At 59.3% G+C, this 57,671-nt stretch carries 47 protein-coding genes and 6 pseudogenes (2 of these 53 only partly in view); 16 read left to right on the top strand and 37 right to left on the bottom strand.

Annotated elements, in window-relative coordinates; translation table 11 throughout:
- Nucleotides 1-1,450, bottom strand: partial view of a 3D-(3,5/4)-trihydroxycyclohexane-1,2-dione acylhydrolase (decyclizing) gene (gene iolD / locus AC07T0_RS06510; RefSeq protein ID WP_152739856.1) — the 5' portion only. It extends 422 nt beyond the left edge of the window; the window shows 1,450 of its 1,872 coding nt (coding positions 1-1,450); its start codon is at nucleotides 1,448-1,450; the stop codon falls past the left edge of the window.
- A gap of 261 nt (nucleotides 1,451-1,711) precedes the next feature.
- Here iolD and AC07T0_RS06505 point away from each other — a divergent pair, with 261 nt between their 5' ends.
- From AC07T0_RS06505 to AC07T0_RS06490, 4 genes are all read left to right on the top strand, one after another.
- Nucleotides 1,712-3,142 (top strand): NAD-dependent succinate-semialdehyde dehydrogenase, encoded by a 1,431-nt coding sequence (locus tag AC07T0_RS06505; protein WP_495000389.1) that lies wholly within the window; start codon nucleotides 1,712-1,714, stop codon nucleotides 3,140-3,142.
- Nucleotides 3,143-3,154: 12 nt separating this feature from the next.
- Nucleotides 3,155-3,967 (top strand): HpcH/HpaI aldolase family protein, encoded by an 813-nt coding sequence (locus tag AC07T0_RS06500; protein ID WP_152739854.1) that lies wholly within the window; start codon nucleotides 3,155-3,157, stop codon nucleotides 3,965-3,967.
- On the top strand, nucleotides 3,967-4,956 hold the full coding sequence (locus AC07T0_RS06495) for a hydroxyacid dehydrogenase (RefSeq protein WP_495000388.1): 990 nt from the start codon (nucleotides 3,967-3,969) through the stop codon (nucleotides 4,954-4,956). Before AC07T0_RS06500 ends, AC07T0_RS06495 begins: the two co-directional genes overlap by 1 nt.
- Before the next feature lie 75 nt (nucleotides 4,957-5,031).
- Entirely contained in the window at nucleotides 5,032-5,985 is a 954-nt protein-coding gene (locus AC07T0_RS06490; RefSeq protein ID WP_495000387.1) for a MurR/RpiR family transcriptional regulator, read from the top strand.
- Nucleotides 5,986-6,084: 99 nt separating this feature from the next.
- Here the strand turns inward: AC07T0_RS06490 and AC07T0_RS06485 are convergent, their stop codons facing one another.
- From AC07T0_RS06485 to iolG, 4 genes are all read right to left on the bottom strand, one after another.
- The gene (locus AC07T0_RS06485) at nucleotides 6,085-7,131 is read right to left on the bottom strand and encodes an ABC transporter permease (protein ID WP_277378071.1); all 1,047 of its coding nucleotides are present in this window, start codon (nucleotides 7,129-7,131) and stop codon (nucleotides 6,085-6,087) included.
- Nucleotides 7,128-8,627, bottom strand: a complete 1,500-nt coding sequence (locus AC07T0_RS06480) for a sugar ABC transporter ATP-binding protein (protein ID WP_152739851.1) — start codon at nucleotides 8,625-8,627, stop codon at nucleotides 7,128-7,130. The genes AC07T0_RS06485 and AC07T0_RS06480 overlap by 4 nt, the downstream gene beginning before the upstream one ends.
- Nucleotides 8,628-8,648: 21 nt before the next feature.
- Complete coding sequence (locus tag AC07T0_RS06475) at nucleotides 8,649-9,701, bottom strand: sugar ABC transporter substrate-binding protein (protein WP_495000386.1); 1,053 nt, start codon at nucleotides 9,699-9,701, stop codon at nucleotides 8,649-8,651.
- A gap of 110 nt (nucleotides 9,702-9,811) precedes the next feature.
- A complete protein-coding gene (gene iolG / locus AC07T0_RS06470) occupies nucleotides 9,812-10,822 on the bottom strand; it encodes an inositol 2-dehydrogenase (RefSeq protein WP_152739849.1) in 1,011 nt (336 codons plus the stop codon).
- A 140-nt stretch (nucleotides 10,823-10,962) separates the two neighbouring features.
- On the opposite strand from iolG, the gene AC07T0_RS06465 reads away from it, so the two are divergent.
- Nucleotides 10,963-11,781, top strand: coding sequence for an SDR family oxidoreductase (locus AC07T0_RS06465; RefSeq protein WP_495000385.1), 819 nt, complete (start codon nucleotides 10,963-10,965; stop codon nucleotides 11,779-11,781).
- A 73-nt stretch (nucleotides 11,782-11,854) separates the two neighbouring features.
- On the opposite strand, the gene AC07T0_RS06460 is transcribed toward AC07T0_RS06465, so the two are convergent.
- The gene (locus AC07T0_RS06460; RefSeq protein ID WP_495000384.1) at nucleotides 11,855-12,880 is read right to left on the bottom strand and encodes a LacI family DNA-binding transcriptional regulator; all 1,026 of its coding nucleotides are present in this window, start codon (nucleotides 12,878-12,880) and stop codon (nucleotides 11,855-11,857) included.
- Between the two features lie 197 nt (nucleotides 12,881-13,077).
- Between AC07T0_RS06460 and AC07T0_RS06455 the strand changes: the two genes are divergently transcribed.
- Nucleotides 13,078-14,106 (top strand): Gfo/Idh/MocA family oxidoreductase, encoded by a 1,029-nt coding sequence (locus AC07T0_RS06455; RefSeq protein ID WP_152739846.1) that lies wholly within the window; start codon nucleotides 13,078-13,080, stop codon nucleotides 14,104-14,106.
- Complete coding sequence (locus tag AC07T0_RS06450; RefSeq protein ID WP_495000383.1) at nucleotides 14,103-15,062, top strand: sugar phosphate isomerase/epimerase family protein; 960 nt, start codon at nucleotides 14,103-14,105, stop codon at nucleotides 15,060-15,062. Before AC07T0_RS06455 ends, AC07T0_RS06450 begins: the two co-directional genes overlap by 4 nt.
- A 150-nt stretch (nucleotides 15,063-15,212) precedes the next feature.
- Here AC07T0_RS06450 and AC07T0_RS06445 read toward each other — a convergent pair.
- From AC07T0_RS06445 to AC07T0_RS06405, 9 genes and pseudogenes are all read right to left on the bottom strand, one after another.
- A pseudogene (locus AC07T0_RS06445) lies at nucleotides 15,213-15,401 on the bottom strand (proline racemase family protein); the annotation flags it as partial.
- Nucleotides 15,402-15,413: 12 nt separating this feature from the next.
- On the bottom strand, nucleotides 15,414-16,265 hold the full coding sequence (locus AC07T0_RS06440; RefSeq protein ID WP_495000382.1) for an ABC transporter permease: 852 nt from the start codon (nucleotides 16,263-16,265) through the stop codon (nucleotides 15,414-15,416).
- The gene (locus AC07T0_RS06435) at nucleotides 16,262-17,110 is read right to left on the bottom strand and encodes an ABC transporter permease (RefSeq protein ID WP_495000381.1); all 849 of its coding nucleotides are present in this window, start codon (nucleotides 17,108-17,110) and stop codon (nucleotides 16,262-16,264) included. Before AC07T0_RS06435 ends, AC07T0_RS06440 begins: the two co-directional genes overlap by 4 nt.
- On the bottom strand, nucleotides 17,107-18,225 hold the full coding sequence (locus AC07T0_RS06430; RefSeq protein ID WP_495000380.1) for a quaternary amine ABC transporter ATP-binding protein: 1,119 nt from the start codon (nucleotides 18,223-18,225) through the stop codon (nucleotides 17,107-17,109). The genes AC07T0_RS06435 and AC07T0_RS06430 overlap by 4 nt, the downstream gene beginning before the upstream one ends.
- 78 nt (nucleotides 18,226-18,303) lie before the next feature.
- Complete coding sequence (locus AC07T0_RS06425; protein WP_495000379.1) at nucleotides 18,304-19,152, bottom strand: glycine betaine ABC transporter substrate-binding protein; 849 nt, start codon at nucleotides 19,150-19,152, stop codon at nucleotides 18,304-18,306.
- A gap of 72 nt (nucleotides 19,153-19,224) precedes the next feature.
- Nucleotides 19,225-20,571, bottom strand: a complete 1,347-nt coding sequence (locus AC07T0_RS06420; protein WP_495000378.1) for an NAD(P)/FAD-dependent oxidoreductase — start codon at nucleotides 20,569-20,571, stop codon at nucleotides 19,225-19,227.
- A complete protein-coding gene (locus tag AC07T0_RS06415; RefSeq protein ID WP_495000377.1) occupies nucleotides 20,568-22,085 on the bottom strand; it encodes an aldehyde dehydrogenase in 1,518 nt (505 codons plus the stop codon). Before AC07T0_RS06415 ends, AC07T0_RS06420 begins: the two co-directional genes overlap by 4 nt.
- Nucleotides 22,078-22,989 (bottom strand): dihydrodipicolinate synthase family protein, encoded by a 912-nt coding sequence (locus tag AC07T0_RS06410; RefSeq protein WP_495000376.1) that lies wholly within the window; start codon nucleotides 22,987-22,989, stop codon nucleotides 22,078-22,080. Before AC07T0_RS06410 ends, AC07T0_RS06415 begins: the two co-directional genes overlap by 8 nt.
- Complete coding sequence (locus AC07T0_RS06405) at nucleotides 22,986-23,699, bottom strand: FCD domain-containing protein (protein ID WP_177103715.1); 714 nt, start codon at nucleotides 23,697-23,699, stop codon at nucleotides 22,986-22,988. Before AC07T0_RS06405 ends, AC07T0_RS06410 begins: the two co-directional genes overlap by 4 nt.
- Before the next feature lie 547 nt (nucleotides 23,700-24,246).
- On the opposite strand from AC07T0_RS06405, the pseudogene AC07T0_RS06400 reads away from it, so the two are divergent.
- The 3 genes and pseudogenes from AC07T0_RS06400 to AC07T0_RS06390 all read left to right on the top strand — a co-directional run.
- A pseudogene (locus AC07T0_RS06400) lies at nucleotides 24,247-25,185 on the top strand (LysR substrate-binding domain-containing protein).
- A 149-nt stretch (nucleotides 25,186-25,334) separates the two neighbouring features.
- Nucleotides 25,335-26,588: an aromatic ring-hydroxylating oxygenase subunit alpha gene (locus tag AC07T0_RS06395; protein ID WP_495000375.1), complete on the top strand. Its 1,254-nt coding sequence runs from the start codon at nucleotides 25,335-25,337 to the stop codon at nucleotides 26,586-26,588.
- A gap of 117 nt (nucleotides 26,589-26,705) precedes the next feature.
- Nucleotides 26,706-27,224, top strand: a pseudogene (locus AC07T0_RS06390) (2Fe-2S iron-sulfur cluster-binding protein); the annotation flags it as partial.
- Nucleotides 27,225-27,358: 134 nt separating this feature from the next.
- On the opposite strand, the gene AC07T0_RS06385 reads toward AC07T0_RS06390, so the two are convergent.
- The 5 genes from AC07T0_RS06385 to AC07T0_RS06365 form a co-directional block, all read right to left on the bottom strand.
- Entirely contained in the window at nucleotides 27,359-28,096 is a 738-nt protein-coding gene (locus AC07T0_RS06385; protein ID WP_495000374.1) for a Crp/Fnr family transcriptional regulator, read from the bottom strand.
- A gap of 280 nt (nucleotides 28,097-28,376) precedes the next feature.
- On the bottom strand, nucleotides 28,377-29,762 hold the full coding sequence (locus AC07T0_RS06380; protein ID WP_495000373.1) for a c-type cytochrome: 1,386 nt from the start codon (nucleotides 29,760-29,762) through the stop codon (nucleotides 28,377-28,379).
- 6 nt (nucleotides 29,763-29,768) lie between these two features.
- A complete protein-coding gene (locus AC07T0_RS06375) occupies nucleotides 29,769-31,415 on the bottom strand; it encodes a GMC family oxidoreductase (protein ID WP_495000549.1) in 1,647 nt (548 codons plus the stop codon).
- Nucleotides 31,408-31,941, bottom strand: coding sequence for a sugar dehydrogenase complex small subunit (locus AC07T0_RS06370; protein ID WP_495000372.1), 534 nt, complete (start codon nucleotides 31,939-31,941; stop codon nucleotides 31,408-31,410). The genes AC07T0_RS06375 and AC07T0_RS06370 overlap by 8 nt, the downstream gene beginning before the upstream one ends.
- 69 nt (nucleotides 31,942-32,010) lie before the next feature.
- Nucleotides 32,011-33,351, bottom strand: a complete 1,341-nt coding sequence (locus AC07T0_RS06365) for a carbohydrate porin (RefSeq protein ID WP_495000371.1) — start codon at nucleotides 33,349-33,351, stop codon at nucleotides 32,011-32,013.
- Nucleotides 33,352-33,679: 328 nt separating this feature from the next.
- On the opposite strand from AC07T0_RS06365, the gene AC07T0_RS06360 reads away from it, so the two are divergent.
- Nucleotides 33,680-34,594 carry a LysR family transcriptional regulator gene (locus AC07T0_RS06360; RefSeq protein WP_495000370.1) on the top strand — a complete coding sequence of 305 codons (915 nt, stop codon included), beginning with the start codon at nucleotides 33,680-33,682 and terminating at the stop codon, nucleotides 34,592-34,594.
- Nucleotides 34,595-34,796: 202 nt separating this feature from the next.
- On the opposite strand, the gene AC07T0_RS06355 is transcribed toward AC07T0_RS06360, so the two are convergent.
- The 6 genes from AC07T0_RS06355 to AC07T0_RS06330 all read right to left on the bottom strand — a co-directional run bounded on the left by AC07T0_RS06355 (nucleotide 34,797) and on the right by AC07T0_RS06330 (nucleotide 41,533).
- Entirely contained in the window at nucleotides 34,797-36,170 is a 1,374-nt protein-coding gene (locus tag AC07T0_RS06355) for a hypothetical protein (protein WP_495000369.1), read from the bottom strand.
- Nucleotides 36,171-36,555: 385 nt separating this feature from the next.
- Nucleotides 36,556-37,272 (bottom strand): ABC transporter ATP-binding protein, encoded by a 717-nt coding sequence (locus AC07T0_RS06350; protein ID WP_495000368.1) that lies wholly within the window; start codon nucleotides 37,270-37,272, stop codon nucleotides 36,556-36,558.
- Between the two features lie 2 nt (nucleotides 37,273-37,274).
- Nucleotides 37,275-38,048, bottom strand: coding sequence for an ABC transporter ATP-binding protein (locus tag AC07T0_RS06345; RefSeq protein WP_495000367.1), 774 nt, complete (start codon nucleotides 38,046-38,048; stop codon nucleotides 37,275-37,277).
- A complete protein-coding gene (locus AC07T0_RS06340; RefSeq protein WP_495000366.1) occupies nucleotides 38,045-39,289 on the bottom strand; it encodes an ABC transporter permease subunit in 1,245 nt (414 codons plus the stop codon). The genes AC07T0_RS06345 and AC07T0_RS06340 overlap by 4 nt, the downstream gene beginning before the upstream one ends.
- A 12-nt stretch (nucleotides 39,290-39,301) precedes the next feature.
- Complete coding sequence (locus tag AC07T0_RS06335) at nucleotides 39,302-40,240, bottom strand: branched-chain amino acid ABC transporter permease (protein WP_495000365.1); 939 nt, start codon at nucleotides 40,238-40,240, stop codon at nucleotides 39,302-39,304.
- 144 nt (nucleotides 40,241-40,384) lie between these two features.
- Nucleotides 40,385-41,533 carry a branched-chain amino acid ABC transporter substrate-binding protein gene (locus AC07T0_RS06330; RefSeq protein ID WP_495000364.1) on the bottom strand — a complete coding sequence of 383 codons (1,149 nt, stop codon included), beginning with the start codon at nucleotides 41,531-41,533 and terminating at the stop codon, nucleotides 40,385-40,387.
- A 429-nt stretch (nucleotides 41,534-41,962) separates the two neighbouring features.
- Between AC07T0_RS06330 and AC07T0_RS06325 the strand changes: the two genes are divergently transcribed.
- Nucleotides 41,963-42,688, top strand: coding sequence for a FadR/GntR family transcriptional regulator (locus AC07T0_RS06325; protein WP_495000363.1), 726 nt, complete (start codon nucleotides 41,963-41,965; stop codon nucleotides 42,686-42,688).
- Between the two features lie 19 nt (nucleotides 42,689-42,707).
- On the opposite strand, the pseudogene AC07T0_RS06320 reads toward AC07T0_RS06325, so the two are convergent.
- The 9 genes and pseudogenes from AC07T0_RS06320 to AC07T0_RS06280 form a co-directional block, all read right to left on the bottom strand.
- Nucleotides 42,708-42,803: pseudogene (locus tag AC07T0_RS06320) on the bottom strand (hypothetical protein); the annotation flags it as partial.
- Between the two features lie 14 nt (nucleotides 42,804-42,817).
- Nucleotides 42,818-44,503, bottom strand: a complete 1,686-nt coding sequence (locus AC07T0_RS06315; RefSeq protein WP_495000362.1) for a thiamine pyrophosphate-binding protein — start codon at nucleotides 44,501-44,503, stop codon at nucleotides 42,818-42,820.
- A gap of 27 nt (nucleotides 44,504-44,530) precedes the next feature.
- A complete protein-coding gene (locus tag AC07T0_RS06310) occupies nucleotides 44,531-45,727 on the bottom strand; it encodes an NAD(P)/FAD-dependent oxidoreductase (RefSeq protein ID WP_495000361.1) in 1,197 nt (398 codons plus the stop codon).
- 33 nt (nucleotides 45,728-45,760) lie between these two features.
- Nucleotides 45,761-46,573, bottom strand: coding sequence for an NAD-dependent epimerase/dehydratase family protein (locus AC07T0_RS06305; RefSeq protein WP_495000360.1), 813 nt, complete (start codon nucleotides 46,571-46,573; stop codon nucleotides 45,761-45,763).
- Between the two features lie 34 nt (nucleotides 46,574-46,607).
- Complete coding sequence (locus AC07T0_RS06300; protein ID WP_495000359.1) at nucleotides 46,608-47,810, bottom strand: pyridoxal phosphate-dependent aminotransferase; 1,203 nt, start codon at nucleotides 47,808-47,810, stop codon at nucleotides 46,608-46,610.
- A 3-nt stretch (nucleotides 47,811-47,813) separates the two neighbouring features.
- Nucleotides 47,814-49,478 (bottom strand): hydantoinase B/oxoprolinase family protein, encoded by a 1,665-nt coding sequence (locus AC07T0_RS06295; protein ID WP_495000358.1) that lies wholly within the window; start codon nucleotides 49,476-49,478, stop codon nucleotides 47,814-47,816.
- Between the two features lie 29 nt (nucleotides 49,479-49,507).
- The gene (locus AC07T0_RS06290) at nucleotides 49,508-51,583 is read right to left on the bottom strand and encodes a hydantoinase/oxoprolinase family protein (protein WP_495000357.1); all 2,076 of its coding nucleotides are present in this window, start codon (nucleotides 51,581-51,583) and stop codon (nucleotides 49,508-49,510) included.
- Nucleotides 51,584-51,740: 157 nt separating this feature from the next.
- Nucleotides 51,741-52,499, bottom strand: coding sequence for an SDR family oxidoreductase (locus AC07T0_RS06285; protein ID WP_495000356.1), 759 nt, complete (start codon nucleotides 52,497-52,499; stop codon nucleotides 51,741-51,743).
- Nucleotides 52,492-53,241, bottom strand: coding sequence for an SDR family NAD(P)-dependent oxidoreductase (locus AC07T0_RS06280; protein WP_495000355.1), 750 nt, complete (start codon nucleotides 53,239-53,241; stop codon nucleotides 52,492-52,494). Before AC07T0_RS06280 ends, AC07T0_RS06285 begins: the two co-directional genes overlap by 8 nt.
- A gap of 117 nt (nucleotides 53,242-53,358) precedes the next feature.
- Between AC07T0_RS06280 and AC07T0_RS06275 the strand changes: the two genes are divergently transcribed.
- From AC07T0_RS06275 to AC07T0_RS06260, 4 genes and pseudogenes are all read left to right on the top strand, one after another.
- Nucleotides 53,359-53,982: a TetR/AcrR family transcriptional regulator gene (locus tag AC07T0_RS06275; protein ID WP_495000354.1), complete on the top strand. Its 624-nt coding sequence runs from the start codon at nucleotides 53,359-53,361 to the stop codon at nucleotides 53,980-53,982.
- A gap of 156 nt (nucleotides 53,983-54,138) precedes the next feature.
- The gene (locus tag AC07T0_RS06270; protein ID WP_495000353.1) at nucleotides 54,139-55,134 is read left to right on the top strand and encodes an aldo/keto reductase; all 996 of its coding nucleotides are present in this window, start codon (nucleotides 54,139-54,141) and stop codon (nucleotides 55,132-55,134) included.
- Nucleotides 55,135-55,226: 92 nt separating this feature from the next.
- Nucleotides 55,227-55,334: pseudogene (locus tag AC07T0_RS06265) on the top strand (alpha/beta hydrolase); the annotation flags it as partial.
- A gap of 138 nt (nucleotides 55,335-55,472) precedes the next feature.
- A pseudogene (locus AC07T0_RS06260) lies at nucleotides 55,473-55,658 on the top strand (LysR family transcriptional regulator); the annotation flags it as partial.
- A gap of 285 nt (nucleotides 55,659-55,943) precedes the next feature.
- On the opposite strand, the gene AC07T0_RS06255 reads toward AC07T0_RS06260, so the two are convergent.
- Together AC07T0_RS06255 and AC07T0_RS06250 are read right to left on the bottom strand one after the other, a co-directional pair.
- The gene (locus tag AC07T0_RS06255; RefSeq protein ID WP_495000352.1) at nucleotides 55,944-57,254 is read right to left on the bottom strand and encodes a cation:dicarboxylate symporter family transporter; all 1,311 of its coding nucleotides are present in this window, start codon (nucleotides 57,252-57,254) and stop codon (nucleotides 55,944-55,946) included.
- A gap of 91 nt (nucleotides 57,255-57,345) precedes the next feature.
- Nucleotides 57,346-57,671, bottom strand: partial view of a pyridoxal phosphate-dependent aminotransferase gene (locus AC07T0_RS06250; protein ID WP_495000351.1) — the end only. Its footprint extends 883 nt past the window's final position; the window shows 326 of its 1,209 coding nt (coding positions 884-1,209); the start codon falls outside the window, past its right edge; the stop codon is at nucleotides 57,346-57,348.

Raw genomic sequence — 57,671 nt, 5'->3', positions numbered from 1 at the left:
CTGAGTTCATCATCATGTAGGTGCCGTCGCCGAGCATCACGATCGGCGTGCCACCGGCGGCGCCCGGACCGTCCTGCGCCATGGCGCAGCCCCAGCCGGCGGCGATCTCGTAGCCCATGCAGGAGAAACCAAACTCGCAATCGAAGGTGTGCGGGTTCTTCACCCGCCAGCCCTTGGTGACTTCGCCCGGCGTACCGCCAGCCGCGGCAATCAAGGTATCGCCCGGAGCCGCGACCTTGTTCAACACCCCAACCACCTGGGCATAGGACGGCACCGGTGCGTCACTGGCCTGCTGGTAGTGGTCGAGCAGCGCGTTCCATTCAACGAACAGCGCACGGGCACGCGCCATCAATTGGGCATCAGCCTTGTAGCCTCCCAAGGCGGCATCCAGCTCGCCAACGCTTTCCAGCGCATCACCGACGACCGAGAGCGCACGATGCTTGATCGCGTCGTAGCGCGCGGCGTTGATCGAGATGAACTGCGCGTCATGGGCAAAGGCGGTCCACGAGCCGGTGGTGAAATCCTGCAACCGCGTGCCGATGGCCAGGATCACATCCGCCTCTTTCGCCAGGCTGTTGGCCGAGGTCGACCCCACGATCCCGATCGGGCCGGCATGCACCGGATGGTCATGGGTCAGTGCGCCCTTGCCGGCGATGGTTTCGACCACGGGAATACCGCGTTTGGCCGCGAATTCCGCCAACGCCTCCTCGGCACCGGAGTAACGCACGCCGCCACCGGAGATGATCAAGGGACGCTTGGCGGTTTTCAGCAAGGCCGCCGCGGCAGCAATAGCGTCGCGATCAGCGCGCGGGCGAGGGATCTTCCACACCTTGGGTTCGAAGAACACCTCAGGGTAATCGTAGGCGATCTCCTGGGTGTCCTGCGCCAAGCCGATGAAGGCCGGCCCGCAATCGGCCGGGTCGAGCAAGGCTGCCACGGCCTGCGGCAGGGATTGCAAGAGTTGCTCCGGCAACACGATGCGGTCCCAGTAACGCACCACGGCTTTAAAGCAGTCATTGGCGGTCAGCGACGGATCGTTGAAGTGTTCGACCTGCTGAAGGACCGGGTCGGGCAGACGGCTGGCGAAGGTATCGCCGGCAATCAGCAAGACCGGTAGCCGGTTGGCCATCGCTACACCCGCGGCGGTCACCATGTTCAGCGCGCCCGGGCCGATGGACGTCGCCGCCACCATGATCTGGCGCCGGCGCTTGGCTTTGGCGAAGCCAATGGCCGCCAGCGCCATCGATTGCTCGTTCTGCCCCCGCCATGTGGGCAACACGTCCTGGACCGTCTCCAGTGCCTCCGAAAGACAGGTTACGTTGCCGTGCCCAAAGATCCCGAATACACCAGCGAACAGCGGTACGCGCTGCCCGTCGATCTCGGTGAACTGATTGCAAAGATAGCGAACCAGGGCTTGCGCCATGGTCATGCGCACAGTTTTGCGGGTCATTTTATTTCCTCCGGAAGCACTGCCATTGTTGTTTTAGGAATACATATTGACAATATGATCATTTCGCAATGATTATTGCAAACAGATATTCAACAGGGAATACCGATGCTGGAATCTTTTCCAGGGCTGGCATCGGCGCCGCCGGGGTCAATGAACGAGGGGACGCTGCAAGCGCTGCGCTCAACCTCGTTCATCCTGTTTGGCAACACGGGTCCCTTACTGAGGGGCGTACCACGAAACCAGCAAAGTCGAATAAAAACCATGTACGAACAATACGGACTTTTCATCAATGGGCGCTGGATCCCCGGCTCCGCGAGCGCCGAGGTCATCTCACCGGTCACCGAGCGGCCTCTGGGACGTGTACCCATGGCGACGGCGGCCGAAACCCGCGAAGCACTCGACGCGGCCCACGGCGCCCTGGCAAAAATGCGTGAACTGGGCGGTTTTGGTCGCGCTGAGGCGCTGCATAAAGCCGCCGACGAAATGATCAGGCGCAGCGACGAGGCGGCACGCATGATCTGCGCGGAGACGGGCAAACCCATCGCGCAGGCCGGGCGTGAATGGATGCTCGCCTGTGAACAGTTTCGTTGGTGCGCGGAAGAAGCCCGACGCATCTATGGGCGCATCGTCGACAGTCGCGTGCCGGGCGGACGCTTTGAGATCACCCACGAGCCCGTCGGGGTTGTCGGGGCTTTTTCAGCCTGGAATTTTCCGGCGGCGTTGCCGGCCCGCAAACTGGCCCCGGCACTGGCGGCCGGCTGCCCGGTGGTGCTGCGCCCGTCGTCGCAGACCCCGGGCGTGGCCATGGTGATGGTCGACTGCCTGCGGGCCGGCGGCCTGCCCGATGGCGCGGTGAACCTGGTCATTGGTTCGACGGGCAATACCTATGCTCCCATCATGGCCGATTCGCGGGTGCGCAAAGTCTCCCTTACTGGCTCCACCCGCATCGGCCAGCAGATGATTCGCGATGCGGCTGACACGGTGAAAAAGGTCTCGATGGAGCTGGGCGGCAACGCACCGCTGATCATCTTCGAGGATGCCGACATCGAAGCTGCCCTGGACCTGACGGTCGGGACCAAATTCGCCAACTGCGGTCAGGTCTGCGTCACGCCCGACCGGATTTTCGTGCATGACAGCCTGTACGACGCCTTCGTCCAGGGCTTCGTCAGCCGCACGGCCAGGATCAAGCTCGGCGACGGGCTGCAAGCCGACACCGGTATGGGCCCGCTGATCAATGCCAGCCGCCTGGACGAGATCGAATCCATCGTCGCCGCGGCGGTGAACGACGGTGCCAAAGTCGTCCACGGAGGCAAGCGCCCTGCCCATCTGCAGAGCGGATTTTTCTTCGAGCCCACCGTGCTGGTGGATGTGCGTGATGACATGCGTGTATTCAGCGAAGAAAACTTCGGCCCCATTGCCGCCATCAGCCGCTTCTCCACCGAGGAAGAAGTATTCGCCCGCGCCAATGCCTCGAACATGGGCCTGTCGGCTTACGCCTTCACCCGCTCGCCTGACCGCGCACGGCGCACCGTGGCGGCCTTGAACGCCGGCATGGTCGGCATCAACAGCTTTGCCCTCGCCGCTGCGGAAGCCCCCTTTGGCGGCACCAACCACTCCGGCATGGGTCGCGAAGGCGGCAGCGAAGGCATCGCCGACTACCTCGATACCAAGCTTGCTCAACTGGTTTTCTAAGAGAGGCCCTAAATGAAAAAAAATAAATTGCACCAGATCTGGGCTCAAGGAAAACCTGTGCTGCATGGCTGGTTGTCGCTTCCTTGCAGTTTCAGCGCCGAGATCATGGCGGCCCAGGATTACGATGCCATCTCCATCGACATCCAGCACGGAGCGGTGGACTACAAGGACGTGCTCGGTATGTTCCAGGCGATGCGCGCCTCCGACGCGGTGATCATGGCCCGAGTGCCATGGCTGGATCCCAGCTGGATCATGAAAATCCTGGATGCCGGGGCCTACGGCATCATCTGCCCGATGATCAACAGCCGCGCCCAGGCCGAACAGTTCGTACGCTACATGCGTTATCCGCCGCTGGGCGAGCGCAGCTTCGGCCCTACCCGTGCCGCCTACCCCGCCGGTGCGAACTACGCCGCCGAGGCCAACGGCGAAATCCTCGCCTTCGCCATGATCGAGACCGCCGAGGCCATGGGCAACCTTGAGGAAATCGTCTCCACTCCAGGGCTCGACGGTATCTACGTGGGGCCGGCCGACCTGGCCTTTTCGCTCTCGCGGGGCGAGTTGACACCTGCGTTTGATCGCGAAGAACCCGAGGTCATCGAGGCCATCAAAACCATCCTCGCCACCTGCAAGCGTCACGGCAAGAAAGCCGCGCTGCACTGCGGCACGGCTGAATATGCCGCGCGGGCCGTTGAATGGGGCTTTGACATGACCACCGTTTCGGGCGACACCCGGTTGCTGGCCGCGGCCAGTGCGCAATCCGTGGCCTCCTGGCGCAAGCTGACAGCCGGGCAAACCGAACAGAACGTTAAAAAGGAGGGCTACTGATGGCTCGTCTTCTGGTCGCTGGAAAACTCCATCCTACCGGCGTGGCATTACTCAAAGAGTACGAGCGGCGCGGGGTGATCGTAGATTATGTCGAGGAAGTTTCCGAAGCATCCTGCGCGCAACTGATTGGCGAGGCCGACGCCCTGGTGATCCGCACTCAACCGTTGTCGGCGGCTACCATCGCCAAAGCCAAAAAGCTCAAGGTGGTGTCACGGCACGGGGTTGGCTACGACTCGGTCGACCTGCAGGCGTTGAACGCCCGGGGGATCGGTCTGACCGTGGTCGGTGACGTGAACTCCATCTCCGTGGCCGAGCACGCCATGATGCAATTGCTGGCGGGCGCCAAACGCGCCGTCCGAGCCGATCGCTCGGTGCGCAAGATCGGCGATTGGGGGTGGCGCAATGGCCTGGAACAGCAGGAGATTTCCGGCAAGAACCTGTTGATCATCGGTTACGGGCGCATCGGCCGTCACCTGGCAACCATGTCCAGCGGATTCAACATGCAAGTACGCGCCTTCGATCCGTTCCTGGAGCGCGCCGGCTGGCCTGAGGGGCCCGTGCGCCCGATATCGCTGGAAGAAGGCTTGGCATGGGCTGACTTCATCTCGGTCCATACGCCACGGGGCGAGCGGCCGACACTTGGTCCGCAAGAGTTTGCACTCATGAAGCCAGGGGTCATCATCGCCAACACCGCGCGTGGTGGGGTGGTCTGTGAACAGGCCCTGGCCGAGGGACTGGCCAGCGGCCACGTGGGGGCCGCGGGCGTGGACGTATTCGACGATGAGCCACCGACACGGCAATCGGTCCTGCTCACTCAAGATACCGCGATCCTGTCCCCTCACATCGCCGGCCTGACCGCTGAGTGCAGCGAGCGCATGGCAATCTCGTCCATCGAGAACGCGATGAACTTCCTCGCCGGCACGGTGGACCCGACACTGGTCATCAATAGTGCTCACCTCGACCCGCTCCAGCCGCCCTTGTCGGCCTGACGCAACGGGAAATCCGGCTTCCTCGACGAGGCCTGCTCGCGACTCGCCCGGCGCTGCTGCCGGGCGTTCGTCGTTGTGGGCAAACAGGTTGCCGCACTTGAATTTCAGGGCGCACGCTATAATGTGAGCGCCGTGTACGAACCAGGAATGAGGCAACACATGCAACCCACCGATCCACCCAGGGATTATGAAGATCTGATTCGCCTGATCCATGAACGTCATGATCAGATGAGCAAGACCTATCAGCGCATTTCCGTATACCTGACGCAGAATCCAAATGAAGTGGCCGTGCATTCGGTCAACAACATTGCCGAGCGCTGCAATATTCACGCATCCAGCTTCGTACGCTTCGCGCAGGCATTGGGTTACACGGGTTTCAAAGATCTCCAGGTACTGTTTCAGCGCCGCCTGGAAACCGCCGCCCCAGGATTCGAAGCACGCCTGCGGGCGCTGAGCAGCGAATTGCAGAACCGCCAGGACACCTCTGAATATGGTTTCCTGCACGAGCTGGTGCTGCGCGATATCGCTTCACTGCAGGACATGCTGGAACGCACCCCCACTGCGGATCTGTCCGACGCAGTAGACCTGATCGAAAAAGCCGACACCGTCTATCTTATCGGCCAGCTGCGCTCCTCGCCGGTGGTTGAGCTATTGCGCTATGGCCTCACCATGCTGGGCAAGCGCTGCCTGCTGTTGGACGCTGGCGGTGGGCTGGCCACGCACATTGCCCGCACGATGCGCCCGCAGGATCTGCTGATTGCCGTGTCTTTCCGCTTCTACGCGACGGAGGTGGTCAACGTCGCCGAGGAAGCCAAAGCGGCGGGCGTGCCGATCGTGGCCATCTCCGACAGCACCTTGTCGCCCATCGCCAAGAGCGCCTCGGTGCTGTTCGCCGTGCCCGAGCCGGACTACACCTTCTCCCGCTCGCTGGCGGCGCCCATGTGCCTGGTCCAGGCGCTGACCGTGGCGGTCGCGTCACGCCTGAAAAAATCCGTCCCACCGCGCATTCCCACCGTCACAGAGGCGTGACCAGCCATCGGTTTGGTCTGGCCGTTAACAAGAGAGCCCCGGCCCTGAAACCTGAATGAAGCAGGCTGCATGGCAGGGGCTTTTGCGTGGGTTAAAGCATCAAGTCCTGGTCTTGACTCCGCTGGAACGCCGGCTGGCGATGGTGGTCAGTACGGCGGCAATGATGATCACCGCCCCCGTGGAAGCCTGTACATAAAACGAAGGCACCTGGGCCAGGGTCAGCAAGTTATTGATGACGCCAATCAGCAACACGCCGCTGACCACACCGACGATGGTCCCCCGCCCTCCCCCAAGGCTCACCCCACCGATCACCGCCGCCGCGAACGCCGAGAAGATGATGCCCTGCCCCTGGGTGGTGACCGCCGAATCCAGGCGTCCGGTCATCATCACCCCGGCCAGCCCGGCCAGCAGTGCGGCAAAGATAAACGCCGACCAGATGACTTTATCGACATTGATACCCGCAGCCCTGGCCGCTTCTTCATTACCGCCAATGGCGTACAGCGCCCGGCCGTAGCGATGGTATTTGAAGATCACCCCAACCACCGCCGCGATGGCAATAAACACCAGCACCGACAGCGGAACGCCAAGGACTTTTTCCGAGCCCAGGAACGTCAGTGCCTTGCCTGGGGAATAGATCGAGCGACCATTGGAGATGATCAATACGCCGCCGCGCAGCAGTACCAGCAGACCCAAAGTCGAAATGAACGGGTTCAGTCCGACCTTGACCACCATGAAACCGTTGAACCAGCCGATCGCACCGGCGACCCCGAGCGCCACCACCAGGCCCATCCACGCCGGCAGTTCCAGGCCCAATCCGCCGACCGCGGCAGGCACCAGCGTCACGGCGGCAAACATCGGGGCGAAACCGACCACGCCTTCCAGCGACAGATCCAGACGACCGATGAGGACCACGAATGTCAGGCCAATGGTGGTCAGCCCCAGCACACTGATCTGCTCGAGAATGTTCACCAGGTTGGTGGCGGTCGCGAAGCGCGGCGCGACGATCGCACCGATGATCACCAACAGCAGGATGACGGGGTACATCGTATAACCGTCGGCGACAAAAGACGTGCCGAATGCCGCCAACCTGGAACGGCCTTCGGCCGGCTTTGTGAGTTTGGAGTTGCTAACCATATCTGTGCTCATAGGACACCTTCCATCCGTAATACCAGATCTTTTATTGTGTAGTCGCCCACGAGCTGGTCTTTGACCTCGTCGTCAAAGACGATGACGACTCGATTCGCCAACTGGGCGATTTCATCTTCTTCGTCCGACACCACCACGACACCCAGCCCCTCGCGAGCCAGGTTCCGGAGCAGCGCATAGAGTTGCTCCTTGGCACCGACGTCAACACCGCGCGTGGGGCTCAGCGCCACGACGATGTCAGGGCTGCGGCACAGCGCTCGGGCAAAGACGACCTTCTGCTGGTTGCCGCCGCTCAGTTGGCTGACAGGCTGCTCGAGGGTCGAGGCAACTACGTGGGTCTGTTGCGCCAACCGCTCGACGTGTTCGGTTTCGCCCTGCTTGCTGATAAAGCCGAAGCGGTTGGACAAGATGTCCAGCCCACCGATCACCACGTTTTCGCGCACCCCCAGCAGCCCCACGTACCCGCTCACATGCCGGTCGGTGGGCACCAGCCCGATCTTGGGCAATGGACCGCGTGGATTACTGATGTGTCCCTGCTCGGGTTTGCGCTGGCCTGCCAGAATCATCGCCAACGCCTCCTTGCCGCCACCAACCGGCCCGGCCAGGGCGACAATCTCACCGGCGCGCACTTCAAAATCGATGACATTTTCCGAGCGAGGACCGATACGAATGCCCTTGGCCTGGATCAGGCTCGGCTGCCGCTCGCGGGTGTAGTCTTCGCGAATGCTGCGTAGCGTCTTCTTGCCCATCATCAAATCAGCGATGGTGTCCACATCGAGGCCGCCCACAGGCTCACGCTCGCGCACGACCTGGCCGTCACGAAGAATGGTAACGACGTCGGCGATCTCGAAAATCTCATCCAGGTGATGGGAAATATAGATGAACGACACCCCTTGGGCCTTGAGTGCCCGCACCTGTTCGAAGAGGATCTTTTTCTCGGCGTTGCTCAGTGCCGCGGTTGGCTCGTCGAGAATCATCACCGGCACACCACGGCTGAGCGCCTTGATGATTTCCAGCAATTGCCGGGTGCCTGCGTCCAACTCGCCTACAAGCGCATCGGCACGAATGTCGATGGCCCAGTTATTCAGCAGTTCCTCGGCCAATGCCAGCGTGCGGGCACGGCTGACCGTGCCGAACTTGCCGCGGACCCTGGGGTTTTCCAGAAACAGGTTTTCGGCCACCGTCAGCAGGTTGAACAGCTGCGGCGTCTGCTGCACATGGGCGATGCCCTCGCGGATTTTTGCCGCGTAATTCTGGGCGTTGGCCGTGACCTGGGTACCGGCGATTCTGATCGTGCCCGAGTCCGCGGGCGTGAACCCGCTCATCGTGGAAACCAGCGTGCTTTTTCCTGCGCCATTACGCCCCAGCAGCGCATGGACTTCTCCGCGCATGAGAGTGAAGTCCACCCCGCGCAAAGCGCGGGTAGAGCCAAAGGTCTTGGCGATATTGCGCATTTCGACGATGGCGCGCGGGGCGTCGTTGCTATTCAGATTCATGGTTTCAACCCTGTGTGCGGCTTACTTGTTGACCATGTTGGCCCACAACTGGGGCGACTCCACGTTGGCCAACGTCACCAGCGTGGCCTTGAGCTGATACTGAGGCCCCACGGGGGTATCAACGATTTGGCCATCGTCACGCGGCCCGATTTCGATCTTGCCACCCTTGGAGACCAGGTCGATCAACTCGGCGGTTTTCGTCGCATAGGCATTGAGCGGCTGCGAGATCGTCGCATCCAGTGCCCTGCCGCGGATCAACTGCAGGCCCTGAGGGGTGCCATCCACAGCGATGCGAATAATCGAATCAGGGCTACCCACCGACGCGCCTTTGCCGGCGGCATTGACCTGCGCGTTGACCGCCGTGGCCATCAACTCGGAAGCCATGAAAATGCCGCTCAGGGAAGGAACCTGGGTCAAGACGTTCTGGGTGGCATCGGCAGCCATGTCGGCCGTCCAGTCGGTGGGCCGCTGGATCAGTTTCACCGCGGGCGCCAGCCCTTGCATTGTCTGCGCGAAGCCTTTGGAGCGATCCAGGCCATTGGGCGTGGTCAACCCGCCTTGCAACTCAAGAACCGTGCAGGTGTGGGCCGCCCAGCACTTTTTGCTGCTCAGGCGGTTGACCATTTCCTTGGCCGCCTGGGCACCGGCATCGACGTTATCGGCACGGATCGAAGCGGTGACTTTGCCCCCCGAAGGCACATCGTCGATGGAGAACACCAGCACATTCGCGGCATTGGCCTGCTTGATCACCGGCACAATGCCAGCGGCGTCGATCGGGGCAAAGACAATGGCGTTGGCGCCGTTGGCAATCAGGTTTTGCAAGGCATCCACCTGGGCGGTCACATCGCCGTTCGGATCAGGGGCGCCCAACAGCGTGAACCCTTTGGCCTGGAACGCCTTCTTGGAAAGGTCCAGCATCAGCGTCTGGAAGTCGTCTTTGAGGAATTTCGGGGTAAAACCTACCCTGACTTCAGGATTGCTTTGGGCTTGGCTCGTGCCTACCCCCATGGCCAGTACCAATGCACTGGCGACCAGTGTAGATACCGCGTGCTTATGCTTCGTGGACAATTTCATATTCTTCCTACTCTTTATTGTTATTGGAAGCCGCCGCGACGCGCACCCGGTTTTCCCGGTTGGCATCGCCAGCGTTTTATCGTGAAAGTGAACGCAGACTGACGTCCTGATCAATCCGATATTTCGGCCACTCGCACCAAGCGACGCTCGTGCAACGAGAGATACGCCGCTTCAGCAAGGATCAACGCCTTGCGACCGTCCTCGAAGCTGGCCAGCGGTGCAGCGCCTTTCTCCACGCAGTCGACAAAGCCGTCGATCTCAGCCATGAACGCCTCGTGGTAGCGCTCCAGGAAGAAGAATTGGTAAGGCTCGCTGGTTTCCACCGTGGTGCTGGTGAAGCGGCGCAGTTCATGGGGCTTGCGGTTATCGGAAATCAGCATGCCCTTGTTGCCCAACAGCTCTACGCGCTGGTCGTAGCCATACACCGCGGCGCGCGAATTGTTGATGATGCATTGCTTGCCCGAGTCGGTGCGCAGGATGAACATCGCGCTGTCCACTTCATTGAGCTCTGCACCCAACGCCGGATCGACCAGCGCATTGGCCAGCGCAAAGACTTCGGTCGGCTCTTCGCCGAGCATGAAGCGGGCAAGGTCGAAGTCATGGATGGTCATGTCGCGGAACAGGCCACCCGCCGCTTCCAGATAGGCACGCGGTGGCAGGCCTGGGTCACGGGAGGTAATGATGACCTGGTGCAGGTCGCCGATTTCGCCGTTGAGCAAGGCAGTACGAGCGGCACTGTGACCTGGGTCGTAACGGCGGTTGAAACCGATCTGGATCGGCAGCCGGGTATTGCCGATTTTCGCGGCACAGGCATTTACCCGCTCAAGGCTCAAATCGATAGGTTTTTCGCACAGCACAGCCTTGCCCGCGGCGATGGCTTTCTCGATGTAATCCGCGTGGGTAGGGGTGGCGGTGGCAATCAGTACCGCGTCCACTTCCGAGGAGGAGAAGATTTCCTCGGCCGTTTGTGCAGCAGGAACGCCAAGCGCCAGCGCGACCTTTTCGGCCGAAGGGCGATGAACGTCATAGACAGCGACCAATTGAGCTCGGGGGTGTTTGGCAACGTTATCAGCGTGCATCTGGCCGATACGACCACAACCCAAAACGGCAATGCGTAGCATAGGTTTCTCCTGACGTGATGCATCTCTGCATCTGTTTTTTGTTCTTGAGTGAAGCGAAATATCTTGCATCCTCACATCGATGTCAATATAAATTCCACACCAACAAAAAACGCAATTTTCATTGCAGAGGAGAATTTCAGATGAAACGATTTGAAGGCAAGATCGTTGTCGTGACCGGCGGGACTCAGGGGCTGGGGGCTGCCGTCGCCAAGCATCTGGCTAACGAAGGCGCAGCCGGTATCGTGACCTGCGGCCGTAGCACCACTAAAGGTGAGGCCGTCGCCCGCAGCATTCGCGAGCAAACAGGTTGCGCGGTGCATTTCGTCCAGGCCGACCTCGCAAAGGTGGCCGATTGCCGCAACGTCATCAAAACCGCAGACGAGATCTTTCAGCGCATCGATGTGCTGGTCAACGCAGCAGGCCTGACCGAGCGCGGGGACATCCTGAGCACCGATGAAGACTTGTTCGACCGCATGTTCGCGGTGAACACCCGAGCACCGTTCTTCCTGATGCAGGAAGTGATCAAGCGCATGATCCGCGACGACATCGAAGGCTCAATCATTAACATCGGTTCGATCGTTGCCCACGCGGGCCAACCCTTCAATGCCTCGTACTGCGGTTCCAAGGCGGCGCTAGCCACCCTGACCCGCAATACGGCGTTCGCCGCCATGCGCAACCGGATTCGCGTGAACCAGCTGAACATCGGCTGGATGGCGTCCGATGGCGAAGATCGTATCCAGCGTGAATTCCACGGTGCCGATGATAATTGGCTGGCCGAAGTCGCGGCGCAGCAACCGTTCGGGCGTCTGCTCGCCCCTGAGGAAGTGGCCAAAGCAGTGGCGTTCCTGGGCTGCGAAGAGTCGGGGATGATGACCGGATCGGTGGTCAACTTCGACCAGTCGGTGTGGGGCGCTTACCAGTACGGGCCGCCCACGCCCGAAGCGAAGCTAGCTCTCTAAGCGACGCGCGATGAGTCAATACCCGTTCCGGCCAAGCCGACCCCATATCGTTCCGCCGCCGTGACGGGTAGCCTCAACCAGCGCAATTGAACTTGGTGTGGACCAGAATGGGTGTCGGGGCCGGCACTGCCGCCACGCCTTCGGTCGCCCCTTTTATCCAGCGCACCGCCGCTGCGGTCTCGCCCACGAAATCGTGGGAAATCACGTAATTCATGACACCTGCCTCCAGCATCGCCCGCGTGTGAACGGTCAGTTCGTGGCCGACGAACATGGGCCGCTGTTCCGCCGCAAGACTATCGATGGCCTGGGCAACCCCTCGGTTGGCGCCCGCAACGTTGTAGATGGCCGCCGGATAACCATACTTGTTGAAATAGCGCGTGAGCTGATCGCGGGTGGTTTGCGGGCGATCATCAGACATCACCCGCTCATCGATCTTGAGGTAGGCAAACTCGCCGCGAAGCACCCGCCTGAAGCCCATCTCCCGCTCTTGCTGGCAGCGAAACGGCACACTGGTCACCAGCAGTATCTTGGCAGGTTCCTTGGGCAGGGCATTGCCGATCAACAGGCCGGCGACACTGCCTGCCGCGTATTGGTCGTTTCCCACGTAGGCGCTGCGCCCCGAATTGGGAAGGTCGGTAGTCAGGCAGACCACCGGAATGCCCAGACTGCAAAGCTTGCGAATGGCCCGATTGATCGCCGGGTGTTCGCGTGACACCACAATCACGCCATCGGCCGACGCGCCCTGCGCCTGGACCTGATCGGCAAACGCGCCGGGGTCGACCTGATTGGTCGGCACATAATGACCGTGCACCACGACCCCTGGCGTAGAGCTGTTCACCTGCGCCTCGGCGCTGGCCAGGGTGGCATTGAAGGTTTCCCCCGAGTCGCAGAACAGGCTGATGTGCAACGTCCCCTTGCCATCGGCCAGGTCCCGCTTGAGCTTGTCCAGCGCCGCCAGCACTTTCAGGCGGGTGCCGTCGCGCACCCCGGGACGGTTGTTCAGCACCCGGTCGACCGTGGCTGGCCCCACCCTTGCGATACTGGCTATCTCGTTGACGGTAGGCCCCTTCCATACATGTCCCAGTGCTTCACGAGCCATACCAGTCACTCCTGACAATGATGGAATTCCAATCAAAGATAACCAAGATACGCCGTTTATATCCAGATCCAGCATCAGGCTCATTTGATTGGAATCACATCAGAAACAGGCGATGGTAGTCGTTGAAGGATGATTTCGCGCTGCAGATAATCGCCCCACAACAACCAAAACAAACTTTGCAAGGATCGCCCCACATCATGAGCATACGAATTGCCGTCATCGGCGCCGGCATCATGGGGGCGGATCACGCCCGTATCATCGCCCAGGACCTGCCGGGCGCCACCTTGCAGGTGATCTGTGACGCGTCCCCGGAGCGCGCCCGGGAAATCGCCGAGCGTTACGGCGCCGCAGACGTTTCCAGCGACCCGATGCAGACCCTGGCGCGGGCCGATGTGGATGCGATCATCATTGCCAGCCCCGACGAGACCCATGCCGTACTGTCGATGGCCGCGATCAATGCCGGCAAGCCCGCCCTGTGTGAAAAGCCACTGTCGCAAAGTCCGGAAGAATGCCTGGCCGTGATCGACAAGGAGACATCCCTGGGCCGCCAGTTCGTGCAACTGGGCTTTATGCGCCGCTTTGACCCGGCTTACCGGGAAATGAAAAGCGCCTTGCAGGACGGTGTTATCGGCCGCGCGGTGATGATGCACAACTTCCATCGCAACGTCGAAGCGCCAGCCAACTTCAGCGGGCAGATGGCAATCAGCAATTCCGCACCCCATGAATTCGACGTGGTGCGCCATGTGCTCGACACCGAGTACAGCGCCATTTCGGTGTTCCAACCCGCGCGGCGGTCGACTCTCGGCGTGGGCGCCCCGGTGTTCATGGTGCTGGAAACTCGCGACGGCCACTTGGTGAACATCGAAATCAACAACAACGCCCATTACGGCTACGACGTACGCGGCGAGTTGGTGGGCGAGCAAGGTTCGGTGCAACTGGCCGGCCCCGTTCACACCCGGGTCAACACCCAGAGGCAGGCCGCAGAGCGCTATGCCGCTGACTGGCGCCCGCGCTTCGCCGAGGCCTACCGCCTGCAAGACAAGGCGTTCCTGGCGTTCGTCAATACCGGTGTGTTCCCGGCCCACGCCGCCAATACCTGGGATGGCTACTGCGCCGCCCTGGTCGCCCAGGCAGGGATTCAGGCCTTGAGTGAAGGCCGCCGCGTCAGCTTGCGCGCCCTAGACACCCCCGCCCTGTACTTGTCACGCGAAGGAGCCTTGTCATGAAACTGGGATTTGTCACCGACAGCCTGGGCGCGCTGCCCTTTCGGGACGTGCTCAGGCACGCAGAACGACTGGGGGTCTCTGGCCTTGAAGTGAACACCGGCGGCTGGTCCACCGCACCACATTTCAACCTGGCGCAGATGCTCGACAGTGCCGCGAATCGGCGCGAATTCAAGCGCGCTTTTGAAGAACACAACCTGGAAATCATTTCCCTCAACGCCAACGGCAACCCACTGCATCCCACCCAACCGGAACAGGGCCAGTGCCTGAAGGACACCATTCGCGTGGCAGGTGAACTGGGGATCAAGACCATCTGCGCGATGTCCGGTTTGCCCGAAGGCCAGGCCGGCGACCGCATGCCCAACTGGGTGGTGGCGTCCTGGCCGCCGGAGACCCAGACCATTCTGCGCTACCAATGGGAAGAGCGGCTGCTGCCATTCTGGAGCGAAATCGCCGACCTGGCCCAGGCACATGGCGTGGAGCGCATCGCCCTGGAGTTGCATGGCAACCAGTGTGTGTACAACGTGCGGGCGCTGCTGAAATTGCGCGAGGCCATCGGCCCGGTGATCGGCGCCAACCTCGACCCTTCACACCTGTTCTGGATGGGCGCCGACCCGTTGGTGGCTGCCGAGGCACTGGGCGAGGCGATCTATCACGTGCACGCCAAGGACACCTTGCTCAACGCCCCACTGCAGGCCGTTGATTCACTGCTGGAAAACGGCTCGCTGATGGATATTCCGGCGCGCAGCTGGTCCTACATCACCCTCGGTTTCGGCCACGGCGAGCAATGGTGGCGACAGTTCTGCTACCGCCTGAAAATGGCCGGCTACGATGGCTGGCTGTCGGTTGAACACGAGGACGTGCTGCTCAACAGCCTTGAGGGCCTGGAAAAATCCGTGGCCCTGCTCAAGGGCGTGATGCCGGTTGCCGCCGGCGACTTCAAACCCCAGGCCATCTGACCCTGGCCGAGAAAATAATACCGTCGACCAGACACGAAAAAGCCCTTGTTCCCGGCACCAGGGCTTTACCGCTCAAGCAAGCTGAAAGCCATGACGTAGAGGGTCTTTATCGTCGACAAAAATAGTGTTGTGCCCGGTAATCTGCGCCCTGACGCCCGACATGATGTCGTGCCCCCTGGGCTCAAACATCAGCGCGGTTCGCACCCAGTCATGCTCGCGAACAAAAATCTCCCGGCGCTCGGCCATCGAGACCGACGGCAACAGCGGGCCACCGCCGGCCACCACTCGAACCGGATTGCCGCAGGCATGTGAGTCAATGCAAAAAAAACTGCGTCTCATACTGGAACCCTTTCAAAGAAGCTTGCCTGGGGAGTGACGCTGCAAGGCGCCGCGTGACAGGCGATCCAGCAGCAGCGCAACGGCGACAATCGCCAGGCCGGCACGCAGCCCCAGGCCCATCTCCATCCTAGAGAGACCTCGCGTCACTTCCGCGCCGAGACCGCCGGCCCCTACCAGGCCTGCCAGCACCACCATTGCCAAGGACATGAGGATGCATTGGTTGAGACCGACCAACAGCGTTGGCGCGGCCGTCGGCAGCTCAATCTTGAACAGGATGTCCCTGGGCGAAGCCCCGGACGCCTGCCCCAGCTCAAGCAAATCTTTTGGCAACTGCTTGAACGCCAGGGTTGTCAGCCTGAGCATCGGCGGAATGCCATAAACAATGGTCGCGATAATGGCCGGTACCCGCCCCAAGCTGAACAGCATCACCGCGGGAATCAGGTAAACCCATGGCGGTACCGTCTGCATAGTGTTGAGGATCGGCAGGAACGCTTCATCCACCCGCTTCACCCGGGCGGCCAGTACGCCGAGTGGAAAGGCAATGGCCACCGATATCAGAACCGCAACCGAGACCAGGGCAATGGTCTGCATGGAGGCGACCCAGAGGCCGGAGAACAAGCAAAAAGCCAACATCAACGCCGCGAATACGGCAACGCGTTTGCTGGCCAAAAAGAACGCGCCGACAACGACGATACCGATGAACAGATACGGGTGGGGAGCCAGTAACGTGGCCTCTACCGCCCCCAGCACCGCCTCGATGACCTGGCTGATCCCTTTGAACAAACCGTGCAGATGGGTGTTCAACCAGTCGACTGCAGGTGCCAGGAACTCGCCCGGGGAAAATTGGATGTCAGGGGTAGTCATTGGCTTTCTCCCAGTCGCGAGCGTGCAGCGTGCTGCGCCAACCGATCCAGAATCATGGTCAGAATGACAATGGCGATGGCCGCATTGATCGATTTGGCAATATCCAGGGTGCGAACCGCTGCGTAAATCGACTCACCCAGGCCGCCGGAGCCGACGATGCCGGCAATCACCACCATGCCGAATGCCATCATCAAGCTCTGATTCACCCCGGCCATGATGCTTGGCTTGGCGAATGGCAAGCGGATCTTGAAGAACATCTGCCAAGCGGTGACGCCACTGGCCTCCCCCAACTCGATAAACTCCCGTGGTGTCATGCGAATCCCCAGGGAGGTCAGGCGTATGGCCGGCGGAACGGCCACGATAAAGGTGGCCAACAGCGCCGTGGCCGGGCCGTAACCGAGCAAGGCGATGGCCGGCAATAGATAGATGTAGGGCGGCATGGTCTGGATCAGATCCAGCACCGGGTCGACAACACGATCGACTGACGGTGCAAGGCCCGCCAGCACGCCCAATGGAATCGCGACCAACAGCGCGAGCACTGTGGCCGTCAGCACCAGGGCAAGGGTGCTGACCGTCTCCGGCCACAAACCGATCACGTTGCAAAACAACAACGCCAAACCCGCGAGCAGCGCGAACCGAACGCCGACCACCCGCCAGCCTATCAACGCAATGGCAATCGCGATGAGGTAATACGGCGGATAGGCAATACACCAGAGCACGCTTTTGTAAATGCCCGCCAGCAGTGCGTTGACGGTGTCGAACAAAAACTCGCCGTGATCCGATAGCCATTCCAGGCTCGAGTCGACGACCGCGTCGAACTGATTGGAAAAGTCCGGGATGCTCATGTCGATGCCTCCAGAACAGTCGCTGTGGACAAAGCCGCGAACTCATTCGGAATGCCTTGAACGCCACGCAGCAGATCGCGCGGCGTAATGATCCCGACCACTGCACCGTTATCAACGACCGCAAGCGCATCGCGCTCGGACCTCATCGTCAATCCGATGAGCTCGTTGATATCGGCGCCGAGAGAGGTTTTGCTGAGCCTGGAGATGTCGCAACCAGGGTTCGCCACCGTGTACGCCTCTACAGGTGTCATAACCGAATGAGCCCTGACCAGATGCAGCCTGGAAATGCCCGCCACGAACTCCGCAACGTAGTCGTCAGCCGGATTGAGAACGATCTCCTCGGCAGTACCTACCTGGATGATCACGCCGTCCTTCATGATCGCGATGCGATCACCGATGCGGATCGCCTCGTCCAGGTCGTGGGTGATAAACACGGCGGACTTGCCCAGCTCCTTGGTCAATTGGCGAAACTCATCCTGCAACTGCCTGCGAATCAACGGGTCAAGCGCACTGAACGGCTCATCCATCAAGATCACTTCGGGATCGGCGGTGATGGCTCGTGCCAACCCCACGCGCTGCTGCATACCGCCAGACAGCTCGCTGGGATAACGCGCGGACCAATCGCTCAAACCGACCTTGGCCAACGCCTGCTCGGCCACTTTGTAACGTTCTGCCTTGCCCACGCCCTGCACTTCCAAGCCGAAAGCGGTGTTCTCCAACACGGTTCGATTGGGCAACAACGCGACGCTCTGAAAGACCATGCCGATATGACGTGCCCTCACCTCACGAAGCTGTGCCGCGCTAAGGGCTGACAGATCCTTGCCTTTAACCAGGACCTTCCCTGAGCTCGGTGTGATCAGCTTGTTGAGTAGCCTGATCAGGGTGGATTTGCCACTGCCGGACAAGCCCATGATGCAAAAGATTTCGCCGCGGCGAACCTGAAGACTGACGTCGGAGACGCCGACCACGCAGCCGTAGTTTTGCAGGATCTGGGTCTTGGTGAGCCCCTGCTGAACGACAGCATTCATCGCAGCAGGTGCGGCTTTACCGAAGATTTTCCAGACTGACTGGCAATCTATCAGCACTTCGTTGGTGTCTATTTTGGCCGTTGTCATTTTCGTAACCCGTGAACCAGTTTTCTGGCTTCTCTAATGAATCAAAGAGCGGCAGTGGCAATAAAACAAAGGTTGCAATCAGTTCTTGATGTTTTCCCAACGTTTGAGCAACTCGGTGTGGCTATCGGTCCAATCCTTGACCGCCTGCTCCATGGTCTTGCCATCCTTGACTTCAGCATTCATCGCGGTGATATCCGCAATGGGTACATACACGCTGGCCATCAGTTCGCGGACACGCGGATTGCCTTCGGCAAAGCCCTTGTGGCCAATCCAGTAGTAGCCCTGCAACGGCGGGAAAATGCCTTTGGGATCTTTCAGGAATTTAAGATTGAATTTCTTGGTCATCCAGGACGGATCCCAAACCGTTACGGCTACCCACTCTTTACGATCGACGGCCGATTTCAACGCCGCGGTCATGGCGGTGGTACTGCCCTCGACCAACTTGAGCTTGAGGTCATAGGCCTTAACCACATTGTTGGCATCGCTCATCAGCCCCGAGCCTGGCTCGATGCCGATAATCTTGCCGCCGAGTTTTTCCGAATTGGCATTCAGCTGGTCAATGGAGTCAATGTCCACATAGCTGGGTACCGCCAGGCCTTGGTAAAGGCCGAAGGAAACGGGCGATAATTTTTCGATCTTGTTCTTGTTTTTGTTCCAGTAATCGTTCGCTGCATAGTCCGTCTGCGACGCCAGGACCTGAACGTCACCCTTACTTAACGCAGCATAGGCAATGCCCCACTCGGCAAACTCCACAACTTTCACGGTATAGCCAGAATCTTCCAGCACCTTCTTGGTAATTCCCGTGATCGGCGTCAAATCCTCCCAAGTCATCGTCCCCATGGTGATGTTTTTTTCTTCGGCGTGAACGGGCAAACACATAACGCCAGCCACAGCGACAGCGCAGAATGCCTTCCAAATCTTTTTCATGGCGTACTCCGATCTACGGTTAAAACTAGAGATTAGGCTTTTATGAAATAAAAGCCGGTTGTTTGGAACCCTTTAGCCCTCTCGCCCTGCTCTCAGCGCCTGCCAATGAATGACTGAATTAACACCCAGCTTTGTGAGTAACTTGGGTGGCAGCCTACTTGGCCCCGGCGCTTGACTAAAACTTTCTAACATTCTGGAATTCGTACCCGTGGCCAAGTCGGCGGCCAGCACACCCGCCAGGGTGCTCTTCACCGTTCCCAAGCCGTTCTCGCAACAGGCCGAATACAGGTTTTCTTCTATTTCGCCAAAGGCAGGAGCGCTATTGCGGCTCAAACAGAGACGTCCAGCCCAACTAAATTCCAGCGGTGTCGATTTCAACTCGGGAAACCGCGCATCCAGGGAGTGCCGCTGTTCTTCAGCGACGGCCGCCACACGCCTGGATGTCACCTGAATGCTCGGGTCATAGGTGAACTTTGTCCGGATCACAATGCGCGAAAGACCCTGTGAGGTTATTTTCCGAACGGTCGCGCCCATGGGGTCGGCGGGCAACAACGCCCATTGATCCCTACCGCTGACGGGTCGTTCAAACTCTTCATGACTATAAGCCGCGGTCATCGATGCATAGGTAAACACATGCAACAGGCGACCTTGAAAATGGCCAAAGTCCTCGATATGGCCATTGACGGCGAGAATGACCTTGGGCGCGCTGATCACCCCACGGTGAGATTTCGCCCGCCAACTATTTCCCGACCTGGACAGCTCAATAATCGGTGAACGCTCATAAAGACTGATGTGCTTATCCAGGCCAAAGGCCAGATCCCTAATATATTGAGCGGGCTGAATCATTACCGCGCCAGGCGTGTAAAGCCCACTGTGGTAATAACGTGAGCCGGTGATCGCCTGCATCTGTTCGGCATCAAGTAGTTGGTATTGCTCGCCAATGCTTTTAAGCGACTGGGCATAGTTATCATTGAGCTTCACGCCCCGCTCCGTGGCCGCCGCATTGATCTTTCCAGACGGATCAAAAGTCTGCGCGGACATTCCGTATTCACGTGCCGCGTCAGCTGCAAAAGCGATGGCAAAGCGGTTCTGGGCGATTTCCAATGCGCTGGCAGACTCACCCGCCACCGAATACTCCCCGGATGAAAGACTGTGAGGCACATCGATCATGAACCCCGAGTTTCTGCCTGCCGGGCCCTTCGCGACTTCATGGGCATCCACGACCGCGATGCTATCGCCGGGATGCAGTTGTGAAAGTCGGCGAGCGGCGGAGAGGCCGGCAAAACCGGCACCAATAATCAGCCAATCCGCCGTCACGGTTCCATCAAGCATGCGGACAGGCACAGTGCGTGTGGAGATCGCCTCCCACCCTGAAACCCCGGTATCGACCGGAAGGCGCTTGATGGTGTGGGTGCTCATTTTTCGGTCTCTTCATCCGACCGATCAGACACATCGATCCAGATGGTTTTGATTTCGGTGTATTGATCGTGAGCAAAAATCGATTTGTCCCGACCGCCGAACCCCGACGCCTTGTAGCCACCAAAAGGCGTGGACGCATCGCCCTCGCCAAAGCAGTTCACGGTGACGATTCCGGCGCGAATCTCTCGCGACAGTTTGATTGCGCGTCGCAGGCTGCCGGTGTAAACCGATGCGGCCAGGCCATAGACCGTGTCATTGGCCAGGGCAATCGCTTCGGCGATCGTGTTGAACGTGGTGACCGAAAGAATCGGGCCAAAGATCTCTTCCTGGAACAAGCGGCTCTGGCGATCGACACCGTCAATCACTGTCGGCTCGACAAAGGCCCCCTCTTCAGTGCCGCCGCCGTACACAACCTCTAGTTTTCCAGCGGTGGCATGTTCGAGGTACGACTTCACTTTGGCGAAATGCTCGGGACTGACCAGTGCTCCGACACGGTTCTGCGGATCAAGGGGATCGCCCATTTTCCATTCGCGGATGTAGGCACCCATACGCTGCAGCAGCTCATCCTTCACCGACGCGTGGACAAGCAGACGCGAGGTCGCGGAACAGTTCTCGCCCATGTTCCAGAACGCGCCGTTGACGACATGCTGGGCAACCAGATCCAGGTCTTGCGCATCGTCCATCACCACAGCCGGATTTTTCCCGCCGCACTCGAGGACGATACGTTTCAGATTCGAATCGGCCGCGTAATGCAGGAACCGCCGACCGGTGGCGGTCGAGCCAGTGAAGCTGACCATGTCGACGTCGTGATGCAAGCCGATTGGCTCGCCGACATCCTTGCCGGTACCCGTGACAATGTTGAGCACACCGGCGGGGACGCCGGCCTCAAAGGCGAGCTGCGCGACCCGCAATGTCGTCAGCGTGGTCTGCTCCGCGGGTTTGACGATAACCGAGCAACCCGCGGCCAGCGCCGGGCCGATTTTCCAGGCCAGCATCAACAGCGGAAAGTTCCAGGGCAGCACGCAGCCGACCACGCCAATCGGCTCGCGAACAACCAGGGTCAGTGCGTCATTGCCCACTGGAGCGGTGTTGTCATAAATCTTGTCGATCAACTCCGCGTGCCAGCGCAGGGTGTGAATCGTATCCGGCACATCGACCAACTGACATTCACTGACGGGCTTGCCACTGTCGAGGCTCTCAAGCACGGCGAGTTCGTGTTGATGGTGTTCAAGCAGATTGGCGAATTTCAGGAGAACGGCTTTTCGCTCCCGGGGAGAAATCAATCTCCAGCGCCCGTCCGCAAATGCCTCTTTGGCGTTACTCACCGCATAATCGACATCTGCCGACGCGCAGGCGGCGACATCGGTCAGGTACTCACCGGTCGCCGGATTGGTCGTGGCGAACGTCTTGCCAGAAATCGCGGGTTTGAACGCGCCATTGATGAAGGCGTTGGCAGGGAACGAAATAGCCTTGGCGATGGCGGCATATTCAGCCTTGCTCAGAAGATCACCCATGGCTGGCTCCTGAAGCGATGCTTGCTACGTTGCGTTTCAACTCGGCGATGACCGATTTAAGCTTTTGCTTTTCTTCTGTATCGAGAGGCTGAAGCGGCAAACGCACGTCACCGACGTTCAGCCCGTCAAGCTCGCAACCATACTTGATCGACTGCACGAACTTGCCGGCATCCAATGCATTCATCAGCGGCATCATCGCCGACATGATCTGGCGGCCTTTGTCGAAGTCTTTCTCGATCACACAGGCTTGATAAAGTGCCACATGTTCCTTGGGCAGGAAGTTAGACCCGGCACACACCCAGCTTCTGGCGCCCCATGCAAAAAACTCCAGTGCTTGATCGTCCCACCCACAGGACATGGCAATCTGCGGGAATTTGCGCGCCAGCAGATGAACACGGCCCATGTCGCCGGAGCTTTCCTTGATCGCCACCACGTTTTTCGATTGGCTCACACAGGTGAGGTAATCTTCGTCCATCGACACGCACATGCGACCAGGGTAGTTGTAAAGCATGATCGGCAAATCGGCGGCGCGATCGATAGTCAGTGCGTGTATCGCGTTTTCCTGAGAAGTCGGCAGCGCGTACGGCGGAGAAGTGACGAGAATGGCGTCTGCTTGGATGGCTTTGGCATCCTTCGCGTACTGAACCGCCTCTTCAGTGCGAATGGCCCCGGTACTAATGATCAGTTGCACCCGCGTGCCGATGAGGTCTTTTGCGTAAGCGGCCAGTTCGGTGCGCTCTTCTGAAGTCTGCGCATAATATTCGCCAGTCGACCCGCCGATAATAATGCCGTGGACCTTCGCCTCGATCAGCGACTCCAAGACTTGCGAGTAGACACTCCAGTCTATTTCCCCATCCGGCTTGTAAGGCGTGATCGCTGGCGTATAAATACCTTCAAATTTCAAGACGATTTCTCCGGAAATGAATTGCGTGGAAGATCAACGAGCGCGTCCGCCTTGATGCCTTGCGGGGCGATAAAAATTTCCATGTTTTCTCGGGACAGCTCCCAATGTTCAAACACCAGATCAACGACGGCGCCTTCATCACGACGCTCAAGGGCCTCGATAAATAAATCATGGTGCCCCGCGGACAGCTCAAGACGTTCTTCCATGTCCTCGTTTTGAGGTCGGAAAAATGTATTGCCGATTCGCGAGTGATCAATGAGCAATCGTTCCAAACTGGGTTGGAGATATTGGTTGCCGGCCATTTCGCCCATGATCGCGTGAAAACGATTGTTCTCGACGACCATCGCCAATGCCTCCCTTGACGTGGTGGCCAGGCGGAACCGGTGCTGGGTGTCCTTCAGATCAATCAGTTGACGCGGCTTGAAATTTTGCACCGCCAGGCGGCCGATGGCCGCATACATCATCGGTGCAACCAGGAAGAAATTACGCAGGGTCGAGTGATTCATTGGAATCACCCGAGCACCGCGGTTTTCCCGAATATCGACATAACCTTCACCGGCCAAGCGGCGGAAGACTTCGCGTACGGGCGTTCGGGACAAGCCATAACGTTCGCTGAGAATGACTTCATCCAGCGCTTCGTCGGGATCCAGTTCCATTGTCAGAATTTGCCGTTTCAGGTCTTCGTAGAGACAAGTTTTGCCGTTTTTCACAAACGACCTCCTGAGGTAGTTTTGGGGTCAGGCGCGGCTGACCGATGAGTCGAGACTCGCATGGGTTTTAGAGACGGTCAATAGATTGTATTTTTATTGTATACACAGAAAACACATAATAAATTCGTGCTTTTCTAGAAAATTATCCTTTAGATTCATTAAGTTATAATCACGATCAATAAACGACAGCGTCGGTTACAGGAAAGAATCGAGTCGTTTTTGGAACGTTTTTTCCTAGACCATTCGATAATAGAGCTTATTGCCAAGCGCACTTTCGTGGAGCCGCGGTTGGCCCCATACGACACGCCAGGCAGCGTTTGCGACATGCCTTTGAACGCGCAAGGACCGCACTCACCTTACTGCCGTATCGGCCGGAACAGGATGGGTCGATCTTTGTAGTGCCCAGAGGTATCGTCCTGCTCCAACTCGATGCCTTCGAAATCAGCCAAGCCGACGCGAGCGACTCCCGGCGCCGCCGCTTGACACACATCGAATGCTCCTCTGTCGCGCGCTTGCGGCATCAGTTCTCCTTTCAGGATTCGCCATGATGGCTAGTGAAGAAACGAGCAAGAAGATCAAGGGCTACCGCCGGCTGATTCCGTCCATGACGGCGTTGATGGAGTTCGAGGCCGTCGCGCGGTTGAGCAGCTTCACACTGGCAGCACAAGAACTGGGCGTGACCCAGGCCGCCGTCAGCAAACAGGTCAAGTATCTGGAAGAAACCTTAGGTACCCGGTTATTCCATCGCCTACACCGTGCCATCAAATTAACCAGCGAGGGCTACGTGCTGTATTTGGTGGTCTCCGAATCCATGCAGCGCATGGCGAGCGTCTTCGACAAGATTTCCGAGGGCATGCCCGAACAGGAATTGGTGCTTGCCTGCACGGCGGCGTTTTCGCAACTGCGCATCCTGCCCAGGTTGGCCGCGTTGCGCCTGTCGCAACCCAAGCTGCAACTGCACCTGATTACACAGCCGCTCAATCCTGAGGTGAGCCGGCAGGATGTCGATATCGCCATTCGCTTCGGCAATGGAAAATGAGAAGACGGCACGTCGATTCTCCTGTTTGACGAAGAGGTTTTTCCGGTCTGTTCGCCAGCTTGGCTGAGCGCCCATCCCGCTCCCCTGTCGGTTGACGACTTCCTGCATTTGGATCTCATCGATTCAGAAACGACGCTGGAAGGCTGGATGACCTGGAACAGCTGGTTCAAGGAACTCGGGGAGAGTCGCCCAAAGATGAATTACAGCCTGCGTTGCAGCAGCTACAACGACACCGTGCAGGCGGCGCTACGGGGCTATGGCATCGCCTTGGGTTGGAGCCGGTTGCTGGGGCCGATGCTTCTCAGTGGTGAACTGGTTCGTATCACGCCCTATGTGGTGAAACCCAAGGATGCTTATTACCTGATTATCCCGAATGGTCGGGAAACAACCCCCTTAGTCCGAGCCCTGGTCGATTGGCTGCAAGATGAATCGGTATTAGCACACTGACCTAGAGGATAAAAACAAGGGCTGTTTATTTCGCATAACTTTTAGATATGCCCAGGTGAAAATAAAGCGTATTGACGCAAACCCACCCTCTTTCAATACTGGCCGCCACCTCATCTACCGATACTTTAGATCGATCCCGCGAGGCCATAATGACAACTGGCGAAAAATCCCAACAAGAACTTGTGAGCACCCGCGCAGCGGGTCATGGCATGCCGGGGGCATTGTTTGGCCGCCAGGATATCTTCGAAACCGACCTCGATATTTTTTTCAGCCAACATTGGATTCTGCTAGGTGTCACCGCCGACATTGCCGAACCCGGGGATGTTTCGACCATCGATATAGGCCCCGCCTCAATCATCCTCCTACGCGACGAAGATCAGCAGATACGTGCCTTTCGCAACGTCTGCCGCCATCGCGGAGCACGCCTGAAGCCAGCCGGCAAATCGACGGTCGGCCTGCTGGTTTGCCCTTACCATCAGTGGACTTATGCTCTTGATGGTAGCCTGAAGCACGCCGCGCACATGGGCAAGGCGTTCGATCCAACGTGTAAAAGTCTGATGGCTGTCCATACCAAAATTGTCGGCACGCATGTGTTCGTTTGCCTGGGCGATCAGCCTCCGGAAGACATTGCCTATCTGGAAGAAACGATGGCACCCCGGTTAGCCCGCTACCAACTCACCCACTCGAAGATTGCCTATGAGGCGGACGTCATCGAAGACGGCAACTGGAAGTTGGTCATCGAAAATAATCGCGAGTGTTATCACTGTTCAGCGACCCATCCGGAATTGACCGCCTCGTTCCTGCCGGAGGACTTCGGTTATTGCGCGGATGGACTGGGCGGAGAATCGCTGCGGGCGCTGGATGCCTATGCGCAACGCAATGCCGCGGCAAAACGCAACTGGGAAAACGATGGGTTTATCTGCGATGCGGTAGAGCATCTGGACGTTGACGCAGTCACCCAATTTCGCACGCAGCGACTGGTCATCGCCGGCCATGGCGAATCGCAAACGCTCGACACCCGGGTGGCGTGTACGCGCCTGTTCGGTGAGCTCAGCCGCCGCGACCTCGGCGACGTTCACCTGTGGACGCATAACTCCTGGAGCCACGTGATGAGCGATCACGCCGTGATCTCATACATCATCCCGCTCGCACCGGACAAAACCCTGGTGCGGACCAAGTGGCTGGTGAATGCGGATGCCATTGAGGGCGTGGACTACAACCTCGACAAGCTGACCGAAGTATGGAAAGCAACCAATCAGCAGGACGCCAACCTTGTCGCCATCGTTCACCGCGGCACCCAGGATCCCGGCTACTCGCCTGGGCCCTTCTCGGCGTTCACCGAGTCCTACGTTGATCAGTTCTCTCGCTGGTACGCCGCGCGGCTTGCCGCACAGACTGTGTGAGGAATGAGCATGAGCCGCCATGAAAAACCGCCGGTTAGCGCCGGCGCCGAATCCGCCCAGCGAGTCTTCACCCATCCTGACACCTGGAGCGCCTGCGGCGCACAGTGGAACAGCGGCGAAGGGCGTGGCGTCGACACGGATTGGGCCGGACCGATCGGCCGGCTGGATTTGACCTTGCTCAGCGAACAGGTGCCCGATTTCAGGGAGCGAGAAATCTTCACCTGTGGGCCACAAGGCTATATGGATGCGATCAGGACGCTACTCAAACAGGGGAGCTTTGATTTTCAGCATTATCACCAGGAAAGCTTCAATATCGCGGCGCTGGACGAGTCACCTGTTATTGAGCCGGTACCCGTCCTCAATCAGCAGGAAGGCTTGTTTACGGTCACGCTGTCCCGCTCAGGTAAAACCTTCAGCATGCCAGGTAACCAGACGGTACTGACGGCGGCGAAAAAGGCTGGTGCCATCGTCCCCTCCTCCTGCAGCCAAGGGGTTTGCGGCACCTGTAAAACAACCGTGCTGCAAGGTACGGTGGAGATGAACCACAACGGCGGCATCCGCCAGCGTGAAATCGACAAGGGACTGCGCTTGCTCTGCTGCAGTCGCCCGACGTCGGACCTTGTCATCGATTTGTAAACCCACCCCTTTTTCAATAGTCCGTTCAAACCAGCCAAATCAAAATCACTTTCCAGGTGAGTCCATTGACCTCGCGCGTAGAAAAGCCCATCGCTGGAGAGCTGAACGGGCATCTGGACACAACCTATGAACGTTTAGTGGCTATCCGTGGGCGGACTGCATGGCACCTGGGGCATCAAGCGGTCGGTTTCTTTTTTGACCACCGCGTAGCACTCGCAGCTCAGTTGCTCGAGTTTGGCCCTGTCCAGCACCTTGATATGACCGCGGCTGTATTCAATTACGCCCAGGCGTTGCAGCTTACCGGCGGCATCGGTTACGCCCTCTCGGCGTACACCGAGCATATTGGCAATCAACTCCTGGGTCATGGTCAGTTGATTGTCCTGCAGGCGATCGAGAGACAGCAGTAACCAGCGGCACAGTTGCTGATCAATGGAGTGGTGCCGGTTGCAGACTGCGGTCTGGGCCATCTGTGTAATCAGTGCCTGGGTGTAGCGCAGCATCAGTTGGAGCAGCTCCCCATGGCGATTGAACTCGTCCTTGAGGCGCTGGCCAGGCAACCGGAAGGCATGTCCGGCACTCTGGACAATGGCTCGGCTGGGGGTGCTTTCGCCGCCCATGAAAACGGCGATACCGATCAAACCTTCATTGCCAACCACTGAAATCTCCGCCGAAGCACCGTCTTCCATCACATACAGCAGGGAAACGATAGCGTCGGTGGGGAAATAGGCATGGCGCAGGGCATCGCCGGATTCGTAGAGCACCTTGCCCAACGGCAGGGTGATGAGTTCGAGATAGGGCAGCAGGCGCGCCAGCGCTTGCTCGGATAGAGCGGCCAGGAGATGGTTCTGCTGTGGTTTGGGAACATCGAACATATCCGCCACCGGTCAAGGAAAGGTGTTCCGAGGACTACAGATTAGACCAAACACGCCGATCAGTTGTCCCCATTCACGAGAGCATCCATTGCCGGCCATGCCTAGCGCATGATTCGCTTTCTCGAACTCCCAGTATTCGATTGGTGACCGTCAAGGAGAATGGCCTATCCCTCTTTCAGGTCCGGGAACCGGAGTTTCTGTACTGAAAGATATGACTATAGGCCGGTATCCGCAGGAGGCCCTGTACACCACCTCTTCATCTTCGAGGTTATCCCCCCTCTTATGAAATACGGCGGCGACGGCGGACCAGCCAGAAAACCAGTGCGAGAAAGACAACAATACCCAGCGCAATGCCCCCCTGAGCCAAGGCCGCCAGATGGGACTTCGCACCGCCAACACGTTGTTGCTCGACCTGCCCTACGCTCACACTGGCATCAGGATTACCGTAATGTTTGCTCAGGTAATTGGCCAGCGTCGCGATCTGCGGGTCAGTCAACACCCTGGCGAAACCAGGCATCCTGACATCCGAACCATCGCCTTTGCGATGAACCCCTTCGAGGATGACCATCACCAGGTTTTGGGTATTGCTGCGACCGACCGTCGTGTTATGCGACAAGGAAGGCAAGCCACCGTCGAAACTGCCCTGGGCTTGAGCCTGGTGGCAAGAAGCACAGTAGCCATCGTAAATTTGCGCCCCCGTCATCTTGTTCGGATCAGCCGGCAAGGCAATGCCACGCAGGCTGCTCAGCTCATCGGTTTTCTGACCCAGGGCATAGACCGGCTTATTGTCCGCAGCCTCACGCTGCGCAGGAACACTCTTGATGTAGAGGGCGATAGCTTTCAGATCGGAGTGGGTGAGGTATTGCAGGCTATTGTCGACCGCTTCGGCCATCGGCCCGGCCGCTTGCCCCTTACCCAAGCTCTCGCCGGTCTTCAGGTATTTGACCAATTCATCGGTATCCCAACCACCCACGCCACTGTTGGGGTCAGATGTAATGTTGGGGGCGTGCCATGTCCCGACTTCACCGCCGGCCAGCTCCTTCGAAGCAACCTCGGCCATCATCAGGTTGCGCGGCGAATGGCAGGCGCTGCAGTGGGTCAGGCCTTGAGTCAGGTAGGCGCCCCGATTCCACTCAACGCTTTGCGCAGGGTCGGCCTCGTAGGGCTGGCTATCGAGGAACAGCAGATTCCAGCCCGCCATCGACAAGCGAATGTTGAACGGAAATGGCAACTGGGTCGGCTTGACTGCCGTGTCAACGGCAACGATGTCGTTCATGAAATAGGCGTACATCGCCTTGACATCCTCATCGCTGATCTTGGCGTAGGAGGTATAAGGCATGGCCGGATACAGACGCTTGCCATCGGCGCGAATGCCCTTGCGCAGCGCATCACTGAATTGCTCCAGCGTGTAGTTGCCGATCCCGGCGGTTTTTGAGGGGGTGATGTTGGTGGCGATAATCTCGCCGATGGGTGTTGGCAACCCCAACCCACCGGCAAATGGCCTGCCTCCAGGGGCGCTGTGGCAGGCGACACAATCGCCGGCAGTGGAAAGGTACTTGCCACGCTGTATCAGCTCGCTGTCAGGCGTCGAAGCGCTGGCTTGCAGGGTGACGAGGCTCGTGGCCAAGATAACCAGGTGGCCAATGAGGTATTTATTCCAATTCATTGAAGGTCAGCCTCGCACTTGTTCGATCAATGAGCCCAAGGGCGATACGCGAGCAATGATGCGATCGGGCAGTATGTGCTGCGCGGTGCGCAGTGCCAGGGCGACACCCGTCAATGTCGAGTTCATGGTCGCCGCCGTCGGCATTACGCCGGTGCTGCAAATGAACAGGTTTTCATGATCGTGAGTCCGACCGAAGCTATCGCATACGGACGTTTTCGGGTCGGCCCCCATGCGCAGGGTGCCGGTGATGTGCTGGTTATTGGCGAAATTGCCCTCTGCGCTATAGCGCACATTGGTACCGCCCATGAGTTCGACGATGCGCGCAAAATCCTTGTGCGAAGCCTGCGCGCCACGCCGGGTATAATCGTCGATGGCGTAATGCGCCTGCGGTTTTGGAATGCCCAAAGCATCTTTCTGCGAGCTGAGAGTGATGCGATTTTCCGGGTTGGGCAACACTTCCAGAACATCCTTGAGGCTCATTTCGAACGCGGCACGGTGACGCAGTTGCTTCTCGAACTCCGGACCGTAGACACCGCTGGCGAGCAACGAGTCGGTTGCGCTATTGACTCGCGAAATATTGGTGAAATCCAGACGGTAAGGCGCGTGCTCTTTGCGAAAGTCACCGTCGCGCATCGTATTGATCGAGCTGGGGCTTTGTGGCCCACGGCCCAGCCACAACGCCTCATCGGCATCAAAGGTGACCGAGGTACTGGGGTGGTCCATCAGGTTGCGACCGACCATGCCGGAACTATTGGCCAGGCCATTGGGGTATTTGTCGCTGGCAGACAGCAGCAAAAGCTTGGGACTCTCGATGCCATTGGCGGCGAGGATGAAGGTCTTTCCAGTGACCCGATGGGACTTTTTATCCGGGTCGAAATAGTGAGCCGCTACAATGCGGCCCTTATCGTCGTGCTCGATGCGGTAGACCACCGCATTGATCTGCAATTTGACACCCGCATCCACCGCCGATTGAATCGCGATGCCGCCGTGGTACTGCGCATCAATCGGGCAAATCGGCTGGCAACTGTTATTGCCACAACAGGCCGGTCGCCCGGCGTAGCTGCGACTGTTACGTGCGGTTGTATTGCCCACCACCGCGTAAGTCGGGGCAAGCCGCTCACGAATGCGGCGCATGGCGTAGGGCTCGGTGACGGGGTCCATTGGAAATGGCTTGCTGCGCGGCGAGCCGGTATTTTCCGCGCCCGAAACGCCCCAGATTTCTTCCGCTTCCTGATAGAAAGGATCGAGCTCCTCATACGTCAGCGGCCAGTCGACACCCACGCCATACAAGCTGTGGATGCGCATATCGCCCGGTACCAAACGCCAGGCCTGAGCAGCCCAGTGCCAGGTCGTGCCACCGACGCCACGAATGTATTCCGCCGGATACGGATAGGGCCCGGCCTGCACCAGATAGCCGTTATCGACTGGTTTGTAGACTGGATGTGGTGCCCATTCCGAGCAGGTATAAGGTGACATCCAATCGCTTTTGCGCGTGGAATTGCGGAACGCCGCGACAATCCGTCCGCGCTCAATCGGCCCACCTGCTTCGAGAATCAGAACAGATACGCCCTGCTTCACCAGTTTCAACGCCGCCAGCGATCCACAGATCCCCGAGCCGATAACAACAATATCAGCCGATAGCTGGTCAGACATTTGGCACCTCTTCATTGGGTTTTTTTGCCCAGCTGCCATAAGGACCATAGGCATAGGTCGGCGGCTTGAGCACATCGGCGACAATCATGGCGTTCAGGGCATTTTCGTAGGCAAGACAGCGCGCATGCTCACCACTGCCCACGACGCCCATGAACCAGGCAGTGGCGATTTTTCGCGGAACAGCTGCCAATGGCGACTTTTCGTCATCGAGCATTTTTTGCAATGTCAGCGGGTCGCTCTTGCGTTCGTTGACCAGCGCCAGCAGGTCTTTGACAGCCCTGGCGAAGTTTGGATCGTCGGCAAGCAGTGCCCGGTACAGGTTTTTCGCCAGCTCACCGTCGAGGGTCTGGCGCCCGGCAATGATCGCCGACATGGCGACAAACGCACCTTGGTCGGCGCTGTCTACAGGTTCGGCCAACGCCCACGGAATCAACGAAGCGGTGTAGGCAGTCACCAGGCTCTTGAGCAGTGTCCGCCGGGAGGGCTTCATCGCATTGGAGCGCTTAGTCGTGTTCAGGCTACTCATGTCTTTATCCTGCGATAACTGGTCATTGACGGGGCGTCAGCACCCCAATTCGGTTGGGTATGCGACCTTTTAGAAAACGGTGTTGACGGTCAAACCGGCAACGAAAGCGTTGTCCACCTCGTACACGCCGCCTGGGTTGGCCAGGTATTGCAGGTTCGGCCGCACCATTAGCCAGTTCGTCAGTTTGAAGTCGTAGTGAATTTCCGCCGCGTATTCCGCGTGCTGGATGGGCTGATAGGCAGGGTCAGCATAGTCGATGAGATGGTTGGCCTGATCATGCAAACGTTGGTTCTTTGTCAGTGCCGGATTGACATGCAGCTCGCTGAGGCCAAAAGCGAGAGAATCCTGAGGGCGCGCATCAAATGGTCCGGCATAAATAGCCCCCACCTGAGCCTGCCAGTCGAGCGTGCTACTGTCCTTGTCGTACCCCGAATAGTGCGCGAACAGACTCAAACCACGTTTGGCATCACCGTCGACCGTAGTGACTTGCTGACGTGCGTAGGCGTACCAACCGTAACGGCCATCATGTACATCGGCAGGATGACCAGAGAGTTGTTTGTCGACACCGTTGTCATCCTTGAGCACATCGTTCGCGTCGGCTGAGTTCCAATACCCGCCAAACAGATACTTGCCGGCCATCCCTTCTGCGCCCAACGAAGGTGTCCAGCCCAGCTCCCCGACATAGGTCGTACCTTGCCGACCCGAGGTATTCAACTTAAAGCCGTTGTTGCTATCCAGCAGCGTCGGGTTGTACTCGTACGCGCCAACTTGGGCATAGACCTGAGGCGTTACATTGACCTTGATCCGTCCCCCCCACTGCCCGACCGGCGAGTTGAACCACACGGTAGACGCGTGACCGACCAGCCCGCCACACATCGAGTTGTTTTGGAACACACAGCCGGTCGAATCAAAATCACTGCCTATCGGCAACCGACCGGCCTTGATGTCGAGCACGTCATCGAAGAATTTCTGTTGATAGGCCAAAACTGTGATCCGCCACGTCTGACCGCGCCCGTAGTTTTCTTGCACGGAGGAGCCAATCGTGCCGGTACGTGAGTCCGCCAGCCGATCATTGGTCAGGTCCCGACCACTGCGTTCAGTGATCTGCAGTTGCAGATTCGCGGCGGGCACGCCCAGGATCTTCTGTAAATCAAGGGCGCCGCCGACATTGAACTGATCGGTGTAGCGTGCGCTATGATCGTGATCGTAGCCGCCACTGAGGTTGGCGGCGCTTTCCGACTGATAACTGAGTTGGAAGTCGTAACCCTTATCGAGTAGCGCTGTGCGAAGCCCCCCCCAGTCGCCGGTCATCCATCGGGAAGATGAAGAAAACATTTCTTCATCGGCATAAACCGCACAACTGAACCAACCCATCAAAAAGCAACTACCAACAATAACCTTATGGTGCATTTATCAGCTTTCCTGAGGATGGGAAGTCACTAAAACGGTTAGACGCACAAGCACGCCCCACGATATTCGCAAGATATATTCGAAGACTTGTAACGACAATTTATTAGGTTTCTATCTATGCCGTTATCGGCTTAAACGTTGATAGCAGAGCATTTCGTTCTGAATAACGCGCACTGATACCTGACTGACGCGATCAAAGTAATCCACAGACAGTAATAGATCAAATAAATGACAATTATTTGAGGTATAATTCTATCAAATAGGTCGAGACACCACCGCCGTAAAACCCCGGTGACAGTTGCTTCTTTGATGCTGCGTAGGAGTGTGTATGGATTTGTCCCAGGTTGATTTGAATCTGCTTGTCTCTCTGGAAATGTTGCTGCAGGAACGCAACGTGACCCGCGCAGCCCAACGACTGGATGTCAGCCAACCCGCCATGTCCGCGCAATTGGGGCGACTGCGGACGTTGTTCGACGATCCCTTGCTGTTACCCGCTGAAAGTGGTCGAGGCATGACCCCCACCGCCTTGGCATTAACCTTGGCGCTGCCCTTGAGCGCGGCACTCAAGGGGCTGGAGAAAGTCATCAATTTTCAACCGACCTTCGACCCCGGCAAGGACAGCCGTGAATTCAGCATCGCCATGAGTGACGATGCGATATTGGCCGTAGGCATAAAGCTTGTAGCGCGCCTGCAAGCGCTCGGTCCGCACAAATTACGACTGAACATGCATAGACCACAGCCTGACCATATAGCAACCGAGCTTGAACGCGGCGAAGTGGATCTGCTTATAGACCTGGATCGGATGATCCCCAGTAGCATGAAGGCCCGAACCCTGTATGAAGGAGGTTTTGTCATGGCCCAACGTCCGGGCCATCCACGTGGTACCGCGGCCTTGGATCTGGATACCTATTGCGATCTCGAACACCTATTGGTTTCCAGCGCGTCAGGCAACGCTCAAGGCTATATGGATGAATACCTGGCCAATCAGGGGCGCCAGCGCAGAGTGGTCATGAAGCTACCGCAACTATCACTGATCCCCAATCTGCTGCGCAGCAGTGACTATGTCTGTACATTACCAGCCATCCATTTCATTCAATTCGGTGGTGATTTAGAGCTCTACGATCTGCCTTTCATGGCCCCCAGCTTTAGCCTGCAATTGGCTTGGCATCCGCGTAATCATTTTGATCCCGCGGTGATATGGATGCGTGACTTTATCCAGCAGGCTGCAGGGCAGCTCGGGTAACTCATAGTCCATTAGTGCGTATTGAGCTGGCACAGCTGAAGATGGACTCGGTCCGGCATGGGGAATTGAGCGACCTGTTCATGCGCTGGTGTGGTGGCATCCGAGCTTGTCCCGCGAGGCTGCTCGAATGCCATGGATACACCAGCGGGTGACAAACCGACGCAGATCGTTGCCTGCAACGCCCAGCGGCGAATGTCTACGGTTAAGATTTTTCCGTATTGGGCACCAGGCACTCCCCAGGGAGATCAAAGATATATGCCGGGTAGACATCAGGTGAAATCGTATAGTCGAAGTAATCCGCAAGCGCGAGGCTGGTGCCGCCCTCTGCGATGGATGACGCCGATTCCATGAATGTCACAGGCCGGCTGTTGCTTCCATCCGAACCAGGGAACGGGCTATACCACGTCCAGAGGTAACGACCCTGTGGGTATTGACCCGAGGGTGGAAACAGTACCGAGACAATGTTGACTTGATTGCCAGGCGACAACGCAGGGTTATCCGCCACTGAGGCGTGAATCGTACCCTCCTCTCCCGGTATGCTTGCCCAGTACGGCGGTTCCTGCGCCAACCCCATATTCTGGCAAGAGAACACCAAAGGGGTGAGAACACCCTGAACTAAAATCTCCGACTGGTTGAAGATGTAACCAGACCCGGCATTCGGCGGCGGCGCGATACCGTTGGGCGATGCGCCGAACAGTAGCGCAATAGAAGTCTCATAGCCGGCTGTGGGGTTGTACTGGTACGACATCGCGGTCAACTGAGCCCGGTCAGATGCCACACGGTAAGACTCGTCAAGACTCCACTGGTAAAACACGCTGGTCGGCAACGGAAAGCTTGCAGAATTCACAGGTGTCATGAGCGTGGTCATATTGAAATGGTCATTCCAAAGCGGCAGCGCCTGGTTACCAGGATTGCCAACCTGAAATCCGGGAATCACTGGCGGGGCCCAAGTATCCACATTGGGATTATCGGTCGCCGCAAAGGCTGGGAAGTAGGTAAATGAAAAATTCTGGAAAAATGCCAACTGATTGGGGTCACCAACTTCAGGATTTCCTGGCGGCGCACCAAACATCATTCGAAACGGCAGCCCGCTGGACTGATCGAACCATATCCAGGTAGTAGCATTGGAATTCGGTACCGATTGCTTCCACCAATCCACCTCCTGCGCCTGCATCCAATTCAGATAGCTGGTCGCAAAGTAAGTTGGGCTTTGGGCACTGGAAAGCCACTGCGTACTAGGCAAAGACCACCCCATGTCAACGTCCGTCCAGGTTTCGCCCTCGTCCTGAGAGACCTGGGTGGCGGTCTGCGTAACCTTGTACCACCACGTTTGGCCATCCATGCCAACCACTTGGACAGACAGTATTTGCCCTTCTATATAGGTGATCGAAGCGACGCAAAGCTGAAAAAAAGGCGTGTTTTGTATCTCATCAGTGGGCGGCGGGCTATAGGGGTGCAAAAGCGCAGTGCACGCCCAAGAAGATGGCAGGGTTGGTGGTTCAGGGTCTGTTTTGAAAGACAGTTGCGAAGCCTTGATTGCCGATAACGCGGATCGAACGTCGTATTTCGCTTCCATCTTCGCCACTCCATGGTGAGTTACACATCGCTCGTGAGCATAGTATGTCTTTTAGCCATCACGGATATTTTTTGGCTTTACCCACAAAAAAGATTCGATGAGCACGGCACACAGACCGTCGGGCCTTCATCACTACTACGCATGACTTCGTCTCTGCATTGCGCATCGGCACAGGGCAAAGGCTTAAACCTGCTCATTCAGCATGGCGGCGGCCGGATGGGTTCCGACGAGGACCGGGTTATTGCGGATTAGCCAAAACATTTATGGAGTCCAGAGGGCCCAGGAATTCCAGAAGAGCGATATGGTGCTAGATGAGCAAGCGCTCAGCGTCAGCGGCTCACGGGCGGTGAGCTTGGTCTGCCGATAGCGCGGCAATCATCGAGGGTCATTCTCCCAGGTAGGCTTTCTGGACTTGTTCGTTGTGCAGCAGCTCTTGGGACTCACCTTCCAGCGCAATGCGCCCGCCATCGATCACATAGGCACGCTGGCAGGTTTGCAGGGCCAGCTTGGCATTCTGCTCGACCAGCAACAAGGTCACCCCGCCCTTGACCACCTCACGAATAGTCTCGAAGATCTTCTGCACGATAATCGGCGCCAACCCCATTGACGGCTCATCGAGCAACAACAACTTGGGCTTGCCCATCAGGGCACGGGAGATTGCCAGCATCTGCTGCTCGCCACCGGACATGGTCCCGGCCAGTTGGAACGCGCGCTCTTTGAGGCGCGGAAAAATACCGAACATGCGCTCGATATCGGCCTGGATCGCGGTCTTGCCATCGGTGCGCGAGAAGGCGCCCATTTCCAGATTCTCGTAGACCGTCAGCTTGGGGAAAATACCCCGCCCTTCCGGTACCAGCGCCAGCCCTTCGCGGATAAGGTCGTAGCCCTTGATCTTCGCGTGCGCCTTGCCGTCGAAGGTGATCTGCCCGCCCACCGGGGTCAGCAGCCCCGCCAGGGTCTTGAGGGTGGTGGTCTTGCCGGCGCCATTGGCCCCGATCAAGGCCACCATTTCGCCTTCGCCGACATGAAAGTTCAGACCTCTGATCGCCTGGATGGCGCCATAGGAAACCTGCAGTTCGCTCACTTCAAGAATGCGTTTCATGTTCAAGCCACCGTCTCCGTACCCAAATAGGCCTCGATCACCCGAGGGTCTCTCTGCACCTGCGCCGGCAAGCCATCGGCAATCTTCTTGCCGAACTCCAGGACGGTAACGTGGTCGCACAAGCCCATGACCAGCTTCACATCGTGTTCGATCAACAGCACGGTCTTGCCGTCCGCCTTCATTTTGCACATCAGTTGGCGCAGGCCTTCGGTCTCCGACGCATTCATGCCGGCAGCGGGTTCATCGAGTGCCACCAGCAAAGGCTCGGTGGCCAGCGCACGAGCGATTTCCAGGCGACGCTGGTGGCCATAGGAAAGATTTTTCGCCAACTCGCCAGCGAAGCGGCCGATGCCGACATAGTTCAACCAATAGTGGGCAGCCTCGTGTATCTCCCGCTCCTCCTGGACACAGCGCCGGGTCCGCAGGATCGCGCCGAACACACCACTGCGGGTCCGTACGTGACGGCCGATCATGACGTTTTCCAGGGCCGTCATATTGTGGAACAGGCGAATGTTCTGGAAGGTGCGCGAGATCCCCGCCTCCACCACCTTGTGCGGCTTGCTGATTCGCAATGGCTTGCCGTCAAACGTCACCTTGCCCTCTTCGGCGCGATACAAACCAGTGAGCACGTTGAACAGGGTGGTCTTGCCGGCGCCATTAGGACCGAGCAAACCGCGGATTTCACCGCGCTTGATACTCAAGTCAATGTTGTGCAGCGCCTGCAGGCCACCGAAGAATTTGCTGACCGAACGCAGCTCCAGCAGTACATCGCTCATACCTTGTCCGCCTCTTTGAACATGAGATCTTGCGGGGTTGCTTCCAGATGCGTCGCCGTGCTGTCGAGCACGACCTCAGGCACCACTGGCTCCGGGTCAACATCATGCAACTCGGCCCGCCGCCGCTGTGACGGCCACAACCCCTCGGGACGGAAACGCATCACCAGGATGAGTGCCAGGCCGAACACCAGCATGCGCAAGGTCGAGGCATCGAGGATGTTGCGCAAGACATCACGACCGATAAAGGTGACATGGTCCATGACGAAGGGCTGCGCCCAATTGACCAGGTCGCGGAACACCTCGGGCATGATCGACAGGATCAAGGCCCCCAGCACGACCCCGCGAATCGAGCCCATGCCCCCCAGCACCACCATGGCCAACACCATGATCGACTCCATCAGAGTGAAGGACTCGGGGCTGACAAAGCCCTGGTAGGCGGAAAACAGCGCGCCGGACACCCCGCCGAAGGTGGCGCCCATGGCAAAGGCCAGCAGTTTGAGGTTGCGCCTGTTCAAGCCCATGGCCTCGGCGGCCACCTCATCTTCGCGCAGCGCCATCCAGGCACGACCGATCCGTGAGACTTCCAGGCGCTTGGACAGGATGATCGACAGGATCACCACCGCCAGGAAGAACAGGTAATAGCTGATCACCGGCGAGACCTGCAAGCCGAAGAGGCTCCATTTCACTTGCAACGACAGCAGGGTCTGGGGCGTCTCACCCACCGCATGGGACCAGGCCGCGCCGTCGATATGCAGGGGGGCAATTCCGCTGATGCCCTGGGGACCGTTGGTGATATTTACCGGTTGGTCCAGGTTGTTCATGAAGATACGGATGATCTCACCGAACCCCAGGGTGACGATCGCCAGATAATCGCCACGCAGCTTGAGCACCGGCGCACCGACCAACACCCCGCAAATGGCGGCAAGCACCGCCGCCAGCGGAATGATGATCCAGATCGGCCAGTTGAGCACGCCCGCGGTCAGGCCAACCATGTTCAGGTGTGGCGAGGACAGTAGCGCGTACAGATAGGCGCCTATGGCATAGAAACCGATGTACCCCATATCCAGCAGGCCGGCATAGCCAATGACGATATTCAGCCCCAACGCCAACAGCACATAGAGCATGGCGAAGCCGAGAATGCGCACCCAGGTAGGCCCGAGGAACGGTACGGCGTCCACCAGGAAGGGCAATGCGACAAAGGCCAGAATCAACAAGGCGTATTGTGCGTAGTGGTTTTTCATGTTGGCCGCCTCCTAAGCGCGATCAGCCTGACGCTCGCCCATCAAGCCATTGGGACGAAACAACAGCACCAGGATAAGCACCATGAAAGCGAAGATATCCTGATAGTTCGCACCGAGAAAACCGCCGGTGATTTGCCCGGTATACCCTGCCGCCAGGGACTCGATCAGCCCCAGCAGAATGCCGCCGGCCATGGCCCCGAACAGGTTGCCGATCCCACCCAGTACGGCGGCGGAAAAGGCTTTGAGCCCGAGCAACAAGCCCATGTAGGCATCCGCCTGGCCGTAGTTGACCGCACGCATCACGCCGGCGATGGCCCCCAGGGAGGCGCCGATCACGAAAGTGGCGGAAATCACCCGATTGATATTGATCCCCATCAACCCGGCCACTTCCTGATTCTGGGCGGTGGCACGCATCGCCTTGCCCAGCTTGGTCTTGTCGACCAGCAACCAGAGCGCGAGCATGATCACCACCGAGATGATCATGATGCTCATCTGGACATTGGTGATGGTGGCGCCGAACACCTCGATCGGGCGGGTTTCAACCACTTCGGGAAAGGTCTTGTAGCCTCGCCCCCAGATCATCATGGCCAGGTTCTGCAGGAAAATCGAAATGCCAATGGCCAGGATCAGCGGCGTCAGACGTGGCGCCTTGCGCAACGGGCGATAGGCAAATTTCTCCATGCCCTGGGCCATCAACATGCACACCACCGCCGCGATCATAATGGCGAACAACAGCGTCAGGACGCCCGGTGCGAAGCCAAAACCGGCGAGCATGGTCAAGACCGAGATCGTCACCATGGCACCTACCATGACAATCTCGCCATGGGCGAAGTTGATCAGGCCGATAATGCCGTAGACCATGGTGTAGCCCAGGGCGACCAACGCATAGATGCTGCCCAACACCAGACCGTTGAGGATCTGCTGCAACAAAATATCGAGATTGGCTTGCACTTGCTGAATCCTCAAAACTGCGTCGTATCCACCAGCGCAAGCCAGGAACAGCAACGCGGTGACATTCAGGGCAGATCGGAAAGAGTTTCTTTTTATAGTCGCGGACCCTGAGGGCCCGCTTATTATTTTAGGTAGCGTCGGGGCTCAGTCGCGTTCGACGGAAAGGGTTTTCCACTGTCCGCCAGTGAACTGGAAGATCGTCGCGGCGGCGTTCTTCAGGTTGCCGTAGTCGTCAAAGGCAATCGTGCCGGTCACGCCGTCATAGCTGGAGCTCTTGAGCACCGGCAGGTATACCGCGGGATCGGCCGACTGGGCCTTGACCATCGCGCTGATGGCGGTCCAGGTCGCGTCGTAGGCCGCCGGTGACGACTGCACGACCCCCACGCCGAACTTGCCCTTGAGCTTCTGCTCGAACGCCGCCCCCTTGGGCATTTCCTGCAACGGCATGCCGTAGTTCCAGGCGTAGGTGCCTTCAGCGGCGCTACCGGCCATGTTCTTGAACTCGTCGTTAGGCAGGTTGCCGATGTTCATGAACTTGGCCTTGAGCCCGAGATTCTTCATCTGCTTGGCCATCGGCGCCGCCTGATAATCCAGCGCCGCGAAGAACACTGCGTCGGCCTGTTGAGCTTTGGCGGTGGTCAGGATGGCGTTGAAATCCGTGGCCTTGTCGTTGGTGTACTCACGCACCACCACGTTGCCGCCGGCGGCCTTCACCGCCTTGGTCACTTCATCGGCCAGGCCCTGGCCATAGGCGGTGCGGTCATCGAAGATCGCAATGCGCTTGGCATTCATTTGATGGACCAGGTAGTTGCCAGCGTAGCGACCCAGGGTGGCATCGTCGTTGACCACGCGAAACACCGACTTGATACCCTGGAGGGTCAAGGCCGGATTGGTCGCCGATGGCGAGATTTGCGGGATGCCAGCATCGCCATAGATTTTTGAAGCCGGGATACTGGTGCCGGAGTTGTAGTGACCGATCACCACCGCCACTTTCGCATCCACCAGACGCTGGGCGACCGCCGTACCGGTACGTGGGTCGGCCACGTCGTCTTCCGAGACCAGTTTGAACTCTACAACCTTGCCACCAATCTTCAGCTTCTGCTGGTTGGCCTCCTCAATGGCGATACTGATGCCATGTTCGACATCGAGCCCCTGATGACCGGACGGCCCTGTCAGCGGACCGGCAAAGCCGATCTTGACCTGTTCGCTGTCGGCGGCAGTGGCAACCCCAACACTCAGGATGGCGACCATGGCCGCGGTGAGCGCTGTAAAGCCCTGGTTATGTTTACGCATGTTCCCTCCCAGAAATCATCGGACAAACGAATTAAGCACGTTGGCGTGCAAGTCTTCTTTTCCACATCCGGGCCCTTTCACGGCGACCAGACCTTATTCGGGACATCTCACTGCAAGTGCGCAGGCTGTTTGTCAGCGCACTTGTAAGATAACAGTCAGCAGGCAACTGTCAATTGGTATATGCTAGGGCAAGATGAAAATGCCGGTGACGGTATGGGCAATGACAAATCGTGCACCTCTGCGATGCCGACTCGGCGCGATCCGACAGCCACCCGCACCATCACAGGTCAGTTATTTGATAACCTATGAGGAATCAGTCTTTGCCTTGATCCAGACGTATTCAAAGCGGCCTTCGCCGTGTTTGACTGGACCCAATAACCCGTTCGACCATTCACGTTTGGACGAGCCCCGTTTTCAGGAGCAACACATATGAACCCGACCCTTGGTACACGAAGGGCCAATCTGGCGGAGACGGTGATCAAGGAGCTGTCCAACCGCATCGATGTCGGCACCTATGGTCCGGGCCAGAAACTGCCGTCCGAGCAAGAGCTGTGCAAGGAGTTCAACGTCAGCCGCCCGGTCATCCGCGAAGCCGTGGCTTCGTTGCGTCTGGGCGGACGCCTGATCGCCCGCCAGGGCGTCGGCGTATTTGTGGTCGAGCAGGATGTAAAACGCATCGGCTATGCGTTGAGCAGTGCCGTCGATGATGTCCGGGCAGCCGCCCACGTGCTGGAACTGCGCCTGGGCGTCGAAACCGAATCGGTCGCGCGCGCCGCCGAACGCCGCAGCCCCACCAGCATGGCGCAGATCACCGAAGCCTTTGACCGCTTCAACGCCCTGGACGGCAGTGACCTGGAAGAAGAAGCCAAGGCCGACTTCGAGTTTCACCTGGCGATTGCCCGGGCCACCAATAACCCACACTTCTCGCAGCTGCTCGAAGCCCTGGGGCCGGACATCATTTTCGATTTGCACCTCAAGCACGGCCAATCCACCGGCAAAAGCCGCCTGGCCCACATCAAGAAAATCGGCCGCGAACACGGCGCGATTCTCTCGGCAATCACCATGGGCGATGTCAGCGCTGCGCGCTCGGCCCTGCGCAAGCACCTCGAAGAGAGCCTGTCGCGCTATCAGCGGCTGGTCGACAGCGGAGAGTAATTCTGCACCGCCTTGCCCATCAGCCCAGGCCCAGACAGACGTATCTGATCCCCTGATAGTCCTCGATGCCGTAGCGCAAACCTTCGCGCCCCAGTCCCGAGGACTTCACCCCACCCCGTCGAAGGAACGTCAGAGGGCCGCGAGGGCTTTTTCACGAATCTGGCTCAAGGTCATGCGCGGCGTCAGCGCTTCGGGGTCCACCTGCACCTCGATCAACGCAGGCTTGCCGGAAGCCACGCAACGCTCGAAGGCCGCGGCGAATTCACTGGTCGCCACCACGGTCTCGCCGTGCAACCCATAGGAACGAGCCAGCGCGGCAAAATCCGGGTTATGCAGTTCGGTGCCGCTGACCCGCCCCGGATAGTGACGCTCCTGATGCATGCGGATGGTGCCGTACATGCCATTGTTGACCACAACCACAATCAACCGGGCATCGTAGTTGGCCGCGGTGGCCAGCTCCTGCCCATTCATCAGGAAGCAACCGTCGCCGGCAAAGGCCACGACCATCCGTTCTGGCGCGGTGATTTTCGCCGCCACCGCCGCCGGCACCCCGTAGCCCATCGAGCCGTTGGTCGGCCCCAACAGGGTACGGAATGTCCGATGCTGATAACCGCGATGCAGCCAGCCGGTGTAATTGCCGGCACCGCAGGTGAGTACCGCATCATCGGGCAGTCGCTGGTTCAGCCAGGCGATGATCTCGCTCATCTGCACCGGCCCGGGTGACGGCGGGCAATCGAAGTTGGCGCGATAGCCGCGATTGAGCTGCGCGGTCCAATCGCCGAATGCCTCAGGCTTGACCGCCGGCAGCTCGGCGAGCTGAGCGGCGAAGATCCGCATCCCGGCATTGATCGCCAACACCGGCTGATAAACCCGCCCCAGCTCCTCGATCCCCGGATGCACATGCACCAGCTTCTGTTTCGGCACGGGAATATCCACCAGGGCATAGCCGCCAGTGCTCATCTCCCCCAGGCGCGCGCCCACCACCAGCAACAGATCGGCGCTCTTCACCGCCTCGACCAACTCCGGCCCGGCCGCCAGGCCGAGGTCGCCGGCATAATGCGGCAGCGTATTGTTGAACAGGTCCTGGCAGCGGAAGGACGCCGCCACCGGCAAATTCTGGGCCTCGATAAAACGCCGAATATCCGCCACCGCCTGGGCATTCCAGCCACCGCCGCCGAGCACCACCAATGGCCGTTGTGCCTCACCGATCAGTTGTTGCAGGCTGCCCAGCGCCGCAGGGGATGCCGCCGGCTCGATGGCCTGGGCCGGGCCGGCATCAGCCACGGCCACCCGGTCGGTGAGCATGTCTTCGGGCAACGCCATCACCACCGGTCCCGGACGGCCGTTGGTGGCGCGATGGAAAGCCTGGCTGAGCAGCTCCGGCAGGCGCGCCGCGTCATCCACCTCCACCACCCATTTGGCCATTTGCCCGAACATGCGCCGGTAGTCGATTTCCTGGAACGCCTCACGCTCGACCTGATCCCGTGCCACCTGGCCGATAAACAGGATCATCGGCGTCGAGTCCTGGAATGCCGTGTGCACACCTACCGAGGCATTGGTCGCCCCGGGGCCGCGGGTCACGAAGCAGATGCCCGGCTTGCCCGTCAGCTTGCCGTAGGCCTCCGCCATATAGGCCGCCCCACCCTCCTGGCGACAGACGATCAGTTCGATATCGTCCTTGACGTCATGCAGCGCATCGAGCACCGCCAGATAACTTTCCCCCGGGACGCAAAAAGCGCGCTCGACACCATTGATCCGCAAGGCCTCGACCAGGATCTGCCCGCCACTGCGCAGCGTCGTGGATGCATCTTTCATATTTTTGTTCTCCATCAGGCTGTTCGATCAGATGACCGAGTCTTCCAAAAAGGGCCGGTTTTCCACGACGCGCTCGTAGGACAAGGCGCTCAGGTCAAGGCTGCGGTATGCGCCATAGGTAATCAGCTCGCTGAGCCCGCGGCCGATGGCGGGCGCCTGTTGCAGGCCATGGCCGCTGAAGCCGTTGCAAAACAGGAAATTGCGCACCTCGCTGTGGGGGCCGACGATGGCGTTGTGATCGAGCACGCAGAAGTCATAGTGCCCAGCCCAGGAGTTGACGACCTTGATCGCCTCGAATGCCGGCACGCGCTCGGCCAGGATCGGCCACACTTCCTCATCGAACTCATCGTGCAGGACATCGAAGTCGTTGACGTCGACTTCCGGGTCGACTTTCGGGTAAGTGCCGCCCAGGTACAGGTGACCCTCGGGACGGAAAAATACCCCGGTCGGATCGATGGTCAGAGGGACTACGCCGGCCAGCGGCGTATGACAGTCGAAGACGAACAACGAGCGGCGGCGTGCTTCCACCGGAATCTGCAAACCGGCCATGCGCGCCACCTTGGGCCCACGGGTGCCCGCGGTGTTGACCAGGGTGTCGCAGCCGATGCGCTCGCCACTGGCCAGCCGCACGCCGGTGATCAGGTCGCCGCTGCGCAGCACCTCGATTACTTCGTTTTCGATGTACTCGACGCCCAGGGAGCGGGCCTTCTTGCGAAAGCCATTGAGCATGCCGTAGCTGTCGAACCATCCCTCGCCGGTCTGGCCAAAGCTGGCGCCGGCCAGGCTGTCCGGATTAACCCAGGGAAAGCGCGCGACCAATTGCTCGGGGTCGAGCAACAGTACATCGGCACCGTGCTCGATTTGCGTGGCGTGCAAGCGTTCCAGCACCTCGTAACCGCGCTGATCGGCAAGGAACAGGTAGCCGTTCTCGCGAAACGCCAGGTCGGGTTTATCGCCGTTGACCGCCATGGTTTCCGGAAAAGCCCGCACGAACTCGGCGCCGAACTTGGAGATCTGGATATTGATCGGATTGGAGAACTGCTGCCGGATCGAGCTGCTGGAAAGCGCCGTGGCCGACTGCGCGTAGGTCCAGTCCCGCTCGATCACCAGCACCGAACCGGTGAAGTCCGGATTGCTCGCGAGAAAATACGCGGTGGCGCTGCCATTCACGGCGCCGCCCACGATCACCACATCGTAGTGTTGCTCAGTTGCTGTCGAAGCCATCGCTCGGACCTCTGAAAAAATACTGGGTAAGGGTTACTTCGGATCTTCGAAATGACCGGCACCGGCGAAGTTGCCACCGTGATAACGGGCCGCCGGCTCGTTGGGATCCAGGGGCGGATGATTGGCCAGGACCTTCTCGCGGAAATCATCGGCGCTGTCCCGGGCCACGTAGCCGAGGGACGAGGCCATGCGGTTGTCCCACAGGCACTCGCGGTTGGCGGACATGCCGTAGACGATCATGTGGCCCACCCGTGGCGCATTCAGCGAACGCTCCACCAGTTGGGCGAAGTCGGCGAAGGACAGCCAGGTCGCCAGCATGCGCCGGTCCAACGGTTCCTCGAAGGAGGAACCGATGCGCAGGTTCACCGACTCGATGCCGAACTTGTCCCAGTAGTAGCGCCCCAGATCCTCGGCAAAGCATTTGCTGACGCCGTACAGGCTGTCAGGGCGATGGGGAACGCTGGCATCCAGGGTTTCGGTGCGGTCATAGAAACCGATGGCATGGTTGGAGCTGGTGTAGATCACCCGCTTCACCCCGTGCTGGCGCGCCGCTTCGTAGATGTTGTAGGTGCCGATGATGTTGCCATTGAGAATCGACGCGAAGGTGTTCTCCAGCGGCACGCCTCCGGCATGGATGATCACATCCACGCCTTCGGCCAGCGGCAGGACATCGGCCATGCTGGCCAGGTCGCAACGCACCAACTCCTCGTGAGCCGCGGCCGGCCCCATGTCGGCGATATCGGTCAGGCGCAGGACCTCGGCAAACTCGTGCAGGTGGGCACGCAGCACCCGTCCGAGGCGGCCCGCGGCGCCGGTGATCAACAGTCGTTTGAACGGCTTGCTCATGATGAAACTCTCGAATGAATGAAGAGACCGGCGCTCACTTCAGCGCCGCCAGGGCCTCGCGCAACTGCACGATGGCCTGCTCAAGTTGTTCCCGTGAGGTGGCGAACGACAGGCGGATATAGGGTTCCAGGCCAAACGCCGAGCCCGGCACCGTGGCCACCTTGCCAACCCGCAGCAGGTAGGCGGACAGGTCGGTATCGGTCTCGATCACCTGCCCGCCCGGCGTACGTTTACCGATAAACGCCGCGCACTTGGGAAACGCATAGAACGCCCCTTCCGGCATCTGCAGCTCAAGGCCGGCAATCGCCGACAAGCCCTTGACCACCAGCGCACCACGGGCCTGATACTCGCGATTGGCCTCTCGGACAAAATCCTGCGGCCCGTCGAGGGCAGCAGCGGCCGCCAGTTGGGAAATCGCCGACGGACAGGTGGTGGTCTGCGACTGAGTCTTGTTCATCGCCACGATCAATTCTCGCGGACCCGCCGCGTAACCCAGGCGGTAGCCGGTCATGGCATAGGCCTTGGACACCCCGTTGATCAGCAGCGTGCGTTCACGCAGGTTGGGGCAGGCAATGACAAAGGGTACGAAGGGCTTGTCGCCGAGAATGATGTGCTCGTAGATCTCGTCGGAAATCACCAGCACCCGAGGGTGTTTTTCCAGCACCGCACCGAGGGCGGCGAACTCCTCCCGGGTGTAGATCGCACCACAGGGATTGTTCGGCGAATTGAGCATGAGCCAGCGGGTCTTCGGTGTGATCGCCGCTTCCAGACGCGCGGCGTCCAGCTTGAAACCGTACTCGGAGCCGCAGGGAATGACTTTCGGCACCCCACCATTGAGCAATACCATATCGGTGTAGGACACCCAGTACGGCGCCGGAGTGATGACTTCATCACCGGGCTCCAGGGTGGCCAGAAAGGCGTTAAACAAGAGCTGCTTGGCGCCATTGGCCACGCAGATTTCGTCCAGGCCGTAGGTCAGGTCGTTTTCCCGGGCGAACTTGCCGACGATGGCCCGGCGCAATTCGTCATAGCCATTGGGCGCGGTGTAATGGTTGTGCCCGTCGAGCATGGCCTGGTGCGCCGCCTCGATCACATGGGCCGGCGTATTGAAATCAGGCTCGCCGAGGCTGAGGTTGATCACAGGCTCACCCGCAGCGAGCATTTTCTTGGCCAGGACCGACACCGCCATGCTGGGCGAACTCTTTACCGTCCTGACACGCGAACTCTGAAATTCCATACCTCAGCTCCCCTGCTCCGGCACATAGCCGTAATCGTCGCGCGCCTGCTCGGCGCTGATATAGCCAAACCGCAGATCGCGGGCCACTTGCTCGCGGGAACGCTGGCGCGGATCACCGTAGCCACCGCCACCGGGCAAGCTCAGTACCAGGCGCCGTTCGGCCGGCACAAACTGCTGGCCCTTGCCGCGCAGCAGGCTGCCATCGTCGAGCCCGACATAACCCCGGGCCCCCTCGCCGCCCCCTTCCAGGCCGCGAGCCGGATACTGGATACGGTCGAACATCGCACTGAAGCGGAAGCTGTAACCCTCGGCCGCCGAGATTTCGATTTCCTGGCCCAACCCGCCGCGCAGCAAACCCGCACCGCCAGAGCCATTGCGCAACTCCTTGCGCCAGACAATCACCGGCCCCGCCTGTTCGGTCGCTTCCACCGGCATGGTGTGCACGCCGCTGGGGAACGCGGTGGCACTGAGGCCGTCCTTGCCGGCGCGAGCGCCCATGCCGCCACTGTTGAACATCAGCATTTCGGCATTACGCCCGGTTGGATTGCTCTCCAGCGGGCGCACGCTCAAGTGCAGGTTCCACAATGCACTGGCGCCTTCGGCGGGCACCTGCCCCGGCAGGCACTTGTGCAGCGCGCCCAGCACCAGGTCAGGCACGAAGTGCCCCAGCACATGGCGCACCGACACCGGAGCGGGATGCTTGGCGTTGAGAATGCAGCCCTCAGGAGCCGTTACCTCGAACGGCGCCAGGGACGCGGAGTTGTTTGGAATTTCCGGCGCCACGATGCATTTGAGGCCATAACAGGCGTAGGCCTTGGCATAACCCAGCGGCACGTTGATGCCGAACTGGCTCATGCCGGAGGTACCGCTGAAATCGGTTAGGATGCCGTCCGGCCCCACGGTCAGGGTGACCGCCAGGGTCACCGGCACATCGTAGCCATCGAGTGTCATGCTGTTCTGGTAAGTGCCATGGGGCAGCGACTTGAAGCATTCAAGGGTGGCGCGCCGGCTGTGCTCGAGAATAAAGCCCCCGATGTGCTCCAGGTCGTCTAGCTTGAACTCTTCAAGCATGCTCATCAGGCGCTTGTGGCCGGTCTCGTTGCAGGCCGACAAGGCGTAGAAGTCCCCCACCACCCGGTCGTTCTCACGCACGTTGTTGCGCAGGATATTGATGAAGTCACGGTTGAGCTGGCCGCGTTCGAACAGCTTCAGCACCGGAATGAACAGGCCTTCTTCGTAGACCTCCCGAGCATCCGGACCAAAACCGCGACCACCGATATCCACCACATGGGCGGTACTGGCGAAGTAGCCGATCAGACGGCCCTGGTAGAACGACGGCGAGACAATAGTGATGTCATGCAAGTGCCCGGTGCCCTTCCAGGGGTCGTTGGTTACATACACATCACCCTCGAAGATATTCTCCGGGCCGATGTCCTTGATGAAGTGCACCACGGCCTCGGCCATGGTGTTGACGTGCCCGGGGGTCCCGGTCACCGCCTGGGCCAGCATGTTGCCGGCGCGGTCGAATACCCCGGCGGACAAGTCGCCGGCCTCGCGCACACTGGTGGAGAACGCGGTGCGGATCAGGGTCAGAGCCTGCTCTTCAACCACCGAGATCAGGCGATTCCACATCACCTGCATCTGAATATCGATCAATGTTTCACTCATGGGACATCGCCTTCTTATGCAAGTGACGCTTAGCGCCGGACGACCAGCAGGCAGCCATCAGGCTGGACCGTGGCGGTGAACGAGGACGACACGAAGGTCGAGGTTTCGCGCTCGGCGATGATCGCCGGACCGTCGACCAGTGCACCGAGCTGCAGCGCTTCACGCTGGTAGATACCGGCATCGACGAAGCCGCCGCCGACCACATCGAACACCTTGCGTCGGGACACTTCCTCGGCCCGGTAGGACGCCTTGATCTGCGTCACCGGCAGGACCGCCAGCAGCGGCGAACTGGCCTTGACCGACCAACTGACGATTTCCACATCCGGGCCCTCGATCGGGCGCCCGAAGAACTGGGTATAGGCCGCCTCGAACAGCACTTTGAATTGCGCCGCGTCGTCATTGCTGAAGGGCTTGAACGGCAGGCTCACCGGAATTTCCCAGCCCTGGCCGACATAGCGCATGAAGGCGGTGCATTCCAGTTCCGGCTCGCCCTCGGGCATGCCTTGACGCAGGAAACCGATGGCCTCGGCCTGCATGTCGTCGACCAGCAGATTGACCTGGGCCGCGTCGAACGCCGACAAGCGCACGAAAGCACTGCGCACCGCCTCATAGCCGAACGGCGCGCGCAAGAAGCCGATAGCCGAGCCCACGCCCGCCCCCGCCGGCACCAGGAAACGCGAAACACCCATCTTTTCGCACAGACGCGCCGCGTGCAGCGGGCCGCCGCCACCGAAGGTGATCATGGTGTAGTCGGCGATGTCCTTGCCGCTCTCCACCGCATGCACACGCCCGGCGTTGGCCATGTTTTCATCGACCACTTCACAGATGCCGTAGGCGGCGGTGAAGGCGTCCATGTTCAGTGGCGCGCCAATCACCTGCTCCACCGCCGACTCGGCATTGGCATTGGACAGGCGCAACGCGCCGCCGGCGAAGTTATCCGCGTCCAGCCGTCCCAGCAGCAGGTTGGCGTCGGTAATGGTCGGCTGCTGGCCGCCACGGTCGTAGCACGCCGGACCAGGTTCGGAGCCGGCACTGTGGGGGCCCACGCGGATCTGGCGCATGCTGTCGATGCTGGCAATCGAGCCGCCGCCGGCGCCGATTTCCACCATCTCCACCACCGGGATCGAAATAGGCATGCCGCTGCCTTTCTTGAACCGGTAGGTGCGCGCCACTTCGAAGGTCTTGGCGGTTTTCGGCACCTGGTTTTCGATCAGGCAGATCTTCGCGGTGGTGCCGCCCATGTCGAAGGACACCACTGAATCCAGACCATACTTGCGGGCAATGTCGGCGGCAAAGATCGCGCCGCCCGCCGGCCCCGACTCCACCAACCGAACCGGGAACTCTGCCGCGCTCTGGACCGAGATGATGCCGCCACCGGAGTGAATCATGAACACCGGACAATCGGCACCCGCCTGCTTCAACGTGACCACCAGGCGATCGAGGTAGGACTTGATCAGCGGCTTGACATAGGCGTTGGCGCACACGGTATTGAAGCGCTCGAACTCGCGCATCTGCGGCGACACTTCACTGGAGATCGAGATCAGCAGGTTCGGCAGGCGGGCCTGCAAGGCATCCCGCAGCAGACGCTCATGAGCGCCGTTGACGTAGCTGTGGATCAGGCCGATCGCCACGCTCTGGTAGTCGCCTTCGGCAATTCGCTCGATCAGGCTGTCGATGTCAACCGCGGTCGGCGCGATCAGCACATGGCCCTGCACATCCAGACGCTCACGCAGGGTGTAGCGGTGCTCGCGCTCGATCAACGGCGGCGGCAAGGCGATATTGATGTCGTATTGTTCAAAACGGTTTTCAGTGCGCATCTCCAGGGTATCGCGAAAGCCTTCGGTGGTGATGAAGGCGGTCTTGGCCCCGCGCCGCTCGATCAGCGCGTTGGTCGCCAGCGTCGTCCCGTGGATCAGCTGATCAATATCCGCGAGTTTGAGGCCCGCCGCCGCGACGACGGTCTGCACCCCACTGAGGATCGCCCGCTCCGGCAGCTCGTAGTCGGTCAGAATCTTGGTCGAATGCAGCACACCGTCCACATCCAGCGCGATATCGGTAAAGGTCCCACCTATGTCCACGCCGACCCGGCATGAAGTCGCAGTCATCGTCGTATCCCCTGAAGTTCTCGAGCTCATCACAAGGGGCCATCTGGCCACTTAAATGTAAGTTATATGTTGTCTTACATGTAGTCAAGGATCGATCCACTGGATTGTAGCTTCCAGCGGGGTCGGAAAGGCTTAGGCCGTTTCCACCCCAGAGGAGTCAATCGAGAGTCTTGACCATCCGCGAACCACCCACCGCCTGCGCCGTGGGAAATACTTCAAGACGCGACACATCCACCTGCTCGGGCAGGCGCAAAGCCGCCAACAGCAACTGGGCGATATGCTCCGGCATGATCGATTCATAACCGTCGTACAACTCACGGCCCGCAGCCTGCATCCCCATCGCCGCGCGATACAGCTGGGTTTGGACTCGCCCCGGGGCAATTTCCGTCACTCGCACGCCGCTACCGAGCAAATCGCAACGCAAGGCATCACAGAACAGGCTGACACCGGCCTTCGAGGCGCCGTACACAGCGGCGCCCGGATGAGGCGCCCGACCGGCACTGGAACCGAGGAAAAACAAGTGTCCATGGCCACGCTCGATCATTCCCGGCAACACCTGCCGCGTCAGGTGCAGCGGCGCCTTGAGATTGATATCGAGCATATTGTCGATTTCATCGGCATCCATCTCCTGGAAGGCCGCGCGCGTGGACAGGATGCCGGCATTGTTGACCAACACATCCACCGGATACTGTTTCAGGATGCCCGCAAAGGCATCGACCTGGCGCACGTCCGCCTGCAACGTGACAACCCCCTCCTCGGCCTGCAACTCATCGAGCGCTTCACGACTGCGACCGACGGCGATGACCTGCATGCCCGCGTCGCGCAACGCCAGGACAATCGCCTTGCCGATACCACTGGTAGCACCGGTGACCAGCGCACAACGATAGGCCGCCGGCAGCGCCATTGAATCAGGCATAGATGTAACCTCCGCTGACAATCACGTTTTCGCCAGTGGCGTAGCTGTTGCGACTGCTGCCCATCATGACGATCCACTCGGCAATTTCCGCAGGCTCCGCAGCACGTCCCAGCGGGTTCGCCGCCGCCAGTTCACCCAGGAAGCCTAGTTGCCGGGCACGCTCGGTTGCAAAACCGGCGGGCGCCACCGAATTGACCAGGATCTGATCCTTGGCGCAGGCCTGGGCAAAAGACTTGGTCAGGCTGACCACCGCCGCCTTGGTCGCCGCATAGTGGGCATTTTGCGGGTGAGCCTTGAATGCATCCACGGAGGTCACATTGACGATACGACCGGTCACCGCCGGTGCCGCGACAAAGGCCTGCATATGCCGGACCGCCGCGACCATCATGTGATAGGTCCCCTTGATATTGACCGCATTTTCCAGATCCCACTCATCATCGGTGATCTCGAAAATATCCTTGCGCGGATAGATGGCGGCGCTGTTGACCAGGCAATCCACACGGCCGAGCGCATCGACGATCTGCTGGAAGGCACCATGGGCGCTTTCCTGGCGGGAGATGTCGGCGACGGCCGTGGCGACCTCGCAACCTTCAGCCCGCAGAAGGCTTGCCGCCTCTGCCATCAGTTGCTCATTACGGTCAATCAGGCCGATTTTCCGCGCCCCACGCTTGCGCATCAACTTGGCTGTTTCCAAGCCCAGACCCGAAGCTCCACCTACGATCACGACCGTCTGGCCATCCATAAACACCTCCACGATTTAGTCTTTACGTAAGATGCCTGTTGTCTTACATTTGGTCAAACTCAATTTGCGTGTCAACCGCCAGGCCACCGCCTGGCCAGATGCACACAGGACACGACCATGTCTGCGGCCACTCTCGTTTCCAGCCCCTCCTCCAGCATCCGCGATCGCCTGCTCGACGCCGCGACCCTGTTGTTCGCAACCCGTGGCTACCAGGCGATTGGCCTGCGGGACCTGGCCGGTCACCTTGGCCTGCACGCCGGTTCGCTGTATCACCATATCGAGAACAAACAATGCCTGCTGTTCGAACTGATCGAGTCCGCCCTCGCCGATCTGCTGCTCGATACCAGGCGTCGCATGAAAGGTGCAAGAACCGCCGATGACCGTGTACGCCGCTTCGTCCAGGCCTTCGTCAGCTTCAGCCTGACGGAAAAGCATCGCTTGCAGCTGGTGATCAGGGAGTTTGTCAATCTATCCGAAGAACAGCAGCAGCAGATCAATGCGCTGAAAGACAGCTATGCCTCGATCCTGAGCAGCATCATTGCGACGGAGTGCGCGCAAAAGGTCCGGCAGGAAAGCCAGGTCGGCCTGATGACCCATGCCGTTATCGGCATGCTGTACGGACACGCACAATGGCATGAGGTCGAGGTGAGTGAGCAGCGCCTGGCGCAAGCACTGATCAGCTTCGTCATGGGCATTCTCGAAAGCGCCAAATTCACGCGCCACGGCCAGATTGATGAATAAACCTCATGAACCCTTGCCGATTTACCCGTCTAGTCCTCCCCCCAAAGCCCACTTACAGTCTCCAAGGCGCAATTGCACTCAACCGACGTGCACTGCGGCCTAATCCTATTTCCCTCCACAAACTCAATGCTGATCGCTAAAAGCAGGATGATTGAAATGCAAAAGCGGAAACTCGGAAACAGCTCTCTTGAAGTATCTGCCCTAGGCTTGGGCTGCATGGGCCTCAGCCACGGCTACGGTCCGGTGACGAATACCAAAGAGGCCGTCTCGCTGATCCACGCGGCTCATGATCGCGGCATCACCTTCTTCGACACCGCAGAGGCATATGGCCCCTTCAGCAACGAAGCTCTGCTGGGTGAGGCCCTGCAGCCGATTCGCGATCAGGTGGTAGTGGCCACCAAGTTCGGCTTCAATATCGACCTGATCACCGGCGAACGGGGCAGTGGCACCAATAGCCGGCCGGAGCATATCCGGGCGGTCGCAGAGGCCTCATTGAAGCGTCTGCGAACGGACCGCATCGACCTGTTCTACCAGCATCGTGTGGACCCCGAGGTGCCGATCGAGGATGTCGCCGGCACCGTCAAGGACTTGATCGCTGAGGGCAAGGTGAAGCACTTTGGCCTGTCCGAGGCCGGCGTGCAAACCATTCGCCGCGCCCATGCGGTCCAGCCGGTGACGGCGGTACAGAGCGAATACTCGCTGTTCTGGCGTGGCCCGGAGCACGAACTCCTGGCGGTGCTGCAGGAACTGGGCATCGGCTTCGTGCCGTTCAGCCCTCTCGGCGCCGGTTTCCTTACCGGTAAGATCGACGAGAACACACAGTTCGACGTGTCCGACTTCCGCAACTTCGTCCCCCGTTTCTCTCCAGAGGCGCGCAAGGCCAACTTGGCGCTGGTCGAGGTGGTGAAGGCCGTCGCACAGCGCAAACAAGCCACGCCCGCGCAAGTGGCGTTGGCCTGGCTGCTGGCGCAGAAGCCTTGGATTGTCCCGATACCTGGCACGACGAAGCAGCACCGCCTGGACGAGAACCTTGGGGCGCTCGAGCTGGCGCTGAGCGGCGAGGATTTGCGCGTGATCGATGAGCAGATTGCCCAGATCCAGGTGCAAGGTGATCGCCTGCCCGAGTCTGCGCTGAAGATGACTGGACTCTGAATCTTTCCTGAAAGTGGAGCCATTCCACTGATCGCAGCTTTGATGGCTACGAGTGACATACCCAAGCTCAACGCTGCGCTGAACCAAGGCCTGTGGTGGTTGTACACCCGAACGGTGGAGTGAAAGAACAGGTCGCCGGTCTGTATGCGCAGCGACTGGCCGAACAAGGCTATATCACCATTACCGCAGATGCCGCGTATATCGAAACCTGCTGGGTTCCCCGGTATGTCGAAGCGGCCGTAAGCAAACTGAAAGCGTTCTACGCTAGGACCTTGTGACTCAACAACGCCAGCCTATTCTGGCTTTGTCACCTCGATCCTCATAAGAGCATCTCATCAATGTCCCGAGCCAATCTCAACGACCTGCAAGCCTTCGTGGTCATTACCCGCGAGGGCAGCTTCACCCGCGCCGCCGCACAACTGAGCGTCTCGCAATCCGCCCTGAGCCACACAATACGCGCACTTGAGGCACGGCTCGGCGTTCGACTGCTGGCCCGAACCACACGCAGTGTATCCCCGACCGAGGACTGTGTGAAAACGCACTGAAGGCCAGCCCAACAAACGCTCCGACTTGCTCGGGGCGTTTGTTTTTGTGCGAGCAACAGACGAAAAAGGCCTTTCAGCCCATTAGCGCCATCAACTGGCGGGCTCCGAGCACGCTAATTGCTCGCGAAACGGGCTACCGGGCCCCACTGCAATCCACTGATTCCGAACGAACACCTTTGTCGTGCAACAACCTCGCTGATAAACGAGGTTATGGGCAGCGGGATTGAGGCTGGCAAGTGCCCATCAGTTCAAGGTGGCAGCCGATCAGTGACCTTCACTGCTGTAGACACAGTGTTCCGTTGGGGTAAGCGCCTGCGTGGAAGCATCGACCGACTCACTCCTGTTTTCAAGACCTCTCTCCCAGCGAGCGATCACCACGGGGGCCAGCGCGTTCCCGAGTACGTTCAGGGTGGTAGTGCCCATGTCCATGATTCGGTAGACACCGGCGATGAACGCAATACCCTCCAGTGGCAGCCCCGCGCTGGCCAGGGTCGCGGAGAGAATCACGAACATGAAGCCGGGCACGCCCGCCGCGCCCTTGGAGGTCAGGACCATGGTGATCACCAATACGGCTTGCTGAGACAGGCTCAGATCTATCCCATAGAGCTGGGCGACAAACAGCGTCCCTATGCCGAGGAATAGAGAGGCCCCATCGAGATTGAACGAGTACCCGACCGGTACGACAAAGGAAACCACCTCACGGGGAACGCCAAACGTCTCCAGTTTGACCATGAGCTGTGGCATCACCGCCGCGGAGCTGGCACTGGAAAATGCCAGGACCAGTTCATCCTTGATGTGCCGGATCAAGCCGAAAATCGAGATGCCCGCCATCCGCGCAATGCTTCCCAGCACCAGCACGGCAAACAGGACAATCGCGATGTAGGCGACCACTATCAGCTTCGCCAACGGCAGCAGGGAGGAGAAACCGAAGTTGGCGACGGTCACCGCAATCATGCCGAACACCCCAATGGGGGAGTAAGCCATCACCATCGACGTCACCCGGAACATGGCATCGCTCAGCCCTTTGAAAACGGCCAGCACTGGTGCTTTACGCTCATCAGACAGACCGGAGAGCCCCAGGCCAAACATGACAGCAAAGAACAGTACCGGCAGCAGATTGCCCTTGGCCATCGCGTCGACAATGTTATCCGGGACGATGCCCAGCAGCAGGGCTACGACGCTCTGATGTCCGTTGCCGGCAGGCAATGCGATATTGGCCGCCTTGAGGCTGTGCAGATCAGTGCCCGCTCCCGGCTGTAGCAGATTCCCGATCACCAGTCCGATAATGATCGCGGTGGTGGTCACGGCGAAGAAGTACAGGAGGGTTTTGACCCCCATCCGACCGAGCGCCTTGCGATCACCATGACCGGCGATCCCCACCACCATGCAACAGAACACGATGGGAATGACGATCATCTTCATTAGTTTGATGAACAGGTCTCCGGCGGGTTGCAGCACATTTTCCGTGAGCCAGGGACGCATCTCGGGCGCATGGTTGAGGACTACGCCGACAGCAATGCCGACGACCAAGCCGATCAGAATCTGAACGACCAGAGGAATACGAGGTTTATGCATGTCCGTCTCACAGGTGATGTCAGTGGCAGGATCTTGTTTTCAAAGGGGAGGTAGTTCCCTCCCCCGACTGTTGTCGGCTCTAATCGGCCGATCAGCGCAACGCTTCGCAGGCGTTGCGGATACGTGCGCAACCTTCCCGGATCAATGCCTCGCCGCTGGCGAAAGAGAGGCGGACATAGGGGCTGAGGCCGTACGCATCGCCGACCACCGTCGCAACACCGGCCTCTTCGAGCCAGTAACGAACCACATCAGCATCCGTATGCAACACATAGCCTTGCGGGACTTGGCGACCGAGCAACCCTTGCACATTGGCAAATACGTAGAACGCGCCGTCCGGGGTCACGCATGTCAGGCCGGGTGTACCAGACAACAGGTCCAGCATCAGATCGCGGCGCTTCCTGTAAAGGCTCGCCATGG

The organism is Pseudomonas sp. GW821-FHT04D07 (assembly GCF_059420225.1).
Note: the sequence above shows the minus strand (reverse complement) of the source record. Positions and strands in the feature narration are given on the sequence as shown.

What these genes read in the sequence shown, in the direction of transcription:
- AC07T0_RS06505 (WP_495000389.1), top strand. Translation starts at nt 1,712, where the DNA reads ATGTACGAACAATACGGACTTTTCATCAATGGGCGCTGGATCCCCGGC.
- AC07T0_RS06500 (WP_152739854.1), top strand. Translation starts at nt 3,155, where the DNA reads ATGAAAAAAAATAAATTGCACCAGATCTGGGCTCAAGGAAAACCTGTG.
- AC07T0_RS06495 (WP_495000388.1), top strand. Translation starts at nt 3,967, where the DNA reads ATGGCTCGTCTTCTGGTCGCTGGAAAACTCCATCCTACCGGCGTGGCA.
- AC07T0_RS06485 (WP_277378071.1), bottom strand. Translation starts at nt 7,131, where the DNA reads ATGAGCACAGATATGGTTAGCAACTCCAAACTCACAAAGCCGGCCGAA.
- AC07T0_RS06480 (WP_152739851.1), bottom strand. Translation starts at nt 8,627, where the DNA reads ATGAATCTGAATAGCAACGACGCCCCGCGCGCCATCGTCGAAATGCGC.
- AC07T0_RS06475 (WP_495000386.1), bottom strand. Translation starts at nt 9,701, where the DNA reads ATGAAATTGTCCACGAAGCATAAGCACGCGGTATCTACACTGGTCGCC.
- iolG (WP_152739849.1), bottom strand. Translation starts at nt 10,822, where the DNA reads ATGCTACGCATTGCCGTTTTGGGTTGTGGTCGTATCGGCCAGATGCAC.
- AC07T0_RS06465 (WP_495000385.1), top strand. Translation starts at nt 10,963, where the DNA reads ATGAAACGATTTGAAGGCAAGATCGTTGTCGTGACCGGCGGGACTCAG.
- AC07T0_RS06460 (WP_495000384.1), bottom strand. Translation starts at nt 12,880, where the DNA reads ATGGCTCGTGAAGCACTGGGACATGTATGGAAGGGGCCTACCGTCAAC.
- AC07T0_RS06455 (WP_152739846.1), top strand. Translation starts at nt 13,078, where the DNA reads ATGAGCATACGAATTGCCGTCATCGGCGCCGGCATCATGGGGGCGGAT.
- AC07T0_RS06450 (WP_495000383.1), top strand. Translation starts at nt 14,103, where the DNA reads ATGAAACTGGGATTTGTCACCGACAGCCTGGGCGCGCTGCCCTTTCGG.
- AC07T0_RS06440 (WP_495000382.1), bottom strand. Translation starts at nt 16,265, where the DNA reads ATGACTACCCCTGACATCCAATTTTCCCCGGGCGAGTTCCTGGCACCT.
- AC07T0_RS06435 (WP_495000381.1), bottom strand. Translation starts at nt 17,110, where the DNA reads ATGAGCATCCCGGACTTTTCCAATCAGTTCGACGCGGTCGTCGACTCG.
- AC07T0_RS06430 (WP_495000380.1), bottom strand. Translation starts at nt 18,225, where the DNA reads ATGACAACGGCCAAAATAGACACCAACGAAGTGCTGATAGATTGCCAG.
- AC07T0_RS06425 (WP_495000379.1), bottom strand. Translation starts at nt 19,152, where the DNA reads ATGAAAAAGATTTGGAAGGCATTCTGCGCTGTCGCTGTGGCTGGCGTT.
- AC07T0_RS06420 (WP_495000378.1), bottom strand. Translation starts at nt 20,571, where the DNA reads ATGAGCACCCACACCATCAAGCGCCTTCCGGTCGATACCGGGGTTTCA.
- AC07T0_RS06415 (WP_495000377.1), bottom strand. Translation starts at nt 22,085, where the DNA reads ATGGGTGATCTTCTGAGCAAGGCTGAATATGCCGCCATCGCCAAGGCT.
- AC07T0_RS06395 (WP_495000375.1), top strand. Translation starts at nt 25,335, where the DNA reads ATGACAACTGGCGAAAAATCCCAACAAGAACTTGTGAGCACCCGCGCA.
- AC07T0_RS06385 (WP_495000374.1), bottom strand. Translation starts at nt 28,096, where the DNA reads ATGTTCGATGTTCCCAAACCACAGCAGAACCATCTCCTGGCCGCTCTA.
- AC07T0_RS06380 (WP_495000373.1), bottom strand. Translation starts at nt 29,762, where the DNA reads ATGAATTGGAATAAATACCTCATTGGCCACCTGGTTATCTTGGCCACG.
- AC07T0_RS06375 (WP_495000549.1), bottom strand. Translation starts at nt 31,415, where the DNA reads ATGTCTGACCAGCTATCGGCTGATATTGTTGTTATCGGCTCGGGGATC.
- AC07T0_RS06370 (WP_495000372.1), bottom strand. Translation starts at nt 31,941, where the DNA reads ATGAGTAGCCTGAACACGACTAAGCGCTCCAATGCGATGAAGCCCTCC.
- AC07T0_RS06365 (WP_495000371.1), bottom strand. Translation starts at nt 33,351, where the DNA reads ATGCACCATAAGGTTATTGTTGGTAGTTGCTTTTTGATGGGTTGGTTC.
- AC07T0_RS06360 (WP_495000370.1), top strand. Translation starts at nt 33,680, where the DNA reads ATGGATTTGTCCCAGGTTGATTTGAATCTGCTTGTCTCTCTGGAAATG.
- AC07T0_RS06355 (WP_495000369.1), bottom strand. Translation starts at nt 36,170, where the DNA reads ATGGAAGCGAAATACGACGTTCGATCCGCGTTATCGGCAATCAAGGCT.
- AC07T0_RS06350 (WP_495000368.1), bottom strand. Translation starts at nt 37,272, where the DNA reads ATGAAACGCATTCTTGAAGTGAGCGAACTGCAGGTTTCCTATGGCGCC.
- AC07T0_RS06345 (WP_495000367.1), bottom strand. Translation starts at nt 38,048, where the DNA reads ATGAGCGATGTACTGCTGGAGCTGCGTTCGGTCAGCAAATTCTTCGGT.
- AC07T0_RS06340 (WP_495000366.1), bottom strand. Translation starts at nt 39,289, where the DNA reads ATGAAAAACCACTACGCACAATACGCCTTGTTGATTCTGGCCTTTGTC.
- AC07T0_RS06330 (WP_495000364.1), bottom strand. Translation starts at nt 41,533, where the DNA reads ATGCGTAAACATAACCAGGGCTTTACAGCGCTCACCGCGGCCATGGTC.
- AC07T0_RS06325 (WP_495000363.1), top strand. Translation starts at nt 41,963, where the DNA reads ATGAACCCGACCCTTGGTACACGAAGGGCCAATCTGGCGGAGACGGTG.
- AC07T0_RS06315 (WP_495000362.1), bottom strand. Translation starts at nt 44,503, where the DNA reads ATGAAAGATGCATCCACGACGCTGCGCAGTGGCGGGCAGATCCTGGTC.
- AC07T0_RS06310 (WP_495000361.1), bottom strand. Translation starts at nt 45,727, where the DNA reads ATGGCTTCGACAGCAACTGAGCAACACTACGATGTGGTGATCGTGGGC.
- AC07T0_RS06305 (WP_495000360.1), bottom strand. Translation starts at nt 46,573, where the DNA reads ATGAGCAAGCCGTTCAAACGACTGTTGATCACCGGCGCCGCGGGCCGC.
- AC07T0_RS06300 (WP_495000359.1), bottom strand. Translation starts at nt 47,810, where the DNA reads ATGGAATTTCAGAGTTCGCGTGTCAGGACGGTAAAGAGTTCGCCCAGC.
- AC07T0_RS06295 (WP_495000358.1), bottom strand. Translation starts at nt 49,478, where the DNA reads ATGAGTGAAACATTGATCGATATTCAGATGCAGGTGATGTGGAATCGC.
- AC07T0_RS06290 (WP_495000357.1), bottom strand. Translation starts at nt 51,583, where the DNA reads ATGACTGCGACTTCATGCCGGGTCGGCGTGGACATAGGTGGGACCTTT.
- AC07T0_RS06285 (WP_495000356.1), bottom strand. Translation starts at nt 52,499, where the DNA reads ATGCCTGATTCAATGGCGCTGCCGGCGGCCTATCGTTGTGCGCTGGTC.
- AC07T0_RS06280 (WP_495000355.1), bottom strand. Translation starts at nt 53,241, where the DNA reads ATGGATGGCCAGACGGTCGTGATCGTAGGTGGAGCTTCGGGTCTGGGC.
- AC07T0_RS06275 (WP_495000354.1), top strand. Translation starts at nt 53,359, where the DNA reads ATGTCTGCGGCCACTCTCGTTTCCAGCCCCTCCTCCAGCATCCGCGAT.
- AC07T0_RS06270 (WP_495000353.1), top strand. Translation starts at nt 54,139, where the DNA reads ATGCAAAAGCGGAAACTCGGAAACAGCTCTCTTGAAGTATCTGCCCTA.
- AC07T0_RS06255 (WP_495000352.1), bottom strand. Translation starts at nt 57,254, where the DNA reads ATGCATAAACCTCGTATTCCTCTGGTCGTTCAGATTCTGATCGGCTTG.